The 56,556-nt window shown below is 71.8% G+C and carries 49 protein-coding genes (2 of these 49 running past the window's edge); 29 read left to right on the top strand and 20 right to left on the bottom strand.

Annotated features, from left to right (window positions below; all coding sequences use genetic code 11):
• Nucleotides 1-1,238 carry the 3' portion of a transglutaminase family protein gene (locus tag OHS58_RS30630; RefSeq protein WP_328644824.1) on the top strand. 748 nt of this gene lie to the left of the window's left edge, so the window shows 1,238 of its 1,986 coding nt (coding positions 749-1,986); its start codon lies beyond the left edge, outside the window; it ends in the stop codon at nt 1,236-1,238.
• 3 nt (nt 1,239-1,241) lie between these two features.
• On the opposite strand, the gene OHS58_RS30625 is transcribed toward OHS58_RS30630, so the two are convergent.
• Nucleotides 1,242-2,840, bottom strand: a complete 1,599-nt coding sequence (locus OHS58_RS30625; protein ID WP_328644823.1) for a serine/threonine protein kinase — start codon at nt 2,838-2,840, stop codon at nt 1,242-1,244.
• Nucleotides 2,841-3,190: 350 nt separating this feature from the next.
• On the opposite strand from OHS58_RS30625, the gene OHS58_RS30620 reads away from it, so the two are divergent.
• The 3 genes from OHS58_RS30620 (at nt 3,191) to OHS58_RS30610 (ending at nt 6,286) form a co-directional block, all read left to right on the top strand.
• Nucleotides 3,191-4,339 carry a thioester domain-containing protein gene (locus tag OHS58_RS30620; RefSeq protein WP_442792235.1) on the top strand — a complete coding sequence of 383 codons (1,149 nt, stop codon included), beginning with the start codon at nt 3,191-3,193 and terminating at the stop codon, nt 4,337-4,339.
• 161 nt (nt 4,340-4,500) lie between these two features.
• Entirely contained in the window at nt 4,501-5,388 is an 888-nt protein-coding gene (locus OHS58_RS30615; RefSeq protein WP_328644822.1) for a helix-turn-helix transcriptional regulator, read from the top strand.
• Between the two features lie 49 nt (nt 5,389-5,437).
• Nucleotides 5,438-6,286, top strand: coding sequence for a dioxygenase family protein (locus OHS58_RS30610; protein ID WP_328644821.1), 849 nt, complete (start codon nt 5,438-5,440; stop codon nt 6,284-6,286).
• Nucleotides 6,287-6,353: 67 nt separating this feature from the next.
• Here the strand turns inward: OHS58_RS30610 and OHS58_RS30605 are convergent, their stop codons facing one another.
• The gene (locus OHS58_RS30605; protein WP_328649881.1) at nt 6,354-7,376 is read right to left on the bottom strand and encodes a chitinase; all 1,023 of its coding nucleotides are present in this window, start codon (nt 7,374-7,376) and stop codon (nt 6,354-6,356) included.
• Nucleotides 7,377-7,618: 242 nt separating this feature from the next.
• On the opposite strand from OHS58_RS30605, the gene OHS58_RS30600 reads away from it, so the two are divergent.
• Nucleotides 7,619-8,323 (top strand): PP2C family protein-serine/threonine phosphatase, encoded by a 705-nt coding sequence (locus tag OHS58_RS30600; RefSeq protein WP_328644820.1) that lies wholly within the window; start codon nt 7,619-7,621, stop codon nt 8,321-8,323.
• Nucleotides 8,324-8,333: 10 nt separating this feature from the next.
• Here the strand turns inward: OHS58_RS30600 and OHS58_RS30595 are convergent, their stop codons facing one another.
• On the bottom strand, nt 8,334-9,311 hold the full coding sequence (locus OHS58_RS30595) for a sigma-70 family RNA polymerase sigma factor (protein ID WP_328644819.1): 978 nt from the start codon (nt 9,309-9,311) through the stop codon (nt 8,334-8,336).
• Nucleotides 9,312-9,443: 132 nt separating this feature from the next.
• Here OHS58_RS30595 and OHS58_RS30590 point away from each other — a divergent pair, with 132 nt between their 5' ends.
• Nucleotides 9,444-10,022, top strand: a complete 579-nt coding sequence (locus OHS58_RS30590) for a dihydrofolate reductase family protein (protein ID WP_328644818.1) — start codon at nt 9,444-9,446, stop codon at nt 10,020-10,022.
• A 45-nt stretch (nt 10,023-10,067) separates the two neighbouring features.
• Here OHS58_RS30590 and OHS58_RS30585 read toward each other — a convergent pair whose 3' ends face one another.
• On the bottom strand, nt 10,068-10,316 hold the full coding sequence (locus tag OHS58_RS30585; RefSeq protein WP_247057786.1) for a hypothetical protein: 249 nt from the start codon (nt 10,314-10,316) through the stop codon (nt 10,068-10,070).
• Between the two features lie 315 nt (nt 10,317-10,631).
• Between OHS58_RS30585 and OHS58_RS30580 the strand changes: the two genes are divergently transcribed.
• Both OHS58_RS30580 and OHS58_RS30575 read left to right on the top strand, forming a co-directional pair.
• Nucleotides 10,632-10,802, top strand: coding sequence for a zf-HC2 domain-containing protein (locus OHS58_RS30580; RefSeq protein ID WP_247057784.1), 171 nt, complete (start codon nt 10,632-10,634; stop codon nt 10,800-10,802).
• 45 nt (nt 10,803-10,847) lie between these two features.
• A complete protein-coding gene (locus tag OHS58_RS30575) occupies nt 10,848-11,480 on the top strand; it encodes a class I SAM-dependent DNA methyltransferase (RefSeq protein WP_328644817.1) in 633 nt (210 codons plus the stop codon).
• An 87-nt stretch (nt 11,481-11,567) separates the two neighbouring features.
• Here the strand turns inward: OHS58_RS30575 and OHS58_RS30570 are convergent, their stop codons facing one another.
• On the bottom strand, nt 11,568-12,515 hold the full coding sequence (locus OHS58_RS30570; RefSeq protein ID WP_328644816.1) for an Lrp/AsnC family transcriptional regulator: 948 nt from the start codon (nt 12,513-12,515) through the stop codon (nt 11,568-11,570).
• Nucleotides 12,516-12,606: 91 nt separating this feature from the next.
• Between OHS58_RS30570 and OHS58_RS30565 the strand changes: the two genes are divergently transcribed.
• Nucleotides 12,607-13,908: an MFS transporter gene (locus tag OHS58_RS30565; RefSeq protein ID WP_328644815.1), complete on the top strand. Its 1,302-nt coding sequence runs from the start codon at nt 12,607-12,609 to the stop codon at nt 13,906-13,908.
• Here OHS58_RS30565 and OHS58_RS30560 read toward each other — a convergent pair.
• From OHS58_RS30560 to OHS58_RS30550, 3 genes are read right to left on the bottom strand one after another with little or no spacing between them, the layout of a single operon-like run.
• Nucleotides 13,886-14,293 (bottom strand): hypothetical protein, encoded by a 408-nt coding sequence (locus OHS58_RS30560; RefSeq protein WP_247057777.1) that lies wholly within the window; start codon nt 14,291-14,293, stop codon nt 13,886-13,888. The genes OHS58_RS30565 and OHS58_RS30560 overlap by 23 nt on opposite strands.
• Nucleotides 14,293-15,162, bottom strand: coding sequence for an oxidoreductase (locus OHS58_RS30555; RefSeq protein WP_328644814.1), 870 nt, complete (start codon nt 15,160-15,162; stop codon nt 14,293-14,295). Before OHS58_RS30555 ends, OHS58_RS30560 begins: the two co-directional genes overlap by 1 nt.
• Nucleotides 15,163-15,210: 48 nt before the next feature.
• Complete coding sequence (locus tag OHS58_RS30550) at nt 15,211-16,389, bottom strand: glycoside hydrolase family 3 N-terminal domain-containing protein (protein ID WP_328644813.1); 1,179 nt, start codon at nt 16,387-16,389, stop codon at nt 15,211-15,213.
• Nucleotides 16,390-16,566: 177 nt separating this feature from the next.
• Here OHS58_RS30550 and OHS58_RS30545 point away from each other — a divergent pair, with 177 nt between their 5' ends.
• From OHS58_RS30545 to OHS58_RS30525, 5 genes are read left to right on the top strand one after another with little or no spacing between them, the layout of a single operon-like run.
• A complete protein-coding gene (locus OHS58_RS30545; protein WP_328644812.1) occupies nt 16,567-17,145 on the top strand; it encodes a helix-turn-helix transcriptional regulator in 579 nt (192 codons plus the stop codon).
• A gap of 15 nt (nt 17,146-17,160) precedes the next feature.
• Complete coding sequence (locus OHS58_RS30540; protein ID WP_328644811.1) at nt 17,161-18,417, top strand: extracellular solute-binding protein; 1,257 nt, start codon at nt 17,161-17,163, stop codon at nt 18,415-18,417.
• A 6-nt stretch (nt 18,418-18,423) separates the two neighbouring features.
• Entirely contained in the window at nt 18,424-19,329 is a 906-nt protein-coding gene (locus OHS58_RS30535) for a carbohydrate ABC transporter permease (RefSeq protein ID WP_328644810.1), read from the top strand.
• On the top strand, nt 19,326-20,150 hold the full coding sequence (locus OHS58_RS30530; RefSeq protein ID WP_328644809.1) for a carbohydrate ABC transporter permease: 825 nt from the start codon (nt 19,326-19,328) through the stop codon (nt 20,148-20,150). The genes OHS58_RS30535 and OHS58_RS30530 overlap by 4 nt, the downstream gene beginning before the upstream one ends.
• Nucleotides 20,147-21,523 (top strand): GH1 family beta-glucosidase, encoded by a 1,377-nt coding sequence (locus tag OHS58_RS30525; protein ID WP_328644808.1) that lies wholly within the window; start codon nt 20,147-20,149, stop codon nt 21,521-21,523. Before OHS58_RS30530 ends, OHS58_RS30525 begins: the two co-directional genes overlap by 4 nt.
• A 53-nt stretch (nt 21,524-21,576) precedes the next feature.
• Here OHS58_RS30525 and OHS58_RS30520 read toward each other — a convergent pair whose 3' ends face one another.
• Together OHS58_RS30520 and OHS58_RS30515 are read right to left on the bottom strand one after the other, a co-directional pair.
• Nucleotides 21,577-25,221 carry a BTAD domain-containing putative transcriptional regulator gene (locus tag OHS58_RS30520; RefSeq protein WP_328644807.1) on the bottom strand — a complete coding sequence of 1,215 codons (3,645 nt, stop codon included), beginning with the start codon at nt 25,219-25,221 and terminating at the stop codon, nt 21,577-21,579.
• A gap of 352 nt (nt 25,222-25,573) precedes the next feature.
• Nucleotides 25,574-28,852, bottom strand: a complete 3,279-nt coding sequence (locus OHS58_RS30515) for a BTAD domain-containing putative transcriptional regulator (protein WP_328644806.1) — start codon at nt 28,850-28,852, stop codon at nt 25,574-25,576.
• 177 nt (nt 28,853-29,029) lie between these two features.
• Here OHS58_RS30515 and OHS58_RS30510 point away from each other — a divergent pair, with 177 nt between their 5' ends.
• The 4 genes from OHS58_RS30510 (at nt 29,030) to OHS58_RS30495 (ending at nt 31,602) form a co-directional block, all read left to right on the top strand.
• Nucleotides 29,030-29,302: a WXG100 family type VII secretion target gene (locus tag OHS58_RS30510; protein ID WP_247057756.1), complete on the top strand. Its 273-nt coding sequence runs from the start codon at nt 29,030-29,032 to the stop codon at nt 29,300-29,302.
• The gene (locus OHS58_RS30505; protein ID WP_247057754.1) at nt 29,299-29,571 is read left to right on the top strand and encodes a WXG100 family type VII secretion target; all 273 of its coding nucleotides are present in this window, start codon (nt 29,299-29,301) and stop codon (nt 29,569-29,571) included. Before OHS58_RS30510 ends, OHS58_RS30505 begins: the two co-directional genes overlap by 4 nt.
• Before the next feature lie 77 nt (nt 29,572-29,648).
• On the top strand, nt 29,649-30,251 hold the full coding sequence (locus OHS58_RS30500) for a helix-turn-helix transcriptional regulator (protein ID WP_247057751.1): 603 nt from the start codon (nt 29,649-29,651) through the stop codon (nt 30,249-30,251).
• A gap of 25 nt (nt 30,252-30,276) precedes the next feature.
• The gene (locus OHS58_RS30495) at nt 30,277-31,602 is read left to right on the top strand and encodes an amidase (protein ID WP_328644805.1); all 1,326 of its coding nucleotides are present in this window, start codon (nt 30,277-30,279) and stop codon (nt 31,600-31,602) included.
• A 767-nt stretch (nt 31,603-32,369) separates the two neighbouring features.
• Here the strand turns inward: OHS58_RS30495 and OHS58_RS30490 are convergent.
• From OHS58_RS30490 to OHS58_RS30475, 4 genes are all read right to left on the bottom strand, one after another.
• Nucleotides 32,370-33,608 (bottom strand): cell division protein DivIVA, encoded by a 1,239-nt coding sequence (locus tag OHS58_RS30490; RefSeq protein ID WP_328644804.1) that lies wholly within the window; start codon nt 33,606-33,608, stop codon nt 32,370-32,372.
• A 130-nt stretch (nt 33,609-33,738) separates the two neighbouring features.
• Nucleotides 33,739-35,730: an SDR family oxidoreductase gene (locus OHS58_RS30485; RefSeq protein ID WP_247057745.1), complete on the bottom strand. Its 1,992-nt coding sequence runs from the start codon at nt 35,728-35,730 to the stop codon at nt 33,739-33,741.
• Between the two features lie 107 nt (nt 35,731-35,837).
• Nucleotides 35,838-36,545 carry a class F sortase gene (locus OHS58_RS30480; RefSeq protein WP_328644803.1) on the bottom strand — a complete coding sequence of 236 codons (708 nt, stop codon included), beginning with the start codon at nt 36,543-36,545 and terminating at the stop codon, nt 35,838-35,840.
• Nucleotides 36,546-36,549: 4 nt separating this feature from the next.
• Entirely contained in the window at nt 36,550-38,010 is a 1,461-nt protein-coding gene (locus OHS58_RS30475; protein ID WP_328644802.1) for a hypothetical protein, read from the bottom strand.
• A gap of 333 nt (nt 38,011-38,343) precedes the next feature.
• Between OHS58_RS30475 and OHS58_RS30470 the strand changes: the two genes are divergently transcribed.
• The 4 genes from OHS58_RS30470 to OHS58_RS30455 all read left to right on the top strand — a co-directional run bounded on the left by OHS58_RS30470 (nt 38,344) and on the right by OHS58_RS30455 (nt 43,123).
• Nucleotides 38,344-39,177 carry a Bax inhibitor-1/YccA family protein gene (locus tag OHS58_RS30470; RefSeq protein WP_326944385.1) on the top strand — a complete coding sequence of 278 codons (834 nt, stop codon included), beginning with the start codon at nt 38,344-38,346 and terminating at the stop codon, nt 39,175-39,177.
• 153 nt (nt 39,178-39,330) lie between these two features.
• Entirely contained in the window at nt 39,331-40,086 is a 756-nt protein-coding gene (locus tag OHS58_RS30465) for an LppU/SCO3897 family protein (protein WP_328644801.1), read from the top strand.
• 168 nt (nt 40,087-40,254) lie between these two features.
• The gene (locus tag OHS58_RS30460) at nt 40,255-41,523 is read left to right on the top strand and encodes a YeeE/YedE family protein (RefSeq protein WP_328644800.1); all 1,269 of its coding nucleotides are present in this window, start codon (nt 40,255-40,257) and stop codon (nt 41,521-41,523) included.
• A 67-nt stretch (nt 41,524-41,590) separates the two neighbouring features.
• Nucleotides 41,591-43,123, top strand: a complete 1,533-nt coding sequence (locus OHS58_RS30455) for a DHA2 family efflux MFS transporter permease subunit (RefSeq protein ID WP_326944382.1) — start codon at nt 41,591-41,593, stop codon at nt 43,121-43,123.
• A 406-nt stretch (nt 43,124-43,529) separates the two neighbouring features.
• On the opposite strand, the gene OHS58_RS30450 is transcribed toward OHS58_RS30455, so the two are convergent.
• Nucleotides 43,530-44,750: an acetyl-CoA C-acetyltransferase gene (locus OHS58_RS30450; RefSeq protein ID WP_326957830.1), complete on the bottom strand. Its 1,221-nt coding sequence runs from the start codon at nt 44,748-44,750 to the stop codon at nt 43,530-43,532.
• Between the two features lie 126 nt (nt 44,751-44,876).
• On the opposite strand from OHS58_RS30450, the gene OHS58_RS30445 reads away from it, so the two are divergent.
• The 6 genes from OHS58_RS30445 (at nt 44,877) to OHS58_RS30420 (ending at nt 51,653) form a co-directional block, all read left to right on the top strand.
• Nucleotides 44,877-45,821: a pentapeptide repeat-containing protein gene (locus OHS58_RS30445; protein ID WP_328644799.1), complete on the top strand. Its 945-nt coding sequence runs from the start codon at nt 44,877-44,879 to the stop codon at nt 45,819-45,821.
• A gap of 345 nt (nt 45,822-46,166) precedes the next feature.
• Complete coding sequence (locus OHS58_RS30440) at nt 46,167-47,537, top strand: cystathionine beta-synthase (RefSeq protein WP_326944379.1); 1,371 nt, start codon at nt 46,167-46,169, stop codon at nt 47,535-47,537.
• A 128-nt stretch (nt 47,538-47,665) separates the two neighbouring features.
• Nucleotides 47,666-49,147, top strand: a complete 1,482-nt coding sequence (locus OHS58_RS30435; protein WP_328644798.1) for a hypothetical protein — start codon at nt 47,666-47,668, stop codon at nt 49,145-49,147.
• Between the two features lie 404 nt (nt 49,148-49,551).
• On the top strand, nt 49,552-49,944 hold the full coding sequence (locus tag OHS58_RS30430) for a hypothetical protein (RefSeq protein WP_326944377.1): 393 nt from the start codon (nt 49,552-49,554) through the stop codon (nt 49,942-49,944).
• A gap of 36 nt (nt 49,945-49,980) precedes the next feature.
• Entirely contained in the window at nt 49,981-50,442 is a 462-nt protein-coding gene (locus OHS58_RS30425; protein ID WP_328644797.1) for a hypothetical protein, read from the top strand.
• 53 nt (nt 50,443-50,495) lie between these two features.
• Entirely contained in the window at nt 50,496-51,653 is a 1,158-nt protein-coding gene (locus OHS58_RS30420) for a cystathionine gamma-synthase (RefSeq protein WP_247057719.1), read from the top strand.
• 71 nt (nt 51,654-51,724) lie between these two features.
• Here OHS58_RS30420 and OHS58_RS30415 read toward each other — a convergent pair whose 3' ends face one another.
• Nucleotides 51,725-51,997, bottom strand: coding sequence for a hypothetical protein (locus OHS58_RS30415; RefSeq protein WP_326944375.1), 273 nt, complete (start codon nt 51,995-51,997; stop codon nt 51,725-51,727).
• A gap of 94 nt (nt 51,998-52,091) precedes the next feature.
• Here OHS58_RS30415 and ilvA point away from each other — a divergent pair, with 94 nt between their 5' ends.
• A complete protein-coding gene (gene ilvA, locus OHS58_RS30410) occupies nt 52,092-53,294 on the top strand; it encodes a threonine ammonia-lyase (RefSeq protein WP_247057714.1) in 1,203 nt (400 codons plus the stop codon).
• A gap of 13 nt (nt 53,295-53,307) precedes the next feature.
• Here ilvA and OHS58_RS30405 read toward each other — a convergent pair whose 3' ends face one another.
• The 4 genes in view from OHS58_RS30405 to OHS58_RS30390 are tightly spaced (at most 52 nt apart) and all read right to left on the bottom strand, a layout consistent with a single transcriptional unit that may run on beyond the window.
• Nucleotides 53,308-54,165 carry a ferredoxin gene (locus OHS58_RS30405; protein ID WP_326944374.1) on the bottom strand — a complete coding sequence of 286 codons (858 nt, stop codon included), beginning with the start codon at nt 54,163-54,165 and terminating at the stop codon, nt 53,308-53,310.
• Nucleotides 54,166-54,204: 39 nt separating this feature from the next.
• Nucleotides 54,205-54,627 (bottom strand): hypothetical protein, encoded by a 423-nt coding sequence (locus OHS58_RS30400; RefSeq protein ID WP_326957840.1) that lies wholly within the window; start codon nt 54,625-54,627, stop codon nt 54,205-54,207.
• A 52-nt stretch (nt 54,628-54,679) separates the two neighbouring features.
• Nucleotides 54,680-55,114, bottom strand: coding sequence for a hypothetical protein (locus OHS58_RS30395; protein WP_328644796.1), 435 nt, complete (start codon nt 55,112-55,114; stop codon nt 54,680-54,682).
• A protein-coding gene (locus OHS58_RS30390; protein ID WP_328644795.1) for a hypothetical protein crosses the window boundary here: on the bottom strand, nt 55,101-56,556 show its 3' portion. It continues 2,528 nt past the right edge of the window; only the last 1,456 of its 3,984 coding nucleotides appear in the window; the start codon falls outside the window, past its right edge; its stop codon occupies nt 55,101-55,103. Before OHS58_RS30390 ends, OHS58_RS30395 begins: the two co-directional genes overlap by 14 nt.

Here is a 56,556-nt window from a genome sequence, read left to right as displayed (position 1 = left end):
TGCTCGACGCCTTCGACGGCGTCGAGTGGACGGCCGGCCACGACTACCGCCGGCTGGGCCGCGAACTGGCGCCGCCGCCCGCGGTGCCGGTGCGGCGGGACAGCGCGGAGATCAGCGTCCGGCCCGGGCAGGGCCCGTGGCTGCCGTCGCAGCCGCTACCCGCGGCCGTGACCGGCGCCGATCCGCTGGTGGAGGCGGCCGAGGGGTCGCTGCTGGCGCCGGTTCCGGACGCGGCGACGACGTATTCGCTGAGCTTTTGGACACCCGAGGTCTCCGCCGCGGCCCAGCTGGACGGCGCCGCGCCGGGCGGGCTGGCCGACGTCGGCGCGGTCCCGGACGGCATCCCGGAGCTGGCCGCGCAGGCGGTGCACGGCCTGCGTCCGACGTTCGAGAGCGCACTGGTCCTGGAACGCTTCTTCCGCGACGGCTACCGCCGCGCGACAGGCACCGCATTGCCCGCCGGCCACGGCTGGCCACAGCTGCGGGATTTCCTGCTGGTCACGAAGAGAGGAACAAGCGAACAGTTCGCGGCGGCGTACGTCGCGTTGGCGCGCATCCTCGGCATCCCGGCCAGGCTGGTAGTCGGCTATCGCCCCCCGCCGGGCGCGACGACGGTGCACAACGGCGACGTCCTGGCGTGGCCGGAGGTGGCGGTGACGGGCGTGGGCTGGGTCCCCCTGGACCCCAGCGGCTCGGCTTCTTCGGCTACGGGTTTGGCCGCCATGACCGACCGGGCGCGGGCCGCGTTGCCGCCGTCGCAGGAGCTGAAGGACCCACCGGTGGCCCCGCCGACGGCGCCGAGTTCGCAGGCGGCGGCGTCCGGCTCGTTCCCGTTTGGTGTCTTCTTCGCGGGCCTGGGCTTGCTTCTAGTGCTGTGGCTGGTGGGCGTGCCGCTGGCGAAGACACTGCGGACTTGGCGCCGTCGTTCGAGGCCGGGGGCCGGGGCGGTGCGGGGGGCTTGCGAGGACGTCCGCGATCGGTTGCGAGACCTGCGGGTCCCGCTGCGGCCGGGGATGACGCTCCGGGACTACGCCGGGTTGGTCCCCGCCGCTCAGGGCGGTCTCACGGAACTGAGTTCCATTGTGGACAGTGCTTTGTGGTCTGGCCATCCGGCCGGCGACGAGGGCCCCCGAGCCTGGGCGGCGGTTCGCGCGGTGCGCGCCGGGCTGCGGGGCAGCGGTGTTGTGGCCCGGGTACGGGGTGCGCTGAACCCTCGGTCGCTGTTCACGCGGGGTTGACGCTCACCGGCCGCAGGTGGCGCCGCGGAAGGGTTGGGGCTGGCTCTCCACGGTGTGGGTTCCGTCGGTGGCCTGAACCAGGAAGCAGTACTTGCGCCCCGGATCGACGGGGACCCGCAGCGTGCGGTTCCGATCGGCGTACCGGGTTTTCGCCGGTTCGCCTTCGGCCGCCACGATGACCGCGAACTCCAGGGTGCCCGTCGCGTGCCAGGTCAGGTCGACGTAGCTACCGCCATCGGCCGGGGGATCGAGCACCAATGCCGGACCGCTCGCACTGCTGGCGGCCGCCGAGCTGGCCGCGGGCGGGGGCGCCGCCGGCGCCGGGGTGAGCGGGGCGGGATCGTCCCGCAGCAGGACGACGGCCACCACCACGACAACCGCGACCAACGCGGGAACGCCGAGCAGCACCCCGAGCCGCCCACTACGCCGAGGCCGCGAGGCGGGCCCGGAGACGGCGACGAGTGAGCGACCCGGCTCATCCCGGTCCCCGGCGAACGACCGGGCGGAGTCGCCACGGTCACCAGTGAGTGCACCACGGTCGCCGCCGGGCGCCCGGCCCGGTTCCGGACCGGATCCGGCGGTCGGGTAGTCGGATCCGAACCGGTCGCCATTGAACGAACCGGTGTGTGCGCCGCGGTCGCCGGTCGGTCTGGCAGGTACCTGGCCCGGTTCCCCGCCGAACCCGGCGGGCGTGCGGCCCGAGTCGGGCTCGCCCGCGCCCGAGCGTCCGAGCCCGAGACCGCGCTGATCCCCGGCGAATGAGCGCCCCGGCCCGGCAAGCGGGCCGCCGCCCGGGGGCGGAGCCGCTGTATCGCCCGGCCTCTGCGTCACCGGGGTGCCCGGCGTCGAAGCCTGGTCCGCCGCCAACTCCGCCAAGCGCCCGGCGACATACGCTGCGTCGATCGGCCGGTTCGCCGGGTCGGGCGAAAGCAACCCCGTCACCAGGTTCTCCAGCCCCGGCGGCAGGTCCGGCCGTCCGATCGGCGCCGGGAAGCCGTGCAGGATCCGTAGTACGTGGTCCGGCGAGCCGTCGCCGGGGAACGGTGGCCGGCCCGTTGCCGCGTAGTACAGCAGTGCTCCCAGGCCGTACAGGTCTGTGCGCTCGTCGGTGATCGCGTCGCGGACCGTTTCCGGGGCGCGGAACCCCAGCGCCGATGTCTCGCCGCCGAACGCTGTTCGCAGGGCCAGGCCGGCGTCCGTCAACACCGGTTCGCCGTCCGGGCGGAAGAGGACGTTCCCGGGGGTGAGACCGCCGTGGACGACGCCCGCCGTGTGGATGGCCGCCAACGCCGTGGCCAGCGCCTCGCCCAGGGCCGTTGTGTCCGCCGCGTCCAGGGGGTCCAGGTCCGCCAGGGACTGCGAACACAACGGCAGCCGCAACACCGCGCGGCCATCCGGCAACGCGTCGATGTCCGGGAGCAGTACGGAAGTGCCCCGCAGCCGGGCCAGTTCGCGCTCCAGCGCACTCCGCGTCGGGCGGTCCAGCGGGCCGGGGAAGATCTTCAGTGCGAACGCCGTGTCCCCCTCGACACCCGCGTACACCTCGGCGACCGGTCCGGTCCCGACCAGCACCAGGTCGTCGAACGGCGTGTCGATCGTCATCGTGAGCGCGGTCCCCCGGGGTCGTGCGAAAGTTTCACCCCGAATTCTCCCACGGCGACCCTCGTGCGCCATACCGTCCACAGTGGTCGATCAAGAGTCCGGTTTGTCGGGTATGCAGACCTCGGAAAACGCGGTTTCGAGGTAGCAATCTGCACTTTTCTGGCTTCTTCTTGCCCTTCTGGACAACACATTCGAGTTAACGGGGACACCGGAAGTGGCCCCTGTGAAGTCCATGTATGCTCCGGTGTCGCTTGACCGGGTGATCAGTCACCCGAATTGGTGGCCGTCGTGATCGGGGCTTGGTCTCACGCGGTCATTGACTTCGTGATTCGGGCTTGGATAGGAGATTTATGCAGGTCAGGTCAGGACTCGTGCGTGGCGGGATCGCGGCTCTCGCCGCGGCCGCCGCTGTCATGGTCGGCGCTCCGGCCGCCCTCGCCGACGACGGTGCCGCTCACGGCCGGGTCGACGGAAACAGTGGCACCGTCGGTTACCGGCTCAACCTCGGGAAGGGCGGCGACTACATCGCCGAGCTGTTCTCGATGAAGCTGTCCGACGGCAGCACCCTCAAGCTCTACTGCGTGCAGATCACCGTCGGCCTGCGGACCGACGTCGACATGGTCGAGCGCCCGTGGAACAAGTACCCCGCCAAGGGCCCGTTCAACGAGAACAGCCCGAAGATCAACTGGGTCCTGCACCACGGCTACCCGGGCACCGGCCTCGACGCGCTCGGCAGCGCGCTGGGCAAGGCGGGCGTCACCGTTCACGGCGGCGTCTCCGAGCGTGAGGCCATCGCCGCGACGCAGGCCGCGGTGTGGCACTTCAGCGACGGCGTGAACCTCGACGCCACCAAGCCGCTGGCCGAGGAGAACTCGGCCGACGCCAACGCCGACGTCGCCGCGCTGTACGGCTACCTGACCGGTGACCAGAACAAGGGTCTCGCCGCGCAGCCGAAGCCGACGCTGAACGTCGCCGCGGACAAGACCGAAGGCACCGCGGGCAGCAAGATCGGCCCGTTCTCGGTCGCGACCTCCGGTGACATCACCGCGCTGACCAGCCAGCTGCCCGACGGCGTCAAGATCACCGACGCCGACGGCAAGGAGCTGAAGGCCTCGGACGTCAAGGACGGCTCCAAGCTGTACGTCGACATCCCGGCCGGCACCAAGCCGGGCAAGGGCGCCTTCGAGCTCAAGGCCAGCGGCGAGCTGGACACGGGCCGTCTGTTCGTCTCCGAGAACTACGCGCGGCAGCCGGCCCAGTCGCTGATAGTCGCCGACTCGGAGAAGACCGAGGTGACCGCGAACGCGGCCGCCAGCTGGACCGAGGCCGGCGCGCCGGCCACGAGCCCCGCGCCGACCACCCCGGCCGGTTCCCCGGGCGGTGGCGGCGAGCTCGCCAACACCGGTGTCGACGCGGCCGTGCCGTTCACCGTCGGCGGCCTGCTGCTCGGTGGCGGCGCGCTGATGCTGCTGGTGAGCCGTCGCCGCAGCCGTGCGTGAGCTGAACTGAGCTGAACTGATCTGAACGAAGCGGGGCCGGTCCACAGTGGACCGGCCCCGTTTTCGCACCCGACGAACGGATTGCGACCTTCGGGGCGAAAGCGGCGAACCGTGCACGCAGTGGTCTAGACTTTTCCGCCGACCGGCGAAGGGACGAGACCATGCGCGGTACGACCGTTCCGCCCGGGACGCCGTGTCCCTCGCCGCGCGCGGGGGAGCTGCCGGTGCACCGGCTGGAGCTGCCGACGCCGCACGCGGTGCCGTTCGCCGTCGGGACGTTCGACACGATCGGGCCGCTGTCGCGCGCGGAGTTCCCGCACCGGCACACCTTCCACGAGCTCGTGCACGTCACCGGCGGCACCGGGGCGCACGTCGTCGACCTGGCCCGCTGGCCGCTGCGGCCGCCGCACCTCGGCGTCATCGCCGCCGGCCAGGTGCACCACTGGGCCGGCGTCCGGGGCCTGTCCGGGCACGTCGTGCTCTTCACCGACGACTTCCTGCTCGACTACCCGGCCGACCGCGAGCTCCTGCGCCGGCTGGGCGAACGGCCGTGGCTGGAGCTGGACGACCGCGCCGACGCCGACGTCACGCGGCTCGTCACCGAGCTGGAGGCGGAACACCGCCGCGGCGCGGACTCGGTGGTGCGGGCGTTGCTGCACGTTCTGGTCGTGCGCGTGGGACGCCTCCCCGGGACGCCGGACGCGCCGCCCGTGCGCGCCGGGGCGGTGGCGGCGGAGTTCGCCCGGCTCACCGGACGCGCCGACCTCGGGCTGTGGTCGGTGCACGCGCACGCCGAACGCATCGGCGTCACCCCGGGGTACCTCACGGAAGCGGTCAAGGCCGCGACCGGCCGCACGGCCGCGCAGCTCGTGCGGGAGGCGCGGGTCCGGGAGGCCAAGCGGTTCCTGCTCCGCACGGACCTGACCGTCCGGCAGGTCGCGAGCCGCGTCGGGTTCGCCGATCCGGCGTACTTCTGCCGGTTCTTCCGGCGGGAGACCGGGCTGAGCCCCGGCGACTTCCGCCGCACCGGCGAGAAGCACCACGACTGACGGCGCCAGTCCATCGTCGGCGGCCCGGGGCGCTCCTACCGTCGAGAGCATGGACGAAGAGACCAAGCTGAGCCGCAAGACGGTGCTGCGGGCCGCATTGGCCGCCGGTGTCGCGGCGCCCGTCGCGCTGCTCGGCGGCCCCGCGCTCGCCCGTACCGCGGCCGTGGGCGGCCAGGCGCCGGAGCTGACGCCGTCGTGCCACGACGACGACGATCCGACGCCCGAACAGACCGAAGGCCCGTACTTCAAGCCGAACTCGCCGGAACGGACGTCGCTCGTCACGCCGGGCACCCAGGGCACGCGGCTGACCGTGACGGGTTACGTCTTCGGGCTCGCGTGCCTGCCGGTGAACCGGGCGCTGCTGGACTTCTGGCAGGCGGACGTCAACGGCGCCTACGACAACACCGGCTTCACCTTCCGCGGCCACCAGTACACCAACGCCCAGGGCGCGTTCACGCTGTCGACGATCGTGCCCGGCCTCTACCCGGGCCGCACCCGGCACATCCACGTGAAGGTCCAGGCGCCGGGCCGGCCGATCCTGACCACGCAGCTGTACTTCCCGAACGAGCCGCGCAACAACACCGACACGATCTTCGACGCGCGGCTGCTGATGACCGTGCGGGACAACGGGAGCGCGAAGGAGGCCGCGTTCGACTTCGTGCTGAACGTGCCGCAGACGCCGACCACCACCGGCACGCCACCGCCGACCACCACGACCGGCACGCCGCCGCCGACCACGTCGACGCCGCCGGGCGGCACCACCTGGGCGGCGGGCACCGCCTACGCGGCCGGCGCCCGCGTCACCTACAGCGGCCGGGATTACGTGTGCTTACAGGGGCACACGGCCCAGCCGGGCTGGGAGCCCCCGAACGTCCCCGCGTTATGGCGGACGGCCTGAGACTCCCAGCGTGGGGTCGTGAGTGGTAATGAGGGTTAGAACCCTCATTACCACTCACGACCGGGGGTCAGCAGTAGAGGTTGGCGCCGGGGTCGACGCCGAGGACCGAGCTGATCGAGCGGTACTTGGAGACGCGGCTCTCGACCTGGGCCGGGTTGCCGCCGTTGCACTCGATCGAGCCGTTGATGCTGCGGATCGTCTCGCCGAAGCCGCGGCCGTTGACGATCGCGTTGTGCGGCGTCATCGTGCCCGGGCCGGTCTGGGTGTTCCAGTACCAGAGGCCGGTCTTCCACGCGACGGCCGAGTTCTGCTCGACCTGCCAGGGGTTGCCGAGCAGGTCGATGCCGAGCGCGTCACCCGCGGCCTTGTAGTTGAAGTTCCAGCTGAGCTGGATCGGGCCGCGGCCGTAGTACGCCGCCTGGCCGGCCGGGCAGCCGTAGGACTGGCTGTAGTCGCAGTAGTGCGGGTAGTTGGCCGTGTTCTGTTCGACGATGTAGACGAGGCCGCCGGTCTCGTGGTCGACGTTGGCCAGGAACGCGGCCGCCTCCTGCTTCTTCACCGTGTCACTGCCCGTGTTCGCGAAGCCGGGGTAGGCGGACAGCGCCGCGGTCAGGCCGCTGTAGGAGTAGAAACCGTTGCGGCCCGGGAAGATCTGGTTGAACTGGGCTTCGCTGACGACGAACGAGCCCGGGTTGCCGGGGTTCGTGCCGCCGCCGTCGCAGCTGTAGGGCTCCCAGTACCAGGTGCTGATGATCGGGTCGTAACCCGGATTCGCGTTCTTGGCGCGGTAGTAGCCGCCGTTGGTGTACTTGACGACCGCACCGACGTCGTACCACTGGCCCGCGACCCAGTTGGGCGCGTTGCAGGTCGTCCCGCCACCGCCGCCGTCGCAGCTGTAGGGCTCCCAGTACCAGGTGCTGATGATCGGGTCGTAACCCGGATTCGCGTTCTTGGCGCGGTAGTAACTGCCGTTGGTGTACTTGACGACCGCGCCGACGTCGTACCACTGGCCGGCGACCCAGTTGGGCCCGCTGCACGCCGCGGCGGCGGCCTGCGGGGCGGCGGTGGACAACGCGGGCACACCGAGCACGAGCGCGGCTGCGGCCGCAAAAGCGGAAATCACCGCGACAAGACGTCTTCTCAAGGCTCGCTCACTCCTTCGGCCACGACAGGGTCCGGACGTGGGGAGGCGTCCGGGTGTCGAAGAGGGGGTGCTCATCCGGCCGGGAAGAACGTGACACCAGTCACTAGAGCAGATTGGTCTAGTCCAGTCAAGAAACCTGGCCCGCGCGGGCAACGGGTCTGCGCGAACGGCCCTGGCATGATGCGGCCATGACCGGACATGTCACGCGCGCCGCCGCGGGCAGCGACGTCGGACGCCGCTACTCCGCCAACTTCGATGTCGTGCACTTGGCCGAGGATCCGTTGCTCGCGGTGGTCGCCGACGGAATGGGTGACGGCGAAGGCAGCCGGATGGCCGGACGGACCGCGGTCGACGTCTTCGTTGCGGGCGCAGGTGATTCCGCGGACTCGTTGCGGGAGGCGGTCGCTTCGGCGCAGCGGCAGGTGACCGAGTCCGGCCGGCGGATCGGCGGCCTGGCCGGGTGCACGCTCACCGCGCTCGTCGAGTCCGGCGGCGGGTACTGGCTCGTCCAGATCGGCGACTCGCGCGCCTACCGGCTGCGCGAGGGCCTGCTGGAGCTGCTCACCACCGACCACACGATGGCCTGGCTCGGCGCGGTCAACGGCTGGTACGCGTTCGACTCGCCCCAGGCGTCGGCCGCGCGGTACCAGCTGACGCGCTACATCGGGCACCCCGCGCACCCGGAGCCGGACGTGCTCAGCCTCGCGCTGCGCCCGGGCGACGTCCTGCTGCTGTGCAGCGACGGCGTCGCCGAGCAGGTGCCCTACGAGCGGATCCGCGAGATCCTCGGGCGGCCGGTCGAACCGGGTGAACAGGTCCGGCAGCTGCTGGCCGTCGCCGAGGCGGCGGGCGGCCAGGACAACGCGACGGCCGTCGTCGTCCAGGTGTCCTAGCTCGCGCTTGTCACAGCGATCGCGGTAAGCCGAACGCGGGCAGCACGGTGTTCTCGAAGCGGGTCATGGCGCTGATCCGGTCGCCCGCGAGCGTGAGGACGTACAGGCCGGTGCCGTGCCGGACGCCGGTGGCGGCGCGCAGGTAGGCCCCGAACGCCGGCTGGCCGTTGGCGCGGGTGGGCACGAGGTGGAACCGCCGGCCCGCGCCGAAGAGGTCGGCGCAGAAGCCGGCCACGACGTCCCGGCCCTGGTATTCGAGCGGCAGCGGCGGCATGGACATGAACACGTCGTCGGTCAGCAGGGTCACCAGCGCGCCGACGTCGGCGGCCTCCCAGGCGTGGACGAAGTCCGCCAAGATCGCGTTCTCGGCAGGGGAACCGGCGGCGGGAGGCGGGGCGTCGGAGGCGGGCTGGTGACGTCGCAGGCCGGCACGCGCCCGCTTGAGCGCGCTCTTGACCGAGTCCACGGTCGTGTCCAGCATGTCGGCCACCTCGCTCGCGGGGAACCCGAGGACGTCGCGCAGGACGAGGACGGCGAGCTGGCGCGGCGGCAGGACCTGGAGCGCCGTCACGAAGGCCAGCGACACGGATTCCGCCCGCTCGTAACGAGCTTCCGGGTCGAGGAGGGCGTCGGGATACGGCTCGAGCCAGACGACCTCACCGAGGCGCGTCGGTTCCGGCGGTTCGACGCCGGGGATGTCCCATTCCTTCGCCGGGCGCCTGCTCGCCGCGCGAAGCGTGCTCAGGCACCGGTTGGTGGCGATCCGGTAGAGCCAGGTGCGGAGCGAGGCGCGGCCGTCGAAGCCGCCGAGCCCCCGCCAGGCGGCCAGCAGGGTGTCCTGGAGCGCGTCTTCGGCGTCCTGGAACGACCCGAGCAGCCGGTAGCAGTGCACCTGCAGCTCCCGGTGGTGCGGCTCGGTCAGCGCCCGGAACGCGTCGCCGTCCCCGGCCCGGGCCCTGCTCAGCCGGTCGGTGCTGGTCGGTTCCACACTCGCCACCCTTCGTCCGTTCATCTTGTACGGACTCCGCCCGCGCGCAGAAGGGGGCGCTCGGCGACCGCCCCCTTTCCCGGTTTCGCGGCGTCTCTCCGGTGGCCGACAACACGACGAAGGAGATCCGCCATGGGGAAGATCGTCATCAGCGAGAACGTGTCGCTCGACGGGGTCGTCCAGGACCCGGTCGGCACGGAGGGGTTCCGGTTCGCCGGCTGGTTCGACCGGCTGGCCGGCGAGGACCGCGAAGCGTGGGCCGCGGTCGAATACGAGGAGGCACTGGGCACCGAGGCGCTGCTGCTCGGGCGGCGGACCTACGAATGGTTCCTCGCGCAGGGGTGGGCGACCCGCGACGGCGCCTGGGCGGACCGGCTGCGGGCCGTGCCCAAGCACGTCGTGTCCTCGACGCCCGGAGACCTCGAGTGGAACTCGACGGTCCTGAAGGGCGACCTGGTGGACGCGGTCTCGCGGCTGAAGCAGGAGGTGGCCGGGGACGTCGTCCTCTACGGCAGTGGCCGGGTCGCGCACGCGCTGATCGAGCACGACCTGGTCGACGAGCTGCGGCTGATGGTCTGCCCGTTCGCGCTCGGGGAGGGCGAGCGCCTGTTCGGCCGGACCGGTGCCGTGAAACCGCTGCGGCTGGTCGGGAACCGCACGGTCGGCACGGGCATCGTCCGACTTACCTACCGGCCTGTCCGCCACGTCTAGGGCGGTTGCCGGACACGCCCCTCGACGTGTCCGGCAAGTCCGCGGTCATCGCGTTTGCGGGATCCGCACCTTCGCCGGCGGCGCGAGCAGCAGCAGCCGCTGCAGCCGGGCGCGGCCCAGCCGGTGGAGCATCTCCCCGAGCTCCTCCGGCGCGATGCAGCTCTCGAGGTCGATCCGCGTCACGTGGATGACGCGGTCGATCTCCGTGACCGGGAGCCGTGCGCCGAACTCCCCGGTCAGCCACACCCCGACCTCGTCGACGACGTTGTCCGCCCGGTGGCTTCGTACGGTCATCGCTTTCCTCGTTTCGGCTCGCTGAGTACCCAGGTCGAGGCCGGGAAATGCCGGCCTGACGCGGGTTCGACGACCGAGTGCGGGAGCCATGACGCCGAACGGCGAAATTGGTCGCGAGAAAGCTTTCCGTGTTCGAGCGGGTGGGCTCCGTGACGACGCGCTTCACTCACATGGGCGGAACTCCGACCCCAGTTGTCGGCCGATCGGGTGGAAATCCGGGGAACGTCCCCGATCGGCCGTACGTCCCAGGACGCTGGAGAGGTCTGGTGGGGTGCGGGTGTTCCCTTGCAGGACGCGGAAACGGAGACACGATCGATGGGCCGGTACGACCGGACCGACCTCGGGGCCTACAGCCTGGGCCTGCTCGACGACGCCGAGACGGCGCGGGTCGAGCGGCACCTGGCGTCGTGCCCGGACTGCCGCCAGGAGGTCCGGGAGTTCGAGTCCGTCCGCATCATGCTGGACAGCCTGGGGAAGTCCACTTAGGACACTCGCCGGAAACTGTCGGTGCCCGCCGCTAGCTTGCGGGACGTGACCGATGACCAGTTCCTGAGCCCGACCCGGGCCACCTACGCCATTGTCGCCGAGAGCTACGGCGAGTTCGTGCCACCGGTGCGCGACGACATCGAGGACCGCGCGCTGCTGGCGGCGTTCGCCGACCTGGTCCGCGGCGGCCCGGTCGCCGACCTCGGCTGCGGCACGGGCCTGGTGACGGCGTACCTGGCGTCGCTCGGCGTCGACGTCTCGGGCATCGACCTGACGCCGGAAATGCTCGCGGTCGCCCGCCGCAACCACCCGGAGCTGCGGTTTTCCGAGGGCTCGCTGCTGGAACTCGATCTCCCGGACGGCGGTCTCGCCGGGGCGGTGGCGTGGTATTCGATCATCCACACCCCGCCGTCGCGGCTCCCGGTGGTGGCGTCGGAGCTGTTCCGGGTGGTGCGCCCGGGCGGGCACCTGCAGCTGGGGTTTCACGTCGGCGACCGGCGTCACCACCTGTCGCGCGGGTACGGGCACGAAGGGTTTTCGCTGGACGTCTACTGGCTGCCGGTGGACGAGGTCAGCGACCTGCTGAGCGGCGCGGGCTTCGAGATCCTGACCAAGGTGGTGCGCAACCCGGCAGCACGGGTGCCGCAGGGGAGGGTATTGGCGCGCAAACCCGCCTGACGCGCGGCGCGGGTCAAAGTCCGTGAATGCCACATTGAGGGACGCTAGGTCCCTCAATGTGGCATTCACGGACTTCGGAAGTGCGGGTCAGCGGGTCGCGGCGGCCTTGAGGGTGCGCAGGACAGGTGCCGTCTCCAGCGTCCGGATCTCCTCCAGTGAGCCCAGGCGTTCGGTCAGGTACCGGTGCAACGCCGCCGCGTCGGGGCACAGTGCGTGGGCCACCAGGTTCGCCGGGCCCGTCGTGGCCAGGACCACCGCCAGTTCCGGGTGGGTCGCCAGCGCCGTCCCGACGCGCTCGACGTGCGCCGGGGCCACCGACATCCACAGCAGCGCCTGCGTCGTCGCGCCGAGGACCGTGGGGCTGATCTCCAGGTCGAAGAACATCGTGCCGCCCGCCTGGAGGTCCGCCAGGCGGCGGGCGACCGTCGCCGGGGACCAGCCCGTGGCCGTGGCCAGCTCGGCCAGGCCCGTGCGGCCGTCGTGCTGCAACGCGGCCATCAGGGCGTCGTCGTCGGGCGTCAACGGCTTGCCGCCGCCCGCGTGGGCCGGCGTCAGCGCCTCGATCTGGGCCGGGGACAACGTGGCCGTCCGGCCCGACCACGCCGTCGGGCCGCCGAAGTAGCGGTGCAGGACCTGGTGCGCCGACACCGCCGTGATGCTCGCCGTGCGCGGGATGTCGCGCAGCAGCAGCGCGTGCGCGCCCACCGGGGTCTGGACGTTCACGCAGATCTCCGTGCCTCCGGACATCAGCTTGATCCACGCCGTGTCGGCGCGCCGCGCGAGCTGGTGGGCGAGGTCCTGCGCGGTGTGCGGGGTCGCCGTCAGCCGGACCATCCACTCGGCGTGCCCGGCGCGGTGCGGGTCCGGCAGGCCGACCACCCGCAGCGCCGCCTCCGCGCGGAGACGGCGGTAGCGCCGCGCGACGGTCTGCGCCGACACCCCGAGGACGTCGCCGATCTTCGTGAACGGCGCCCGGCCGTCGAGCTGCAGCGCGTGCACGAGGGCGTAGTCGACCTCATCCAAAGCGGTGGTCATATTTCTCATTCAAGCGCACCCGGTGGCAGAAATCAGCCAAGTCAGACCGGTGCATGGAACCAATCGACGCCCGAACCGCACAGTGGGCCCCATGCTGACCAAGACCCGCTGGGCCGCGCTCGCCGTGCTGCTCACCGCCGAGGCGATGAACCTGCTCGACGCCACGATCGTCCAGGTCGCCGGCCCGGTGATCCACGCGCACCTGCCCGGCCCCGCCGCCGACGTCCCGTGGTTCAGCGCGGCCTACACCCTGCCGTTCGCGGTCTTCCTGATCACCGGCGGCCGCCTCGGCGACGTCCTCGGCCGCGCCAAGGTCTTCAAGCTCGGCGTGACGGCCTTCGTGCTCGCCTCCCTCGCCTGCGCGGCCGCTCCCGGAGCGGGCTTCCTGATCGGCGCCCGCGCGGTGCAGGGCGCGGCGGCGGCGTTGATCATCCCGCAGACCATCGGCCTGATCCGCGCGCTCTTCGACGGCGACGAACTCGCGAAGGCCCTCGGCACCATCGGCCCGGTGATGGGCCTGTCCGCCGTCTCCGGCCCGCTGCTTGGCGGCCTGCTGACACAGGCGGTGTCGTGGCGGGCGGTGTTCCTGGTGAACGTCCCGCTCGGCCTCGCGGTGCTGGTCGCGGCGAGGCTCCTCCGCGAGGACCGCGCCGAGACGCGGCCGAAGCTCGACGTCGCCGGCACCGTGCTCGTCGTCGCGGGCACCGGGCTGCTGGTGTACCCGCTGATCCAGCCCGGCGCGACGCCGCTGCTCGCCGCCGGCGCCGTGATCCTCGTGGCGTTCGGCTTCCACCAGCGCCGGACGCGCGCGCCGCTGGTCGAGCCGAGCCTGTTCGCCCACCGCGGTTTCCCGGCCGCGCTCGCCGGGTCGCTGCTGTTCTTCGCCGTGATGACCGGGCTGATGCAGGTGGTGCCGATGCAGCTGCAGCTCGGGCTCGGTGTGGACGTCCGCACGGCCGGGCTGACGCTGCTGCCGCTGTCGGCCGGGCTGGCCGTGTCGTCGTGGTTCGCCGGGACGTGGCTGGTGCCGAGGTTCGGCGCGCGCGTGATGTACGCCGGGCTGGCTTTGCTGCTGGCCGGGTTGCTCCTCGCCCTCGGTGGTTACCCGTGGCCGCTGCTCGGCGCGATGGCGTTGTGCGGCTTGGGGATGGGGACGTTCACCGTGCCGTTCTTCAGCACCGTGCTGCACCGCGTCCGGCCGCGCGAGACGGGCTCGGCGGCCGGGCTGCTCAACGCCGTGCAGCAGCTCGGCGGCACGCTCGGCGTCGCGTTGCTGGGCGGGCTCTACCTGAGCAGCGGGACGGCGACCGCGGCGCTCGGCCTCGCGGCCGCACTCACGGTTGCCGCCGCGGTCGCCGTCGCACCGATGCTTAGTAGTCGTCCCGTCCGGTGAACTGCTGCTCCAGCAGCTCGGCCGCACCCGCCACGAGTTCCAGCGGGTCGATGAACTCGTTGATGTCCAGGTTGATCAAGGGCAGCGAGTGCCGCAGCACGATGTGGTCGCCCATCACCGCGACCCCGCCGACGATGGTCGACTCGCCGACCTCGGTCAGCACCGAGAGGAGGTCGACCTCGTCGTGCCGGGCGAACGGCGTCGCGATCTGCACCCAGTCCTCGCGCTGGTCCAGGATCTCCCGGGCGATCACCATGATCTGGGCGCGGTTCTCGGTGTCCGGCTCGTCGCCGAAGATCAGCCGGATGCGGATCTCGTCGGGCTCGTCGCGCACCACCCGGTACGCCTGCCTGATGTACGCGACCAGGTCGCCCCACTCCGCCATCAGACGGCTCCGATCCGGTCGAGGTCGGCGAGCACGTCCGCCGGCAGCTCCAGGTCCGCGGCCGCGAGGTTCTCGCGCAGGTGCTCCGGCGACGACGTGCCCGGGATCAGCAGCATCGACGGCGACCGCTGCAGCAGCCACGCGAGCGCGACCTGCATCGGCGTCACGCCGAGACGGGCGGCGCAGTCGTCGAGCAGCCCCGACTGCAGCGGGCTGAAGCCGCCGAGCGGGAAGTACGGCACGAAGGCGATCCCCTCGGCGGCGCACTTGTCCACGAGCGGGTCGTTTTCGCGGTGCGCCAGGTTGTACTGGTTCTGGACGCACACGACCGGCGCGATCGCCTTGGCCTCGTCGAGCTGCTCGGCGGTCACGTGGCTGACGCCGAGGTGCCGGATCAGCCCCTTCTCCCGCAGGTCCGCGAGCACCCCGAACGGCTCGGCCAGCGACATCGCCACGGGGTAGCCGCCGGTCGCGTCGCTCAGCCGCAGGTTGACGACGTCGAGCGCGTCGAGGCCCAGGTTCCGCAGGTTGTCGTGCACCGCCTGGGTCAGCTCGCCGGCCGACAGCGCGGCCGGCCACCCCTTGTCCTCGCTGCGCCGCGCGCCGACCTTCGTGACCAGGTGGACGGCTTCGGGGTACGGGTGCAGGGCTTCCTTGATCACGGCGTTCACGGTGTGCGGGCCGTAGTAGTCGCTGGTGTCGATGTGCGTGACACCCGCTTCGACGGCCTCGCGCAGCACGGCGACCGCGGTGTCGTGGTCCTTCGGCGGTCCCCACACGCCGGGGCCGGCCAGCTGCATCGCGCCGTAGCCCATCCGGGTCACGGAAAGTTCGCCGCCGAGAAGGAAAGTACCGCCGGGATCGGACATGTCACTCCTTGCTGTAGGTGCCGCGAAGGAGTCTAGGGAGGATCCGGCTCAGCCGCAGACACCCTTGCCGCGCAGCACCCGCGTCACCGACTGCTGGACGCGCGTCTTCGGCAGCTCGCCCGAGGCGACGGCTTTCTCCAGCCGGTCCAGCACCTCGTCGACGCGGCCGCCGGAGGACCACAACGCCTGGTCCGCGCCGGCTTCCAGGGCCTTCAGGACGGCGTCCGGCAACGTGTACTGCGCCGTGATGGCCTTCATCGCGCCCAGGTCGTCGGTCAGGATCGGCCCGGTGAAGCGGAATTCGCCGCGCAGCAACTGGTACGCCGGCGGCGAAAGTGACGCCGGGACGCCGTTCGTCAAGTCCGGCACGTCGAGGTGGCCGACCATCACGGCGACCGGGCCGTAGTCGGCGATGTTCCGGTAGGGCGCGAGGTCGACGGTGCGCAGCTGCGCGAGCGGCGGCGTGACGACGGTGCCCTTGTGGGAGTCACCCGAGCCGTGGCCGTGGCCGGGGAAGTGCTTCAGCACCGGCTGGACACCCGCGTCGCGCAAGCCCGCGGCGAACGCCGTGGCGTACGTCTTCACGCGGGCCGGGTCGGGGCTGAAGGACCGGTCGCCGATCACGTCGTCGTCCGGGGCGTCCGTGACGTCGGTGTCGGGCGCGAAGTCCACGGTGACGCCGCGGGCCTTGAGCTGACGGCCGCGTTCGGCGGCGATGCCGCGGACCTGCTCCGGCGTCTTCGTCTTCGCCAGCTCGCGCGCGGACGGCATGTCGCCGTCGAGATCGTCGATGCGCTGGACGCGGCCGCCCTCTTCGTCGACCGAAACGGCCACCGGGAGCTTCGCGACGCCCTGCACCGCGTCAAGTGAGTGATCTTTCAACAACGCTGTTGCGTTACCCCCGATGAAGATGCCGCCGACCTGGTTTTCGCGCACCAGCGCGACCGTCGAGGCCGGGTTGTCCCCGGTCACGCCGACGACGACCAGCTGCGCGACCTGCCGGCGGACGTCGAGGCTCTTCACCAGCGACGCGCAGTCGCCGGGACGCGCGAGACCCGAGGTCGGCGCGGGTGCGGAGGTCGCGGCGGGTGCGGGCGGAGCCGCGGAAGGCGGCGTCCGCGGGATCGCCAAACCGGACACGATCCGCGGTTGCAGGCCGATGACCAGCAGACTCACGACCACGACGCACAGGGCCACCCCCAGGGCGGCCAGACTTCGGCGGTTCATCGGTCCCTTCACTCGTCGGCGGGCCCCACGACGGTAGTCGACGCCCCTTCTTCGCCGTGTGAAGGACCGTGAAGAAGACTCTGAAGAAGCGGCACTACGCCGTTAGAGAATTCGTGAAGGCGGTCTCACCAGACTGGGCGGCGTCAAGAAAATCGATGACGGTTACCAGGAGGCACGATGGACCAGGTGCGCGTGGCGGCGTGGGCGTCCGATCCGATCGCCCTGACCGGGCTGATCAACCACCTGCGATCCCGTCCCGAGCTGCTGGTCGTGCCGCGAGCCAGCCGTGGCGAGGCCGCCGTGCTGGTGTTCGCCGCGAACCAGGTCGACCGGGACGTCATCGCCGCGCTGCGCGCCGCGGCCGCCGAGTCGCCGGCCGCGATCGTGCTGGTCGCCGGGCACGTCGACCCGGCGCACCTGAGTCTGCTCGCCGACTGCCACGTCTCCGCCGTGCTGCCGCGGACCGCGCTCGACCGCGTCACCGACAGCGTGCTCGCCGCCGCGCGGGGCCGGACGACGTCGCTGCGCGACCAGGTCGAGGCGCTGGCCCACGAAGGTGCCGGGGCGTCGCTGACGCCGCGCGAGGTGGATGTGCTTCGCTTGATGGCGGAAGGCTGGGACACTGCCGAGATCGCGGGCAAGCTGTGCTACTCCGAGCGGACCGTGAAGAACGTCATCTACGCCATGACCAACCGGCTCAACTTGCGCAACCGGCCGCACGCGGTCGCGTACGCCGTGCGCGCGGGTGTGATCTGAGGGAAGCTCACGCACGTGGGAACGATCGTCCGCCGGACCGCCGCGGCGGCTGCCGCGCTGGCCCTGCTCGCCGCCTGCAGCCCGAGCGACGCCGGGGGCAAGACCAAGCTCACCATCGCGACCTTCGGTGAGTTCGGCTACGCGCCGCTGATCGCGGAGTACGAGAAGCTGCACCCGGACGTCGAGGTGCAGAACCGCGTCACCGACTTCGACACCCACCACAAGGGCCTCGCGACCCAGCTCGCCACCGGCCACGGGGCCGCCGACGTCGTCGCGATCGAAGAGCAGTACATCCCGCAGTACCGGAAGGCGAAGGACAAGTTCGCCGACCTCGCCCAGTTCGGCGCGCGGGACCTGCAGAACCAGTGGGCGCCCTGGAAGTGGGCGCAGGGGACGGACGGCGATTACGTCCTGGGCCTCGGCACCGACATGGGCAGCCTCGCCCTCTGCTACCGGCGTGACCTGTTCCAGGCGGCCGGGCTGCCGACCGACCGGGACGAGGTCGCGAAGCTGATGCCCGACTGGACCGCCTACGCCGCCACCGCGCAGCGGTTCACCGACAAGACCCCCGACGTCAAGTTCGCGGACTCCGCGGGCACCGTCTACACGGCGATGCTGAACCAGGCACCGGAGAACTACTTCGCGGCGAAGGACGACTCCTACATCGGCGGCACGAACCCGACCGTGCGCAACGCCTTCTTCCTCTCGGGCGGCATCGCGGCGAAGGGCCAGACGGCCGCCGCGACGACGTTCACCCAGGCCTGGAACGTGGCCATCAAGCAGGGCTCGTTCGCCACGATCGCGTGTCCCGCGTGGATGCTCAGCCAGATCAAGCAGGCCGGCGGCGACGGCAACAAGGGCAAGTGGGACGTCACCACCGTGCCCGGCGCCAGCGGCAACCAGGGCGGCTCGTTCCTGACCGTGCCGAAGCAGAGCGAGCACCCGCAGCAGGCGTACGACCTGGCCCGCTGGCTGACGGCGCCGGAGCAGCAGAAGAAGCTGTTCCTCTCCGACGGCATCCTGCCCAGCGAACCCGCCGTCTACAAGGACCCGCAGGTCGTCGCGCACACCGACCCGTACTTCGACGACGCGCCGACCGGCAAGATCTTCGCCGCGTCGGCCGACTCCCTGCGGCCCAACTACCGGGGCCTGCACGACGCCGACGTCCGGCCGGAGTTCGGCCGCGCGCTCGGGCGGATCGAGGACAGGACCGAGAACGTCGACCAGGCCTGGGCGGACGCCGTCCAGCAGGCTCAAGCAGCACTGAAGTAGCTCCGCGTGCAGCACCGGCTCGCCCGTTTCGACCGCAAGGTCACGCCGTTGCTGCTCATCGCGCCATTCTTCGGGCTGTTCGTCGTCTTCGGCGTGTTCCCGCTGCTCTACACGATCTGGGTGTCGCTGCACGACTGGAACCTGCTCGACGGCGACCAGGGCTACCTCGGGCTCGCCAACTACGGCGAGCTGCTCACCGACCCGCGGTTCTACAACGCGCTGGCCAACACGGTCGGCATCTTCGTGCTCGCCGCCGTCCCGGAATTCCTGCTGGCGCTGGGGATCGCGGCGCTGCTCGACCGGCCGCTGCGAGCCGCGACCTGGTGGCGCACCGGGATCCTGCTGCCGAACGTCGTGTCGGTGGTCGCCGTGGGGCTCGTGTTCGGGCAGCTGTTCAGCCGCGACTACGGCGTCGTCAACGAGGTCCTCGGCTGGTTCGGCGTCGCGCCGGTCAACTGGCAGGCGAGCACCTGGTCGTCGCACGTCGCGGTGGCGTCGATGGTGCTCTGGCGCTGGACCGGGTACAACGCGCTGATCTACCTGTCGGCGATGCAGGCCGTGCCCGCGGACCTGTACGAGGCCGCCGCGCTCGACGGCGCGTCGCGGTGGCGGACGTTCTGGTCGATCACCGTGCCGGGCATCCGGCCCGCGCTTGCCTTCACCGCCATCGCCGGCACCGTCAACGGCCTGCAGCTGTTCGCCGAGCCGCAGCTGTTCGACTCCGGCGGCTCCGGTGGTACCGGCGGCAACGACCGCCAGTTCCAGACGGTGACGATGTACTTGTACGAGAAGGGGTTCACGCACTTCGACGCCGGTTACGCGGCCGCGCTGACCTGGGTGCTGTTCGTCGTCTGCGTGCTGTTCGCGCTGGTCAACTACCGGCTGGTGCGCCGGTTCGTGAGGTCGGCGTGACGGCCCGGCGGCGGCCGGGCGCCCGGGTCTACGCCCTGCTGATCGGCGTGCTCGGCGCGTCGATGTTCCCGCTGTACTGGTCGTTCGTGGTGTCCACAAGGGACAACTCGGCGATCGGGGAGACGTCGCCGCTGCTCCTGCCGGGTGGGCACCTCTTCGAAAACGTGCGTCGGGTCTTCGACACCGTCGACTTCTGGCTCGCGATCGGCAACTCGCTGATCGTCTCGGGCACGGTGATGGTGTCGAACGTGGTTCTGGCCAGTCTGGCCGGGTTCGCCTTCGCACGGCTGCGGTTCCCCGGCCGCAACACGCTGTTCCTGCTCGTCGTCGGCTCGGCGATGGTGCCGGCGCAGCTCGGCGTGATCCCGCTCTACCTCGTTGTCGGCGACCTCGGCTGGTACGGCCGGCTCGAAGCGGTGATCGTGCCCGGGCTGGTCAGCGCGTTCAGCGTGTTCTGGATGCGGCAGGCCTGCGAGAACGCGATCAGCGCCGACCTCGTCGACGCGGCGACCGTCGACGGCTGCTCGATCCTGCGCACCTACTGGCACGTCGCGGTGCCGTCGTTGCGCCCGCAGGCCGCGGTGCTCGCGATGCTGACGTTCATGGCGACGTGGAACGACTACTTCTGGCCGCTGGTGGTACTCGACCCCAACGAGACACCGACCGTGCAGGTCGCGCTGTCGCAGCTGGCCAGCGGGTACTACACCGACTACGCGCTGATGCTGACCGGGGCGACCGTGGGCGTGCTGCCCGTCATCGTGGCGTTCCTGCTGCTCGGCCGGTACGTCGTCCGGGGGATCCTGAGAGGGGCGCCAGTGTGACGGAGTTTCCGGCGGGTTTCCGGTGGGGCGCGGCGACCGCGTCGTACCAGGTCGAGGGCGGCGTCACCGAAGGCGGCCGCGGACCGTCCATCTGGGACACCTTCGCGGCCACCGAGGGCAAGGTCCTCGACGGCGCGTCCGGCGAGGTCGCCTGCGACCACTACCACCGCTACCCCGAGGACGTCGGCCTGCTGGCCGGCCTGGGCCTCGGGGCGTACCGCTTCTCGGTGGCGTGGCCGCGGGTCATGCCGGACGGCGTGACGACGTCGGCTGCCGGTCTGGCGTTCTACGACCGGCTGGTCGACGAGCTGCTGAGCCGCGACGTCACGCCGGTGCTGACGCTGTACCACTGGGACCTGCCGCAGGCGCTGGAGGACGCGGGCGGCTGGCCGGCGCGCGACACGGCGTTCCGGTTCGCGGAGTACGCGGCGGTGGTCCACGACGCGCTCGGCGACCGCGTCGACCAGTGGACGACGATCAACGAGCCGTTCTGCGCGGCCTTCCTGGGTTACGGCAGCGGTGTGCACGCACCGGGCGTCCAGGACCACGACACGGCGCTGGTCGCGGCGCACCACCTGCTGCTCGGCCACGGCCTGGCGACCCGCGCGTTGACGGAGCAGGCGCGGCCGGGCCACGAGTTCTCGCTGGCGCTGAACTTCGCCCCGGCCATCGCGGACGGCTCGTCACCGGCCCACGTCGAAGCGGCGCGGAAGTTCGACGGCATCCACAACCGGTTCTTCCTGGACCCGGTGCTGGGCAAGGGCTACCCCGCGGACGTCGTGGCGGACGTCGCCCACCACGGCGGCCGCTTCGCCGCGGCGGTCCGGGACGGCGACACGGACACCATCTCGGCGGCCGTCGACTGGCTCGGGGTCAACTACTACGCCCCGGCGCGGGTGACGCCGCTCGCGGACCCGTCGGCGCCCAGCAACTGCCCGTTGCCGGGCTTGCGAGGCTTGGACGTGCTCCCGGCTCGGCCGCCGCTGACGGCGTTCGGCTGGGAGCAGTCACCCGAGACGCTGACTTCGCTCCTGAGCTGGATTTCCACCCGCTCCGGCGGGCTGCCGCTGGTGGTGGCGGAGAACGGCGCGTCCTTTGTGGACGAAGTCGTCGACGGCCGGGTCCACGACGCCGCCCGCGTCGCGTACCTCGACTCGCACGTCCGCGCGGTCCACGCCGCGATCGTCGGTGGCGCGGACGTGCGCGGCTACTTCGCGTGGTCCCTGCTGGACAACTTCGAGTGGGCGATGGGCTACTCACAACGCTTCGGCCTGGTCCACGTCGACTTCGAAACGCAGGTCCGCACGGTCAAGGACTCGGGACACTTCCTAGGGCGGGTCGCCACGGCCAACGCTCTGCCAGACTCGTCGTGAGTGTTTAGGGCGGTTCTAACCGCCCTAAACACTCACGACAAGCCGCGGCAGACTCAGGAACGCCGGCGGAAAGCGTCCGCCACCCCAGACCGCGACGGCGTCTCCAGCTTGCCCAGCAGCCTCGCCACGTGGGCCTGCACTGTCCGGCGGGGCAGCGACAGCTCCGCCGCGATGTCCGGGTTCGAGCGGCCCTCCGCGACCAGGCTGGCGATGCGGACCTCGATCGGCGTGAGGGACTCCCAGCCGTGGCCCGGGCGGATCGGCGAGAACATCGCCCCGCGGCGGACGCCCAGGCGGCGCAGGCGCGTCTCCGCACGGCGCAGGTCCCAGCGGGCCGACAACGCCGTGTACAGCTCGGCCGCCTCCTCGTACGCCGCCTGGGCCGCGTCCAGCCGGCCCGCGCGAGCCAGCAGCACGGCCGCGTCCTCCAGCGCCGACGCCAGTTCCGGGCGGCGGCCGACCGAGCGGAAGTGCTCCGCCGTGTCGAGCACCGGGCTCGGGTCCTCCTCGATCAGGCCGCGGCACCACGACGCCGCGGCGAGCGCCCGCGCCGGCCGGCGTTCCTTCGCCGCCTCCTCGTCGCAGACGTCCAGCGCCCGCACCGCGCGGTCGCGGTCGTCCTGCTCCATCGCCAGCCGGACGAACGCCGGGAGCCACTGGTGGCGCAGCATCATCTGCGCGTACGTCGGGTTCAGGATCGGCTCGAGGATCTGCAGCGCCCGCACCCGGTCGCCGCGCTGCTCGGCCGCGAGGGCGTCGGCGACCAGCAGGAAGTCGAAGCTCTCGCGCTCGGCACCGGTCGCCGGGGCGTACTCCTCCGCCGCGTCCAGGTGGGCCGCCGCCTGCGCGCGGTCGTCGCGCCTTCCGGCGATCAGCGCCGCGACGCCGTGCAGGAGCAACGCCGCCGGGCCGGGCTCGCGCAGGCCGTAGAACGTGATCGCCGGGCCGTCCTCGGTGACCGTGTCCAGCTCGACCAGCGCCTCGTCCCAGCTCCCGTCCCAGTACCGGTGCACCGCGACGGAAACCTGCAGCCCGACCGGCATCGCGTGCCGCGCCGCGACGTCGCCCGCCGTGCGCAGCGCTTCGCCCGCCTCGGCGAGCCGGTCGAGGTTCTGCAGCGTGAAGACGCGGTTGTCGAGCAGGTCGAGGTGCAGGTCGGCCAGCTCGTGCTCGTCGCCGACGGCCTCGATCGCCGCGTCGATGTGCTCGAGCGCGCTGTCGTGCTCGCGGCGCACCGAGTCCACCAGCCAGAGCGACTGCAGCGCGTGCGCGGTGAGGTAGCGGTCGCCGCCGGCCTGCTCCTTCGTCTCTCGCGCCGCCTTCTCGGCAGTGTCCAAATCGGACAGATCGCCGCGGCGGAAGTTCGCCAGCAGCTGCCGGTGCCGGACGCGCCAGAGCTCCGGCACCGCCGGGTCGTCGGCCGACGCGCCGAGCGTCGCGACCGCGCCGTCGGTGTCGCCGCGGCGGTGCCGCAGGGCCGCGAGCACGTGCCGCATCTCCTCGACGGCGTCGGGCTCGGTGGCGACCTCGAGTGCTTGCTGCGCCAGGGTTTCCGGGTTGCGCTCCAGCCGGAACAGCACCTTGACCAGCGCGACGAGCAGGACCTCCCGGCGCGGGTCGTCGCTCGCGCCGTCGGCCAGCGCGCGTTCGAGCAGCTCGACGGCGATCAGCGGCGCCCGGTTCGACACGGCCGCGTGGTGCCCGGCCAGCCAGTCGAGCACCCATTCGTCCACTGTGGCCGGTGCGGCCACCAGCTGCTCGGCGACCCGCTTGACCGGGGCGCCGATCCGGGCCAGCGCCTCGGCCGCCTGCCGGTGCAGCGCCGCTCGCGTCCCCGGCAGCAGCCGGTTGTACAACGCCTGACGCAGCAAGGGATGCCGGAACGCGAGCTGCGTGCCGGTGTCGATGAGCACGTTCGCCGCGACGGCTTCTTCCAGCGGCTCCAGCAGGTCCGACGGCCGGGAGCCGAGCACCGCGGCGATGTCGCCGACGGCGAACTCCATGCCCAGCAATGCGCCCCAGCGCAGCACCTCCTGCGTCCGCGCGGGCAGGAAGTCGAGCCGCCGGTCGACCGCGGCGACCAGCGACCGCGGCGCCTCGAACTCCTCGGGATCGTCGACGTCGGCCTCACCGCCGGTCACCTCGACCGCGCCGGCGCGCAGCAGGACGTCGACCATCTCCTTGACGTACAACGGGTTTCCCGCGCCACGGGCGGCCAGCTCACGCAGGCCGGGCCCGGGTACCGCGCCGATCTGGTCCTCGATGAGGCGGCCGACGTCGTCGCCGCTCAACGGCGTGAGGTCGAGCACCACGCCGTCGCGCGCCTGGACGCCGCGGCGCAGCTGGGCGAGCTCGGCGCGGTCCGGCGCCGGCCGGGTCGCGGCCACCAGCAGCAGGGGGAGCTGCCGCGTCGCCGCGCAGAGCCGGTGCCAGACCAGCACGGACGCCTCGTCGGCCCACTGCAGGTCGTCGACCACCAGCACCTGCGGCGTCTGCGCGCAGAGCTCGTCGACCAAGACCAGCAGCCGGTCCACGGCGCCGAGCACCGGGTCGGCCGGGCCCCAGCTGCGCCGCACCGGGCCCTCGCCCGCGAGCTCCTTCGCCACCCGCGCGCGCCGCGGGTCGGGCGAGTGCGCGTCGATCTCCAGGCACTCCATCATGACCTGCAGCGGGAACCGGGTGCTCAGCTCGTCGGCGGCCGCCCACAGCAGCTGGAAACCCGGGCCGCCGGTCAGCGAGTCGGCGAGCAGCTCGGACTTGCCGATCCCGGCTTCGCCCTCGATCCAGACGGCGCGGCCGCGCCCGGCCCGGACGTCGGTGACGAGCTCCGCGAGCCGCGCGATTTCTGTCTCCCGGCCGAAAAGCCGGTGCCGCGGCGCCGGAACGGGCGGGGGCGGCGCGACCACCGCGGGCGCGTCGAGGGCCGGGTCCTGGGCGAGGATCTGCTGCTGCAGCCGCTGCAACGCCGGCCCGGGTTCGACGCCCAGCTCGCCGATCAACGTCGTGCGGGCGTCGCGGAAGACGTCGAGGGCATCACCGTGGCGGCCGCTGCGGTAGAGGGCGAGCATGAGCGACTCGCGCAGAGACTCCCGCAGCGGGTTCTCCCCGGCCAGCACGGCCAGCTCGGGCGCCAGGTCGAGGTGGCCGCCGAGCGCGAGCAGGGCCTCGGCTCGCTGTTCCAGCGTGGCCAGCCGCAGCTCGGCGAGGTATTCGCGGTGCCGCTCGGCGAACCCGCCCGGGACACCGGAGAGCGCTTCGCCCTGCCAGAGCGCCAAGGCCGCGTCCAGCTCGGTGACAGCGGCCCGCGGGTCGCCCTGCTCGAGGTGCCGCTGCGCGCGTTCGCGGTGGCGCTCGAACACGGCCGCGTCGAGCGCGTCGTCGTCCAGCAGCAACGAGTACCCGGCCGTTTCCGACACCAGGACGCTCGACGCCGACCAGCGCGAGCGGTCCGGCTCCAGCGCCCGGCGCAGGCCGGAGACGTAGGTGTGGACGCTGCCTTCGACGCTCGCGGGCGCGGAATCGCCCCAGACGCCGGCGATCAGCTCGGCACGCGGGACGGGGCGGCCGGCGTTGACCGCGAGCACGGCGAAGATCGCGCGCTGACGAGCGGGGCCGAGGCCGATCTCGGCCGTCCCGCGCCAGGCCCGCAGCGGGCCGAGCACGCCCACTCGCAGACCGGTGTCCGCATCCCCTGGCATGTCGTTCCGTTCTCGGTACCGACTTCTCCGTCGACTTTACCGACGTGGCAACACCCGATCGGGTTGACCTACTCCGGGGAGCTTACTGACCTGGCAAGCCCGTGATCACGCCCCGGCGGCCGGAAAGCCGCGAGCGGTCCCCACCGGCGTATGCCCTGGTGGACGGCCCAGGCCAGGGCCCTGACCGCCCCGTGACGGAAGGGTCGACACGCGTGATTGGCGAGTCGACACGCGTGTCTGGAAGGTCGACACGGCGAACGCTGGTGTCGACCCTTCGATCACGCGTGTCGGCTCCGCAATCACGCGTGCCGGCGTGCTGATCACGCCTGGCGGGACATCGATGACGTCGTTGTCACTCGCCGGCGGCACGGGAGCGGACCGAGTTGGCCCGGCGGATCCCGAACGGCTGCATCCGGGCCTCCGCGCGCCGGACGTCCCAGACCGCGCCGATGCCCGTGTAGATCGTCAGCGCGGCGCGGAACGCCGTGCGGGCGTCGTCCAGGCGGTCCGACTCGGCCAGCAGGATCGCCGCGTCCTCGGTCGCCTTGGCCTGCTTGAGCAGCCGGCCCGCCGCGCGGTAGTGCTCCGCCGCCGTCAGGACCGGTTCCGGGTCGCCCGTCACCAGGCCCCGGCAGTGCGCGGCCGCGGCCGCGTGCGCCGGCGGGACGTCGCCCTCGGGTTCGAGCAGCCGCAACGCCTGGTGCGCGTGCTGCTGGTCGCCGAGCGGCCCGGCGAGCCGGACGAGGTCGGGCAGCCACTGGTGCCGCGCGGCCGGCGGGTAGTTCTCCTCCAGCAGCGGCAGCAGCGCCGCCAAGGCCTCTTCGGGCCGGCCGTCCTGCTCGGCCAGCAGCGACCGCGCCGCGAGCAGGAAGTCGCCGCCGTCGGGTTCGAGACCCTTCGGGAACTGCTGCCGGCTGGCCGCTTCGAGGTGCGTCCGGGCCTGCCCCGGCTCACCGCGGTGCCCGGCGATCAGCGCGCCGACGCCGTGCACGAGCAGCGCCGAACCCGGGCTGCGCAACACGTAGGAAGCGGTTTCCGCGCCGTCGCGGATCACCGCGTCCAGCTCGGCCAGCGCCTCCGGCCAGCGGCCGAGCCAGTAGTAGTGCACCGCGCCGGCCAGGTGCATCTCGCCCGGCACCGCGCGGGTCGCGGCGAGCCGGCGGGCGGCGTCGAGCGGCTCGGCGGCTTCGTCGAGGCTGTCGAGGTTCGGCACGGACAGCGCCGCGTCGTCGAGCGGGTGCAGCCCGGCGGGCACCAGCACCGCGCCCGGGTCGTCGCCCAGCCGTTCCAGCGTGGTCAGCAGCGACTCGTGCCGCCCGCGCCACATCTCCGGGACGTCCACGTCGTCGAGGGTCCGCTTCACCTCGGCCGTCGCCTCGGCGAAGTCGCCGCGGCGGTAGTAGATGTAGGCCAGGATCCAGCGCATCTCGGCCGCGCGCCTGCTGTCGGACGTCCGCGCGACGACCGAGCGCGCTTCGGCCTCGGGTTCGCGCCCGAGCCAGAACAGCAGCCGGGCCAGCGTCGCGGTGAGCGTCTCCCGCGCTTCCTGCTGCAGCGCCCCCTGCGTGACGGCGTGACGCAGCAGATCCACCGCGACGCGCGGGGTTTCGGTCGCGACCGTGCCGATGTTCTCCAGCAGCCAGCCGACGACCCACGGGTCGACCTGGGCCGGCGCCGCGGCGAGCTGCTCGGCGACGCGGTCGGCGGGCGCGCCCGCCGTCGCGAAGGCCTCGGCCAGCTGCCGGTGCAGCGCGACGCGCATCGCCGCGGGGGTCTTTTCGTAAAGCACGCGGCGCAGCAACGGGTGCCGGAACGCCACCCGGTCACCGGACTCGACGAGCACGCCGGAGGTGATCGCCTCGTCGACCGCGCCCACGAGCGACGTCGGCGGCCGCTCGGTGGCGACCGCGATGTCGGACAACGAGAACTCGCGGCCCAGCAGCGCGGCCCAGCGCAGGGTGTCGCGCGTGCCGCTGGAGAGGAAGCTCAGGTACAGCGTGATCCGCGACCCCAGCGGGGACGGGATGTTCTGGCACGAGTTGCCGTCCAGGTGCGCGTGCACGCCGTCGAGCACGATCATCGACTGCGCCAGCAGCGTCTCGACGACTTCGCGGACGTAGCGCGGGTTCCCGGCCGCGTACGACACCAGCAGCTGCAGCCCGGGCCCCGGCGGCGCGCCCACCAGCTCGGTGGCGAGCTCGAGCGCGGCGCTCTCGGCCAGCGGCGGCAGCGCGAGCACGGTGGTGGTGTCGGCGTCCAGCTCGCCGCGCAGGTCGTCGAGCGCGGACAGCCGCGGCACCGGCCGGCACGCGCCGACGAGCAGCAGCGGCAGGTCCCGCGTCTCCCGGCTCAGGTACCGCCAGACGCGCAACGTCGAGTCGTCCGCCCACTGCAGGTCGTCGACCGCGAGCACCAGCGGCGCTTCCGCGCACAGCTCGCGGACGAGGCCGAGCAGGCCGTCGACCGGGTCTTCGCCGGGTTGCTCGGAGAGGCGGACGGCGAGGTCCGAGCGGCGCTCGTCGGTGGCCCGCGGGTGCACGCCCAGCGCGTCGAGCAGCGGCCGCAGCGCGAACCGCTGATCCAGCGCGTCGGCGGCGGCGAACGCGGGCTTCACGTCGGCTTCCTGCGCCGTGGCGAGCACTTCGGCCAGCAGTGCGGTCCGGCCGCTGCCCGGCTCGCCTTCCAGCCACAGCGACCGGCCGGTCCCGTCGAGCAGGCCGGCGACGGCCTCGCGCAGCAGCGCCAGCTCGGCGTCCCGGCCGACGAAGACGTCCGTGCGGTCCGGAAGTGACGCGACCGGGAACCGTGTCACGCGGGCGGGCGGCGCCGGCCTCGGGGCCGGCGGCTCGGCGGGCTTGTCCAGCAGCTCTTCGTACAGCCGCCGCAGCGCCGGGCCCGGCTCGGTGCCCGACGACTCGACCAGCCGGTCGCGGACGTCGACGTACACCGCGATCGCCTCGGTCCGCCGGTCGGAGCGGGCCAGCGCGCGCATGAGCAGGCCGCGCAGCGTCTCGCGGAAGGGGTGCTCGCGGGTCAGCGCGGTCAGCTCGGCGACGAGCTCGTGGTGCCCGCCGGACTCCAGCACGATCTCGGCGCGGCGTTCGATCGTCGCCAGCCGCACCTCGCCGAGCCGCGCGCGCTGGGCGGCCGCGAACGGCCCGGGCAGCCCGGACAGCGGGACGCCGTGCCAGAGGCCCAGGGCCTCGTCGAGGGTTTCGCGCGCGCCGCGCAGGTCGCCGGAAGACTGCCGGCGCTGGGCCTGCTCGCGCAGGGCCTCGAAGTGGTGGACGTCGATCGCCTCGGCGTCCAGGCAGAGGGAGTAGCCGGACCCGATCGACGCGAGCAGCTGCGGGCCCTCACCCTTGGCACCCTTGGCGCGGCCGGGCTCGAGCGAGCGCCGCAGCCCGGAGACGTAGGTGTAGATCGAACCCTGCGCGCTCTGCGGGGGCGCCTCGCCCCAGACGGCGTCGATCAGCTCCTCGCGCGAGACCGTGCGGTTGGGGTTCATCGCCAGTGCGGCGAGGACCGTGCGCCGGTGCGCGGAGCCGAGGTCGAGCTCGGTGTCGCCTCGCCAAGCTTGTACGGGACCCAGCAATCGGAGTCTCGGTGCGGCGCTGTCCGCAGCCGACATCGGTCTCCCTTCGTGCGCTGACGTATCGTCACGCGCCGGATGCCTGAGGTGAGCATACGCGGCGGTCGTGAACCCGCAGGCAAGGATGGCGGACATTCGGGCAACGGCTACCGGGCGGGGTTTCGTTCGGCTGCCCGGTAGGCCACCCTCGGGTGCCGGACACGTGAGGAGCCGCGAATGAGTTCAGCCGCGCCGACGGACGACATGAAGTGCGCCGCTGTGCGTTTCGCGTCCGCCATCGAGGCCGCGAACTCCCAGCTCCGCGACGTCAACAGCGAGATGGCGACCCTGCAGGCGGCGTGGCGCGGCGAGGCCGCGGTGCGCTTCGGCCAGGCGATGAACGACTGGGAGCAGGAGTTCGACGTGATCCTCACCCGGCTCGCGTGGCTGCTGGAGGCCACCGGCGGCCGGGTCCCCCGGCAGCGGTCCGGCGGGCCGGGCGGGACATGACCGTGTCCCGCCAGCGGTTCGACTTCACCCTCGCCGACCTGGTGCTCGACCGGATGGGGTCGATCACCGGCGGCCTCGGCGACCTGCTGGCCGAGCTGGAGTCCACTGTGGAGCCGGGGCTGGCCGGCTGGACCGACGAGGCGCGGGAGCGGTACCTGCGGGCCAAGAGCGACTGGGCCCGGGCGGCCGAGCGGATGCCGGACTGCGTCGACCGCGCGCGGGAGGCGTTCGGCGAGCTGGCCCGCGGCTATGACGAGGCCGGTTCCTGAGCCGTCTTCACGGGCCTTCGGGCCGGCGTGAAGACGGAATAGGGAGGGCGTGAAGACCCACAGGTCATGCTCGGGGCATGAAGCCCGTCGAAGTGACCGTCCTCGCCTCGGACCCGATCACGCACGCCGGCGCGGTGAGCCTCCTGGAGTCCCATCCGGACGTCCGGATCACCGACCTGGTGCCCGACGTGCTGCTGGTGATGGAGGAGCACGTCACCGAGGCGGTGCTGGGCGAGATCCGGGCGGCCAAGGCCTCGCACGTCGTGCTGGTCGTGGAGCACTTCCGCGAGAGCGACCTGATGTCGGTGCTGGAGAGCGGCGTCGTGGCGATCCTGCCGCGCCGCGACACGGGCGGGTCCGAGCTGGTCACGGCGGTGATGGCGGCGGGCGACGGCACGGCGAACCTGCCGCCGCGGCTGCAGGGGGCGCTGCTTTCGCAGGTCCAGCGCATGCGCCGGGACGTCCTCGAGCCGAACGGGCTCACCCTCTCCGGGCTGGCCGCCCGCGAGTGCGACGTGCTGCGCCTGGTCGCCGAGGGCTTCGGCACCGAGGAAATCGCCGCGAAGCTGTGTTATTCCGAGCGGACCGTGAAGAACGTCCTCTACGGCCTGATGACCCGCTGCGGGCTCAACAACCGAGCCCACGCCGTCGCCTACGCGCTGCGGGCGGGCGCAATCTGAGCGAGTTTCGCCTAGGGTCGCGATCATGGTGTTGACCGCAGCAGAGATCGCGGCCTCGGTGCGGGCCGGGACGCTCGATCCGGTGCAGGTGACCAGGGAAGCCCTCGACCGGATCGCCGCCACCGACGGCGTGGTCGGCGCGTTCCGCCGGGTGCGCGTCGAGGAGGCGCTGGCGGAGGCCGCCGAGGTCGCCGCGCGGCCCGACCTGGCGTCGCTGCCGCTGGCGGGGGTGCCCGTCGCGGTCAAGGACGTCACGGCCATCACCGGCGAGTTCGCTTCGCACGGGTCAGTCGCAGGTCCGTCGTCGGCGGCTCTCGAAGACGGCGTGATCGCGGCCCGGCTGCGCGCGGCCGGCGCGGTGCTCGTCGGGCTGGCGCGCGTGCCGGAGCTGTGCGTCTGGCCGATGAGCGACACCCCGGAAGGCATCGCCCGCAACCCCTGGGAACCGACGTACGCCGCGGGCGGCTCCTCCGGCGGCAGCGCGGCGGCGGTGGCGTCCGGCCTGGTCCCGCTGGCCCACGGCACCGACGGCCTGGGCTCGATCCGCCTCCCGGCGGCGATGTGCGGACTGGTCGGCCTGAAGCCGGGCGCGGACCGGCTGGCCGAGGGCGGCTGGTTCGGCATGTCGGTGCACGGCCCCCTGGCCACGACGGTCGCCGACGCGGCGGTCCTGCTGTCAGTACTGGCCGCGGACCCTGCACTGGCGACAGTCACCCCGCCCGGCGCGCTGCGCATCGGGACGTCGACGACGGTGCCGGTCCTCCACTCGCCGGTACCCCGCGAGCTGGTCGCGGCAGTCACCCAGGCGGCGGACCTGCTTGCGGCGGCCGGGCACACGATCGCGCCGGGCGCGCCGAAGTATCCCGTGACGGCGCTGTTGGGCATCTCGGCCCGCTGGTGCGCCGGCCCGGCCGAGCAGGCCCAGGACTTCGACTTCTCCCGCCTGCAACGCCGGACCCGCACGCACGTCCGCCTCGGGCAGCTGTTCGAGAAGGCGGGCTTCATCCGCGAGCGCACGAAGCAGCGCTGGGTAGCGCGGGCGGAGGAGTTCTTCGCGGACCACGACGTCCTGATGACGCCGACGCTGTCCCACTGGCCGGCGAAAGCGGCCCGCTGGCACGAGCGCAGGTGGGCGTCGAACGTGGTGCCGTCGCTGCGCTTGGCGGGCTTCACGGGCTTGTGGAACTTGGCGGGCTACCCGGCGATCTCGGTCCCGGTGGGCAGGGCGTCGACGTCGGGCCTGCCGACGTCGGTCCAGCTGGTGGCGAGGCAGGGAGGGGAGTCACTGCTACTGGGCTTGGCAGCCCAGCTGGAGGCGGCGAACCCCTGGCCCCGAACCACCCGCGGCTGACCTCGGCCTTTCTGGAGCTGGGCTGGGCGCTTGAGCCGTGTTGTCCCCAACCGTCCCGCTTGGGGATGGTTCGGCGCCGCCCGATGCGCGGAGGCCCGGAACTGTCGGTGCCCGCGGTTAGCGTGGAATCGGGGGCTGCTCAGGCGGGAAGGCGCCGCTATCGAGCCGAGGGTTGTCCGGCCGTGAAAGGCCGCGCAACCGGCCTTGGCTGCGCCGGCGGAGGGTGCGCCACCGACGGGCAGCCGGAGGCTGCGCGATCGGCTGCGGCTTGGGTGTGAGACTGCACTGGCGACTGGGGCTGTTCAGGAGGAAGGCTGCGCAATCGGCTGGGGCTGCGCTGGCGGTGATCGGCTGCGGCTTGGACGTGAGGCTGCGCTTGAGATCGGGGCTGTTCAGGAGGAAGGCCAGCGCAACCGGCTTGGGTTGCCTAGTCGGAGGCTGGACCTTCGGCTGGGGCCGGTGGCGCAGCCACCGGCTGCCGGTGGGGTGTGAAGCTGCGCTGGTGGCTGGGGCTGCTCAGTAGGCAGGCCGCGCAATCGGCTTGGGCTGCGCCGCCGGAGGCTGCGCCGTCTGTCTGGGAGCGGTGGCTGCACCACCGGCTGCCGCTCAGGCGGGAAGGCGCCGCTGGGTGAACCAGGCAGCTCAGCAGGATGGCCGCGTCACCGACCGGGGGCTGGGGCGCAAGGCTGCGATACCGGCCAAGCCCGCGCAGCCGAAAGGCCGCGCCACCGACCTCGGCAGCGCGGCCTTCACGGCACTTCAAGACTTCAGGAGCTGGGCTTGCCCGCCGCAGGCGTCAGCGGCTTCGCGGCGCCATTCCCGTTCCCGTTCACCGGCTTGGTCGCCGGGCCGTGCTGCTTCGCCGGGGCGTTGTTGCCCGGCTTCGCCGCCGCCGGGGCCTGCTTGGCCGCCGCCGGGGGCTGCTTCACCGGAGGCGCCTGCTTCACCGGGGGTGCCTGCTTCACCGGAACCGGCGCCGATGCCTTCGTCGCGCCTGAGGGCTTGGCCGGCGTCGGCTGGACCACCGGGACCACCGGTGCGGCCGGGGTAGTGGGGGACTCGGCCGGGGAGTCGCCGCCCACCAGGCGGGAGGCCTGCGGGATCACGGCCTCCTCCGGCAGGGTCGCCAGCTGCGTCTCGCTGCGGTTGAGGATGTCCTCCGCCGCCGCCAGGCTCTTGCGGGCTTGCTCGCGGATCTCCGCCAGCCGCTCGACCTTGCGGTTGGCCGCCGTCGTGCGCTGGGCGGCCTGGGTCGTGGCCTCGTCGAGGCGGCGCTTGGCCTCGCCCGTGGCCTCGTCGAGCCGGCGCTTCGCCTCGGCCGTCGCTTCCGCGAGCCGGCGCTCGGCCTGGTTCTTGCTCGCCGTGCGCTGGTCGGCGACGTGCTTCTCCAGCGCCGCCTTCTGGGCCGTCTGGGACGCCTCGAACTCGCGCTCGAGCTTGCGGCGCTTGCGCTCCGCCTCGTTGTCGAGCAGTTCCCGCCGCTGGGCCGCCTCGACGGTGAGCCGCTGCACCTCCGCGCGCGTCTCGGAAAGCGCGTTCTCGTGCTCCGAATGGAGCAGATCGGCCTGCTTGTCCAGTTCCGTGACGAGCCGCGTGTAGCGCTCACGCAGCTTCGTCGACGCCTCGGTCGAGCCCGCCCACGTCTTCTCCGCGGCGGCTTCGGCGCGCTTGACGATCTCGTCCGCGCGGGCCTGCGCGAGCGTGACCGTCCGCTGCATCCGCTCGTCGAGGTCCTCGAGCCGCTCCGGCGGTTTCTTCAGCTCCTCGACGCGCGCTTCGAGCTGCCCGACCTGCTGCCGGACGGACTCCAGCTCGCGCGCGACCGCGGCGGTCTGCGCCACCGCGGCGTCACGGTCGCTGACGACCCGGCGCAGCTGCGCCTCGACGTGGTCGAGGTACTGGCGCACCTCGTTCCGGTCGAAGCCGTGCCAGGCCTGGGTGTACTCACGACGGAGGGGGAGCAGGCCGTTGAGGGCGCTTGCGGCATTCTCGCGCTCAGGAACCATGGGCCCGACCGTACCCGGGCACGCTGCGCTTCCGCCGTCCGGCTTAACAAATCACCAACACGTGTCGTGGCCTTGGCGGCGCGTCGCCGGAACGGCCGTACCCGGGAAACGCAGAGTCACCAGTGGAAGATCACCAGTGAAAGCCGCGGGACAGCCGGGCCAGCGCGGTCGCCGCGCGGGAGAGGTGTTTCTCGCCACGTCCGATCTTGAGCCCGCCCGAACCGCCCGCCGCGGTCGAATCCGGGAAGATCCGGAAACCCTGGTACGCGACGGCGTCGGTGAGGCCCGGCGTGAGCGTGTAGGCCAGCCCGATCGCCTGCCCGGCCGGCGTCCCGATGTGCTTCGGCCGCTCGAGGAGCGCCTTCATCACCATGTCCGCGGCCTGCTCCGGCGACTTCGTCGGGAACGCGTCGTAGATCTTCGTCGGCCGGATCATCGGCGTCCGCACGAGCGGCATGTGGATCGTGGTGAAGGTGATCCCGTCGCCGTGCGTCTCGGTCGCCGCGATGCGCGAGAAGTAGTCGAGTGCCGCCTTCGACGCCGCATACGCCGAGAAGCGCGGCGCGATGCCCTGCACGCCGATCGACGACACGTTGACGATGTGCCCGAACTTCCGCTCGGACATGTGCGGCAGCACCGCGAGGATCAGCCGGACGGCGCCGAAGTAGTTGATGGCCATCGCGCGCTCGTAGTCGTGCATCCGGTCGTAGGACAGCCTGATCGACCGGCGGATCGACCGGCCGGCGTTGTTGACCAGCATGTCGATCCGGCCGTGCTCGGCGAGCATCGCGTCGACGGCCTTGTGCACCGAGTCCTCGTCGGTCAGGTCGGCCGGGTACACCGACGCCGTGCCGCCGGCCGCGATGATCTCGTCGCGCACCTCTTCCAGCTCGTGCTGGCGCCGCGCCACGAGCAGCGGGATCCCGCCCGCCGCGGCGACCTTCAGCGCCGTCGCGCGGCCGATGCCCGACGACGCGCCGGTGATGATCACGCGCCGGCCGTCGAGCTCGCCGCGCGGGCCGTGCTTGCGCGCGCGGAACGGGTCGAGGTGCTCGCGCCAGTAGCGCCACAGCGTCGCCGCGTAGTCCTCCAGCGGCGGCACCTCGACGCGGCCGGCGAGGGCCTTGCGCGTCGCGGTCGAGGAGAACACCGACGGGAACGCCATCGTCTCCAGCAGCACCGGCGGGATGCCGAGGCGCTCGAGCACGGCGTCGCGCGCGATGGTGAAGCCGGGGATGTGCTCGGACAGCTTGACCAGCCCGACGATGCCCCGCGAGAGGCGCTCGTTGAGCTGCACCGTGATCGTCGGGGCGCCCGCGGCCTTCGCGAAGGCGTTGTATACCGAGACGACCGGCTGCGGTTCGGGGTTGACCAGGTGGAAGGCCTGGCCGTCGAGGCCCGGGCGGATCACCAGCTCCAGCAGCGCCTTGGCGACGTAGTCGACCGGGACGACGTTCGTGTCGCCGAGGTCGGGCCCGAAGATCGGCAGGTCCGGCAGCCCGGCGAGGCGGCTGATCGCGGGGAAGAGGTAGTACGGGCCGTCGACCTTGTCCATCTCGCCGGTGACGGAGTCGCCGACGACGACGGCGGGCCGGTAGACCCGCCACGGCACGCTGTCCTGCTCGCGGACGATCTTCTCGGCCTCGAACTTGGTCCGGTGGTACGGCGTGACCAGCCGCTGGCCGGCGTCGAACATCTCCTCGGTGAAGACGCCGTCGTGGTCACCCGCGACGGCCACCGACGAGACGTGGTTCAGGCAGCCGGCGCGCAGGTCCGCGGCGAGGTCGACGACGGCGCGCGTGCCGTCCACATTGGCCTTGACGCTGGCTTCGTCGTCGGCGGTGAGGTCGTAGAGCGCGGCCAGGTGCACGACGTGGTCGACGTGCCCGCGCAGCTCGTCACGGTCCGTTTCGGACACTCCGAGCAGCGGTTCGCCGAGGTCGCCGGTGACCAGCGTGACGCGGTCGGAGTGCGGCCACTGGTCGACGAGCGCGGCCAGCTTGGCCCGCGAAGAGGCGCGCACGACCAGCGCCACGCGGTCGTCGTCGGGGCGGGAGAGCAGCAGCCGGGTGAACTGGCGCCCGATCAGTCCGGTCGCCCCGGTCACCAAGAACGTCGCCATCGTCGTCGCCTCACCTCTCGCCGCACACGCTGCCTGCCCCTGGGCATTGTGCTGCATCCGGGCGTCAGTGACCACCGTGGCACCACGTGATGTTACCCACGAGTAACTTAGGCCGGGTCCGCGATGACGACGCGGTTCTCCTCGTAGCCGTCCGAACCGCCGACCCAGCGGCCGCCGCAGGTGACCAGGACGACCCGGTGCGGGCCGGACTGGCCGAACAGCTCGTCGGCGCGGGCGGCCAGGTCGTTCTTGTGCACGGTGACCAGCTGGGAGACGGTGTAGCGCCAGGTCTTGCCCGCGCCGTCCACAATGGACACCTGGCCGCCGATGCGGTCGGTCCACAGCTCCGCGAACGGTCCGGTCGCGCCGCGCCAGTTGACGTGGCCGGCGAACACGCTCGCCCCGCCCGCCGCGTCCAGTTCGGCGCCCCACCAGGTCGCCTGGCCGAGGTCGGCGGGGATCGGCAGCTCGGCGCCCGGCCCGAGTTCCTTGCGCACCAACGTCGCCGTGCCGCCGCCGGGCAGCCGGACGGTGCCCGGCTGCTGCGGCGCGGGCACCCGCGGGGTCTCCGCCGCCGGAGCCGCCGCGGTCGTCGTCGGCGGCGCAGGAGGCGGCGGTTGCGCAGAAGAAGAAGGCGGCTTCGAAGTCGCAGGCGTCCCGCCCGGCGACCGCCCGGCCGCGGGGGCGGGCAGCGCCGACCCCGCGACGACGGTCGTCGACGGCGGCGCGTCGATCACGCCGGTGGCGACCTGCACCGCCAGCACCGTCACCGCGCCCGCTGCGAAACCGGCCAGCAGCCGGGCTTTGCCTGTCATCCCGCTACCCGCGCGACGCCCGCCGAGCGGCGAAGCCGACCAGCGCGGAACCCAGCAGGGCGAGCAGGCCGAGCCCGGCCACGCCCAGCCCCGAGTAGCTCGTCTCGACCGTGCCGTGGGCCAGCGCGACCGGCTGGTCGCCCGCCGGGATGGCGTGCGGCACCTCGTTCGGCTTGTTGGACACGGTCAGCGCGAGGGTCTTGCCCGGCTCGATCTTCCCGCAGGCCGACGGCGGGTTCTGCGGGTCGTACGCGTTCGTGTAACCCGGCGGCGGGCTGACCTCGACGACGCAGATGTCCTGCGGCGCCCGCAGGTTCTCGACGGTGACCCCGCCGGTCTTCCCGTCGGTGGTGACGACGGCGGGCTTGCCGTCGGCGCCGGTCAGCGGCTTGCCGTCCTGGCCGAGGGCGGCCGACGTCTTGTCCGCGCCGGTGATCCGGAGGACCGCGCCGCCGACGCCCTTGCCGCTGTTCGCGTCGACCTTGGTCACCTGCACCACGCCCGGCTTCGCGACGTTGACGACGCCCTGGGCGGTCAGTTCCTTCTCGCCGCCGGTCGAGACGACCCGCTGGACGCCGGTGTTGACCGGCGCGCGCACGTACGGCCGGTCGGCGGGGGCGGTGAGGGACGCGGCCAGCTCGGGCTTGTCCCCGGTCGGCGTCAGCTTGACCTTCACCGTGCCGTCCGCGCCGGTGTTGACCGTGACGTCCTTGGCCGCGGCCTGCGGGCTCGCGTTGCCCGCGGCCGTGGCGGCCTTCTGTTCGCCGAGCGTCGCGGCGGTCGCCGTCAGCTTCACCGGGACGTCGGCGACGCCCTTGCCCTTGGCGTTCTTGACCGTCACCGTCCACTCGCCGGCGGTGCCGGCGTGCTGGTCGTCCTTCGGCGTCGTGACCGACGCGGTCCACGGGCCGCGGTTGGTCTCGGCCTCGGTCGTCAGCCTGCTCACGGCGGCGACGGCGGCCGCGGGCAGCTTGCTCAGGTGGAAGTCCGCGTCGTAACCGATCTTGTCGGCGGTCAGCGACGGGTCGAGGTCGGCGGCCGAGCGCGGCGCCGCCGTCCAGGAGTGCAGCAGGTGCGCGAGCGCCGCGGCTTCCTCGGGCTTCTTCGTGTCGCCGTAGCGCAGCAGCAGGTAGGAGATGTTGGCCGCCTGGTCCGCGGGCAGCTTCGTGCCCCACTTCGTCAGCAGCTCGTCGCCGGGCTTGTACTCCTCGTCGGTGTTCGGGGCCTTGAGCTGGAAGCTCACGCAGAACACCTGCTGCCCGCCGACGATGTAAGAGCCCAGCCAGTTGCGGCTCGGCGTCGGTTTCATCGGCTGCCCGGGCTTGACCTCGTAGCCGATGCCCTCCTGGGACGCCGCCGACGCCGCCGGGGCCCCGACCGTCACCGAGAGGGCGCCGAGCAGGGCGGCCGCGACCAGGCCGGTGAGCGCGCGTCGACCCGCGCGCGGGCGTGCAGACCACCCCATGGTGTTTCGACTCCTTCGACGGTCCCGCGCCGACGTCGGGGTGTCGTCGCAGGTCACACGTTTGATCAAGTCCCAGGTGCGCTTTCGGTGAAGATCCGAACACGCCAAGTGAGAGTCGCTCGAACGGGTTGGGGATGTCTAGCGTCCATCGGGTGCCTGTCGGCGAACGGTCGTGACGTCGGTCGCATACGGTGTGCGCGAGGACCGCTGACCAGGTGTCGAGTAAAGTCGTCTTTACTCGACGGGAACCGCGCGTCCCCGACGGTCGTTGGACCCGATGCAGCGTTGATTCACGCAGCTTGATTGACAAAGCAGCAGATCCAGGAGGATCAGGTGCGTTCCAGTAGCAACCCGGCGTTCCGCAACCTGCCAAAGGGCGGAACGCAGACTCACGGCCAGTACGGCCCCCCGGTGGGCTTCAACCAGCCCCAGGGCGGCGTGCCCGGGTACGGCCCGGGACAGGTCTCCTCCGGCGAGGGCGACCGCCCGATGACAGTCGACGACGTCGTCGTCAAGACGGGCATGAGCCTCGGCACCACGCTGCTCGTCGGGATCGTCACGGCGATCTGGGCGCAGAACCAGCTGGCCGACACCGGCCGGCTGTCCGGCGCGCTCATCGGGGCGATGCTCGGCGGCCTGGTCGTCGGGCTCGTCATCTCGCTGGTGATCATTTTCAAACAGAAGGCGAGCGCGCCGCTCACGCTCGTCTACTCGGCCGCCGAAGGCCTGTTCCTCGGCGCGCTGAGCGGCGTGTTCGAGGTGATCTACCCGGGCATCGCGCTGCAGGCGATCGTCGGCACCATGGGTGTCTTCATCGGCATGCTGGTGGTCTACAAGACCGGCGCGGTCAAGGTGACGCCGAAGCTGACCAAGTGGATCGTCGGCGCCGTCGTCGGTGTCGCGATCCTGATGCTGTTCAACCTGATCAGTGCGCTGGCCTTCGGCTTCAACCCGCTGCGTGACGGCGGCCCGATCGCCATCATCTTCAGCATCGTCTGCATCGGCATCGCGGCCTTCAGCTTCCTGCTCGACTTCGACCAGGCGGACCGGATGATCCGCGAGGGCATGCCGTCGAAGTGGGCCTGGTACGTCGCCTTCGGCCTGATGACCACCCTGGTCTGGCTGTACCTGGAGATCCTGCGACTGCTGTCGTACCTCCGCGAGTAAGCTGGCTCACCGTCCTGCAGTGAAGGCGCTCCGTAATCGACGGGGCGCCTTTTCTGTCGGTAAATGTCTCATCCGTGGACCCCGCTGCGGACGCTGATCACCCTGCGTGTTTGATGTGCCGGTCAGTTCTCTTTCACATGTGTGAGGTTCACAGTGAGCGTTCCCCCTCCGGCCCCCGGGGGCCAGCAGCCGGTGGGTCAGCCCGATCCCTATGGGCCGCCTCCTGGCGGCCAGCAGCAGCAGTACGGCCAGCCGCAGTACGGCACGCCGCCGCAGGGCCAGCCGGTCCAGGGTCAGCCCGGCCAGTACGGCCCGCCGCCGGGTCAGCCCGGCCCGTACGGTCCGCCGCCCGGCCAGCCCGGTTACCCGCCCGCGCCGCCGGTCCCGCCGAAGAAGTCGAAGGCGCTCTGGATCCGCCTCGCCATCGTCGCGGTGATCGTGGTCGTCGGCGGCACGCTGGCGATCATCAACTTCGCCACGTCGCCGGCCAGCTCGAACGCCGGTGACTGCCTGTCGGTCACCGAGTTCACCTCGGGTGGCGACGAGCCGAGCAAGGCCGACTGCAACGACCCGAGCGCGAACGTGAAGATCGCCAAGAAGCTGGACAGCTCCAGTGACTCCTGCCCGGGCGGCAGCGACGCGGCGTACGACACCTACACCGTCAGCGGCCGCAGCTCCTACAAGCTGTGCCTGATGATCAACGCCAAGCAGGGCGACTGCCTGACGAACTTCACCTCGAAGACGCAGGGCTACAAGAAGGTCCCGTGCTCCGACCCGTCGAAGGACGGCGAGCTCGTCAAGGTCGTCAGCGGCCAGGCCGACCAGAGCGTCTGCGAGGGGACCGACGCCACGCGCGTCGCGGTCTACCCGGAGCCGGCGACGACGATGTGCGTCAAGACGAACGAGTAACACCGCAAGACCGGAGAAGGCCCCTTCGCCTCGGCGAGGGGGCCTTCTCGGCGTTCAGGGGCTACTGGATTGCTCCATTCGTCCCACACTGTGCGACGGGCTGCGTCGGCCCCGGCCCCGGTCCTAGCTTTGATCGTCCTGCTCCGCCGATCCGAGCCTGGAGTACTGGTGGCGACGACCGAATCCCCCGTCGGTGACAAGAAGTTCCTCGAGTTCCCCACCTCCTGCGCCGCGCCCGTGCCGCGGCCGGAGGAACCCGTCCGCGGCGTCCCGCTGGCCGTCGCCGGCGTCCTGGCGGTGGGCCTGACCTGGTACGTCTGGGCGGCCTACGGCGCCAAGTTCGGCGTCCTCCTGCTGCTCGGCCTCGGTCTCGGGCTCGCGCTGTTCCACTCGCGGTTCGGCTTCACGTCGGCGTGGCGGCAGCTGATCGCCGTCGGCAACGGCCAGGGCCTGCGGGCCCACACCGTCCTGCTCGGCACGGCCGCGACGCTCATCGCGCTGATCGCGGGCACCGGCAGCGGGCTGTTCGGCAGCAAGCCGGCGCCGACGGCCAGCCCGCTCGGGCTCGCCCTCTTCGTCGGCGCGACGCTCTTCGCGATCGGCATGCAGCTCGGTGGCGCGTGCGCGTCCGGCACGCTGTTCGCGGTCGGGTCGGGCCAGTCGGCCATCGTCCTGACGCTGGGCGGGTTCATCACCGGCTCGGTGCTCTACACCTGGGCGTACCCGGTGCTGAGCGGCTGGCCGGAGTTCAAGGGCGTGCTGCTGGCCGACCACGTCGGCTGGTTCGGCTCGTGGGCGATCACCATCGCCGTGCTCGCCGGGATCGTGGTGGTCACCCGCGCGGTGCAGAAGCGCCGCACGCCGCCGCCGGTGGACGCCGTGCCGACCGCGCGTGGTTTCGCGCGCGTCTTCCGCGGCTCGTGGCCGATGCTCGCCGGCGCGCTCGTGCTCGGCGTGCTGGCCGGCGCGGTGTTCCTGGTCTCGGGCGGGATCTGGGGCGTCACCAGCGCGTTCTCGTTGTGGGGCGCGAAGATCCTGCAGGTGTTCGGGCTGCACCCGGAGAGCTGGGCGTTCTGGCAGCAGAAGGCGAACGCGACGTCGCTGGCCAGCCCGATCTGGAAGGACAAGAACAGCCTCACCGACGTCGGGATCATGATCGGCGCGGCGGTGGCCGCCGCGGCCGCGGGCGCGTGGAAGATCCACAGCTCGATCCCGTGGCGCACGGCGGTCGCGGCGATCCTCGGCGGGATCATGATGGGCGTCGGCGCGCGGATGGCGGGCGGCTGCAACATCGGCGCGTACCTCGGCGGCATCTCCACCGGCAGCCTGCACGGCTGGCTGTGGGGCGTCTTCGCGCTCGGCGGCACCTGGATCGGGCTGAAGCTGCGGCCGCTGTTCGGGCTCGCGAACCCGGTTCCGACCGACAGCATCTGCTGAGACGTTTTTTGTCGGTGGCCCCCGGTAGTCTCGCGGACGAAACCACTACCTGGGGGAATTGTTCCTGATGTCAACGCAAAGTACGGCCGCCGCGCCGCAGGGTGACGCGCTCGACGCGGGGGTGCTGAAGGTCGCGTCCGTGGTGGTGCTGGGCGCCATCATGGCGATCCTCGACACCACGGTCGTCAACGTGGCGCTGCAGAAGCTCACGATCGAGTTCTCGACGTCGTTCGACGTCATCCAGTGGGTCGCCACCGGCTACCTGCTCGCGCTCGCCACCGTGATCCCGATCACGGGCTGGGCGTCGGACCGCTTCGGCACCAAGCGGCTCTACATGGTCGCGATCGTGCTGTTCCTGGCCGGCTCGATGCTCGCGGGCCTGGCGTGGAACATCGAGACGCTGATCGGATTCCGCGTCCTGCAGGGCTTCGGCGGCGGCATGCTGATGCCCTGCGGCATGACGATCCTGACCCGCGCGGCGGGTCCACAGCGGATCGGCCGCGTGATGGCGGTGCTGGGCGTGCCGATGCTGCTGGGCCCGATCGGCGGCCCGATCCTCGGCGGCTGGCTGGTCGACGCCGTGAGCTGGCGCTGGATCTTCTTCATCAACGTGCCGATCGGCGTCGTCACGCTGCTGCTGTCGTGGCGGCTGCTGCCGAAGGACGAACCGGAGGCGGCGTCCCGCTTCGACTTCGCGGGCATGCTGATGGTGTCGCCGGGGCTCGCCGCGCTGATCTTCGGCGTCTCGAAGATCCCGTCCGCGGGCGGCGTCACGGCCGTCGAGGTCTGGCTGCCGGCGCTGGGCGGCCTGGCGCTGCTGGTGGCGTTCGTGCTGCGCGCGCTGCGCGTGGCCAATCCGCTGGTCGACCTGCGGCTGTTCAAGAACCGCGCGTTCACCTCGGCGATGGTGACGATGTCGCTGTTCTTCGTCGCGTTCCTCGGCGGGATGATGCTGCTGCCGACGTACTTCCTGCTGGTGCGCGGCGAAACGACGCTGCACGCCGGGCTGCTGCTGGCCCCGCAGGGCTTCGGCGCGATGATCACGATGCCGATCGCCGGCCGGCTCGCCGACAAGGTCGGGGTGCGCAAGATCGTGCTGCCGGGCATGGTGCTGCTGGTCGGCTCGATGGCGATGCTGACCCAGGTCACCGCGACCACGCCGTACTTGGTGCTGCTGTCGGCGCTGTTCGTGATGGGCCTGGGCATGGGCTGCACGATGATGCCGATCACGACGTCCGCGCTGCAGACGTTGCAGCCCAAGGACATGGCCCGCGCGTCCACGGCCACGAACATCGTCCAGCAGACCGCGGGCGCGATCGGCTCGGCGGTGATGGCGACGATCCTGGCGGCCCTGCTGGCGGGCAAGTTCGGCGTCCCGACGGCCCAGGGCCAGCTGGCGGCCACGGCGGCGATCATGAACCCGGCCACCCACGAAGCGGCCACCGGCCTGGCCGCGGACGCCTTCTCGACGACGTTCGTCTGGTCCCTGGTCCTGGTGGTCCTCTGCGTGATCCCGGCACTCTTCCTCCCGAAGTCCCGCCCAACCGCCCCGGCAGTCCCGGAAGGCGAGGAACTGACCCCACCAGTAATGCTCCACTGACCGAGATGCGCGCTCAATCACGCGAGTCACGCGCCCAATCACGCGAGTCACGCGCCCAATCACGCGAGATGCGCGGCTGAGCACGCGAGCCGACCCTCTGGGTACGCGAGCCGACTCTCTGGGCACGCGACCCGACTCTCTGGGCACGCGAGCCGACCCCCGGTGCGCGGGGGGTCGGCCGGGTCACGTCGGTGGGTTGTGATCGCAGGGTCGACACGCGTGATCGGAGAGCCGACACGCGTGACCGGGAGGTCGACACGGCCCCGTCGTCCGGGTTCGCCGTGTCGACCCTCTGATCACGCGAGTTGACCTCCCGATCACGCGTGTCGGCGTGCGGATCACACCTCCGGACGCGCCGAAGGCCACCACCGAGACTTCCGGTGGTGGCCTTCGGCCGTTCAACGACTCAGGAGAGGCGTTCGATGATCAGCGCCATGCCCTGGCCGCCGCCCACGCACATCGTCTCCAGGCCGAACTGCTTGTCGTGGTGCTGCAGGGAGTTGATCAGCGTTGACGTGATGCGCGCGCCCGTCATGCCGAACGGGTGGCCCACCGCGATCGCGCCGCCGTTGACGTTCAGGCGGTCCAGGTCGATGCCCAGGTCGCGGTACGACGGGATGACCTGCGCGGCGAACGCCTCGTTGATCTCCACCAGGTCGATGTCGCCGATCGACAGGCCCGCGCGGGACAGCGCCTGCTTGGACGCCTCGACCGGGCCGTAGCCCATGATCTCCGGCGACAGGCCCGTCACGCCCGTCGACACGATCCGCGCCAGCGGCGTCAGGCCCAGCTCGCGTGCCTTCGTGTCGGACATGACGACGAGTGCCGCCGCGCCGTCGTTCAGCGCGCAGCAGTTGCCCGCCGTGACGCGGCCGTCCGGGCGGAACACCGGCTTCAGGCCCGAGACGCCTTCGACCGTGACGCCCGCGCGGGGGCCGTCGTCCTTCGAGACGACCGTGCCGTCCGGGAGCGTCACCGGGGTGATGTCCTTGGCCCAGAAGCCGTCCGCGATGGCCTTCTCGGCCAGGTTCTGCGAGCGGACGCCGAACTCGTCCATGTCCTCGCGCGTGACGCCCTTCTGCCGCGCCAGGTTCTCCGCGGTCTGGCCCATCGCGATGTAGACGTCGGGGACGTCCCCGGCGGTACGCGGGTCGGTCCAGCTGTCCGTGCCGGACTCCGCCGTCGACGCCGTCCGCTTCTCGGCGTCGGCGAACAGCGGGTTGTGCGTGTCCGGCCAGGAGTCCGAGCTGCCCCTCGAGAAGCGCGACACGGTCTCGACGCCGGCCGAGATGAAGACGTCGCCCTCGCCGGCCTTGATCGCGTGGAACGCCATCCGGGTCGTCTGCAGGCTGGACGAGCAGTAGCGCGTGATGGTGCAGCCGGGCAGGTGGTCGTACCCGAGCTCGACGGCGACCGCGCGGCCCATGTTGAACCCGGACTCGCCCCCCGGCAGGCCGCAGCCCAGCATCAGGTCGTCGATGTCGGTGGGGTCGAGCTGCGGCACCTTGGCCAGTGCCGCCTGGATCATCTGCACGGTCAGGTCGTCGGGTCGCATGCTGACCAGCGAGCCCTTGTTGGCGCGCCCGATCGGCGAGCGCGCGGTGGAGACGATGACGGCTTCAGGCATGACGTGACACATCCTCGTATCGCGAGCTAAGCGTGCTAAGCGGTTGCTCACCATAGTGCCGTGAACCACGCCCGGGACAAAGCCGAACGCGACCAAGGCAACAGCCGAGCTGGCAGGATCACCCGGGTGGGGACCGAGGCGCGGGTGCTGGGCACGAGGACGATCCTGCTCTGGGGCGCGGGCCTGCTGCTGCTCGCCGGGCTGGCGGCGACGCTGTTGCTGTCGCTGCTCGGCGGGGGCCGGCCCGAGGACTCCGCCCGGCTGGACGCGCTGCGCACCGCGGCCAACATCGTCGTCGGCACCGGGGGCGCGGCCGCGCTGCTGCTGGCCGCCCGGCGGCAGCGCTCCGCCGAGCTGGACCTGGTGCAGAAGGACCACGACGCCACCGAACGCCGGGTCACCGAGATGTACAGCAAGGCCGCCGACCAGCTCGGCAGCGAGAAGGCGCCGGTCCGGCTCGCCGGGTTGTACGCCCTCGAACGGCTCGCCGGCGGGTACGCACCGCACCGGCAGACCATCGTCAACGTGCTCTGCGCGTACCTGCGGATGCCGTTCAAGCACAACTCGAAGAACGCCGAGGAGCTGCAGGTCCGCAAGACCGCGCAGCGCATCCTGATGCTGCACCTGCGCGCCGGGTCCGTCGAACAGCCGAACGAAGGGTTCTGGCCGGACGTCGACCTCGACTTCTCCGGGGCGACGCTCGTCGGGCTGAACCTCACGCACTGTTCGATCCGGTCGATCGTCTGCTACGAGACGACGTTCCTCGAACTCGTGTCCTTCCGCGGCACCGAATTCCGCACCAAAGCCGACTTCAACAAAGCGGCTTTCAAGGACCGCGTCGATTTCCGTGGCACCGTTTTCGGCGGCGACCGTGGCTCCTTCAACGGCGCCGTCTTCGCAGGTCCGGTCGATTTCGGGACGAAGACCGCGGCCCGGCTCGCCGGCGCCGAGGCGCAGCGCGGCGTCGCCAGGACCTGGCCCCCGGACTGGGAAGAACGCCCGATCGCCGACCGGCCGGACCGCGCGCGATTGACTCGAAAGGACGCACCGCCGGATGCCGGCACCCGATAGGATCGGTTTCGGAAAGAGCTTCGTCATTCCGGAACCGGGGGAGGTGAGCCGGATGGTCGAACATCGAGGCACTTGCTGGGCCTTCCTGCCTTCTCTGATGGGTCGCGACCGCGCGCACGGCGCCGGGCGGGACCTCCGGGACGGGATGACGGCTCAGCGTGCGGCGACCCTCGGGTCCGAAATCGGCACCGGTAGCGGCTTGGTGGCTTAGCGACACGCCGGCGCCGGAACGGCCCGACCTCGCGCACAACGCCCGTCACTTCCGACGCGCACCCGGAGACCGCCCGGAGGCCTTGCCACGTGCTGAGTGGACAACGCCACCGGTAGGCCGTTTAGGCTGACGGCGTGGAGTACGCAGAGCACATCGCAGACCTCGTGGGCAACACCCCGCTGGTCAAGCTGAACTCGTTGACCAAGGGGCTCAAGCCGCTCGTGCTGGCCAAGGTCGAGTACCTGAACCCGGGTGGCTCGGTCAAGGACCGGATCGCGCTGCGGATGATCGAAGCGGCCGAGAAGTCCGGCGCCCTGCGCCCCGGGGGCACGATCGTCGAGCCGACGTCCGGCAACACCGGCGTCGGGCTGGCCATGGTCGCCCAGCGCAAGGGCTACAAGTGCGTCTTCGTCTGCCCGGACAAGGTCAGCGAAGACAAGCGCAACGTGCTCAAGGCGTACGGCGCCCGCGTCGTGGTGTGCCCGACGGCGGTCGCGCCCGAGCACCCGGACTCCTACTACAACGTCTCCGACCGCCTGGTCCGCGAGATCGACGGCGCCTGGAAGCCCAACCAGTACGCCAACCCGCAGAACCCGGAGAGCCACTACCTCTCGACCGGCCCGGAGCTGTGGAAGCAGACCGACGGGAAGATCACCCACTTCGTCGCGGGTGTCGGCACCGGCGGCACCATCTCCGGCACCGGCAAGTACCTCAAGGAGGTCAGCGACGGCGCCGTCCAGGTCGTCGGCGCCGACCCCGAGGGCTCGGTCTACTCCGGCGGCAGCGGCCGTCCCTACCTGGTCGAAGGCGTCGGCGAGGACTTCTGGCCGGACACCTACGACCGCCAGGTCGCCGACGAGATCATCCCGATCTCCGACGCCGACTCGTTCCAGGTCACCCGCCGCCTCGCGCTCGAAGAGGGCCTGCTGGTCGGTGGCTCGTGCGGGATGGCGGTCGCGGCCGCGCTGAAGCTCGCCGAACGCCTCACCGAGGACGACGTCGTGGTCGTGCTGCTGCCCGACGGCGGCCGCGGCTACCTGACGAAGGTCTTCAACGACACCTGGATGTCCTCCTACGGCTTCCTGCCGCCGGACTCCTCGGGCGCGACGGTCGCCGACGTGCTGACGAAGAAGAGCGGCCAGCTGCCGGCCCTGGTGCACTCGCACCCGAACGAGACGGTCGCCGAGGCCATCGCGATCCTGGCCGAGTTCAGCGTCAGCCAGATGCCCGTGGTCAGCGCGGAGCCGCCGGTGATGGCGGCCGAGGTCGTCGGTGCGGTCAACGAGCGTGACCTGCTCGAAGCGCTGTTCACCGGCAAGGCCCAGCTGGCCGACCGGCTCGACCGGCACATGTCCCCGCCGTTGCCGACGATCGGCGGCGGTGAGCAGGTGGGTTCCGCGATGACGGCGCTCGAGGGGGCCGACGGCGCTCTCGTGCTGGTCGACGGCAAGCCGGCCGGCGTCGTCACACGGCACGACCTCCTGGGTTTCCTGGCCGGTCGGTGACCAGAAGCCGAAGAAGGTCTTAATCGGCGGACCCGGCTGGGGCGTTACGAGCGCCCTGCCGGGTGATCCGATAGCGTGGGCGCAAATAGAACACTTTCGCGTCCTCGTCAAGGGGGTTCAAGACCCACATGAGTGCACCGCAGCCACCGAACCAGCCGTGGGGTGGCAACCAGCCACCTCAGGGCCCGCCGAGTGGCCCCCATCCGCAGCAGGACAACCCGTTCGGTAGTCCGGAGCCGACGCAGGTCGTGCAGCCACAAGGCGGTTCCCCGTTCGGGGAGACGCCGGAACCGACGCAGGTCGTCCAGCCCGCCCAGCCGGGTGAGGGCGGGGCGGGCGAGACCCAGGCGCTGCCGCCGGTCGACGCGAACGCGACGCAGTGGGTGAACCCGGCCGGCGGTGACGCCCCGGTCGCGGACTCCACGCAGCTGGTCCCGCCGGGATCCCAGCCGCCGCCGGCGATCCCGTACAACCCGCCGCCGAGCGCGGCCGACAACCCGGCCGCGGCGTTCGGCCAGCAGCAGGGTGGGTACGGCCAGCCGGGTGGTTACGGGCAGCAGCCGGGCGGCTTCGGCCAGCCGGGCCAGCCGCCGCAGGGCTTCGGCGGGCCGCCCGGGTTCGGTGGTCCCCAGCAGCAGCAGTTCGGGGGTCCGCCGCAGCAGCAGTTCGGCGCGTCGGCGGCCGGCGGCGGCAACCCGCTGTTCGGCTACATCGCGGCCGGTCTGCTCGCGATCTTCGGCCTGCTCGCGGTGGTGTTCTTCTTCGTCGACATGTTCGACAGCGACTTCACCACGTACTCCGACGCCGTCGGCAAGGTCACCGACCAGCAGATCCAGGCGGCCAAGGACGCCGGGCAGTACATCTCGCCCGGCGCGTTGACCATCTACTACATCCTGGTGCTGGTCGGCGGTCTGGCCGCGCTGGGCGCCGCCGTGTTCACGTTCCTGAAGAACAAGATCGCCTCGTTCCTGGCGGTCGGTGGCGGCGCGGTGCTGCTGATCTTCGCGATCCTGATCATGATCGAGCTGAGCATCGACGTGCCGGACGGCGCGACGATCAAGTTCGGCAACGGCCAGGCGCTCTACCTCGTCGCCGGGATCTTCGTGCTGGCGATCGGCGTGCTGGGGCTCCTCCCGGCGACCAAGCAGTTCGTCGGCCTCGGTGACGGCGCGGCCGCGTCGACCGGTCCGCAGGGCTTCGGCGGTCCGCCCGCGGGCTTCGGTGGCCCGCAGCAGGGCTTCGACGGTCCGCCGCAAGGCTTCGGTGGCCCGCAGCAGCAGCCCGGGTTCGGTCAGCCGGGGCAGCCCGGTCCGCCGCCGCAGGGCTTCGGCCAGCCGCCGCAGGGTTACGGCCCGCCCCCGGGCTACGGCCAGCCGGGCGGCCCCAACCCGGCCAGTGGCGGCTTCCCGCAGCCGCAGGGTGGCGGGTTCCCGCCGCCGCACCAGCAGCCGCAGCAGCCGGGTGGCTTCGGCCAGCCGGGTCAGCCGCCGCACGGCTACCCGCAGCAACCGGGCCAGCAGCCGGGTCAGCCGCCGCAGGGCTGGGGCCAGCCGCCGCAGCAGCAGGGCCCGCCCAGCGGAGGGTTCGGTCAGCCGCCGCAGCAGTGGTGAGTGAACACCGTTTTCGTGCCCCGGAGCCATTTCGGCTCCGGGGCACGCTGCATTTATAGCGAGGCGTGCAATTGTCCGAATAGGACAAGCGGTCGGTGAATCGCGCGCCGTGATCGCGTGACAGGATTTCTGCCTTTAGCGCAGGAAAATGATCTTGGGTTCCGCCGTCCGGCCGAATTCCGATATTTTTTAGGACTACTTCCCCAGGTGCAGACTAGGCTGAGCGCCGATGTTCGTGTTCTGTCGATGGGGGATTCGTGGCCGGTCCGCTCGGTTACCCGGTAGCTCATTCGCATTCGTATTCATCCGCTAGGCCGTCCGGAGTAACGGCCGTTCTCGCTGGATTGCTCGGTTTGCCGGCCGCCGTTGCCGCCGGATTCGTGCCGGTCAAGATCTTTCTCGACATGCCCGCCGAATTCAGTCTCGGCATGCTGCCCGCGTTGGTGCTGGTCGATCTGGGCGCGTTCCTCCTCGCTGGGCTCGTGCTGTTGCTCGGCTCGCTGGCGACGTTGTTCCGCGCGACCGCGGGGGCGGTCCTGCTCGGGCTCGGCGCGCTGCTGGCGATCGGTGCCCTGCTGACCGAGCCGCTGTCGGCCGGGGTGCCGCTGTCGCGGTTCGTCGACGCGATGTTCACCCACGGCGGCCTCGCCATGGTCGACCGGGTCGGCCTCGCCGGGCTTTCAGTGTTCGTGCTGGTACTGGCCTTCCTACCGCCGACCTTCCGGTACCTGCGCTACCGCACGCCCACGCTGCCCGTGTTCACCGGCCAGGGCGCTTACACGTCCGAGAGCTGGTGATCGCGCGGTCACCCGCCGTGGCCCTATCCTCGGCGCGTGATCTTCTCCGCGCTCACCTCCGCCACCGGCCGGACGGCGCGGGCCGCCGCGGCCCTCGCCGTCGTCGGCGGGCTGCTCTACCTGGCCGGCCTGCTCCTCGACGTCGTCGCGCTGGTCCGGTTCCCGGGTGACGCGCCCCGCACGGCCGTCCACGCGGCGGTCGACCTGCTCCTCACGGCGGTGCTGCTGCCCGGCGGCGTCCTGCTGATGCGCCACGACCCGCTGGGCCGCCTCGGCTGCATCGCGGGCAGCGCGACGGCGATCGTCGCGACGCTGACGTCGCTGCTGCTGGCGGCGACCGGGCTGGCGTACGTCGACCTCGGCGGCCCCGGTGACCTGGCGGCCGGCGGGGTGCTGGCGCTGGTCCTGGTGCTGCCCCCGGCCGTCGCGACGCTGGCCCTTTCGGCGGCGGCGCCGACCGCCCGCTGGTGCGGCCTCCCGGTCACTGGACGTGAGTGACGAGAGCCATCCCACCTGCCGGGAATGTACGGCCCGGGCCGTATGCTGAAGGGATGGTGGACGACTACTCCGAACTGGGCTTCGAGACCCGCGCGATCCACGCCGGTCAGAAGCCCGACCCCCGCACCGGCGCGGTGATCGTGCCCATCTACCAGACTTCGACCTACGCGCAGGACGGCGTCGGCGGCACTCGCGAGGGCGATTACGAGTACTCGCGCACCGCGAACCCGACCCGCAGCGCGCTGGAAGAGGCCCTCGCCTCGCTGGAGGGCGGCCGGCACGCCCTCGCCTTCGCGTCCGGCATGGCCGCGTCCGACGTGGTGCTGCGCAGCACGCTGCGCCCCGGCGACCACCTCGTGCTCGGGAACGACGCCTACGGCGGCACGTTCCGCCTGATCGACAAGGTGCTCAGCCTCTGGGGCGTCGAGCACACCGTCGCGGACCTCGGCAACCTCGACGAGGTGCGCGCCGCGATCCGGCCCGAGACCAAGCTGATCTGGTGCGAGTCGCCGACCAACCCGCTGCTCGGCATCGCCGACATCGCCGCGCTGGCCGGGGTCGCGCACGACGCCGGCGCCCGCCTGGTCGTCGACAACACCTTCGCGACGCCGTACCTGCAGAACCCGCTCTCGCTCGGCGCGGACATCGTGCTGCACTCGACCACCAAGTACCTCGGCGGTCACTCCGACGTCGTCGGCGGCGCGATCGTCACCAACGAGGACGAGCTGCGCGAGCAGTTCTTCTACCTGCGCAACGCCGCCGGCGCGGTCCCCGGGCCGTTCGACGCGTGGCTGACCCTGCGCGGCATCAAGACCCTGGCCCTGCGGATGGAGCGGCACAGCGACAACGCCGAGCTGGTCGTGCAGGCACTGTTGAAGCACCCGAAGGTCGCGAAGGTCTACTACCCGGGCCTGCCGGAGCACCCCGGCCACGAGATCGCGGCGAAGCAGATGCGCCGCTTCGGCGGCATGGTCTCGTTCAGCCACGTCGACGGCGAGCAGGCGGCGCTGGACGTCGCCGCGCGCACGAAGCTCTTCATCCTTGCGGAGTCCCTCGGCGGCATCGAGTCGCTGATCGAGCACCCGGGCAAGATGACGCACGCGAGCACCGCGGGCTCGACGCTGCAGGTGCCGGCGGACCTGCTGCGCCTCTCGGTCGGCATCGAAGACGGCACCGACCTGGTCGCCGACCTGCTGACCGCGCTCGGCTGACGTCCCGAACACAGCGAAACGGCCCCGGAACCGACTGGTTCCGGGGCCGTTCTGCGAAAGCTTCGCGCAGGTCAGGGGTTGTAGTTGCCGTGCACCACGGTGCCGGACTTCGGGGTGCCCGCGGCGGGCAGGTCCGCGCCGTCGACGCAGCCGCCGACCAGCTCGACGTGGCTGTCGTGGCGGATGTACTGGGCCGGCGACGCGCACGAAGCGCTGTCCACCGTGATGTAGGCGGCTCCGGTGAGGGCGGCGGCCGACGCCAGCCCGATCACGAGCGGGACCAGCCCGGCGGAGCGGGTGGCGCGCGCCCGTTGAGCGGCGTTCGCGGGTTTCCCCCGTGCCATGGTTGCTCCCTGTTTACCGCAAGTTGACACGCCAAGGGTACCCGGCTCCCGGTCCGATCAACCTGTGGATCTCCTGAGTGGCATCATCCGGCTCATGGAACTCGTCACCATCGAGCGGATCCAGGCCGCCCGCGAACTCCTCAAAGGAGTGACCCGGGTGACGCCGATGGAGCACGCGCGCGACCTGCGCCGGCTCCACGGCGGTCCGGTGCACCTGAAGTGCGAAAACCTGCAGCGCACGGGCTCGTTCAAGATCCGCGGCGCCTACACCCGCATCCACGGCCTCACCGACGAGGAGCGCGCGCGGGGCGTCGTCGCGGCCAGTGCCGGCAACCACGCGCAGGGCGTCGCGCTCGCGTCGTCGCTGCTCGGCGCCCGGTCGACGGTCTTCATGCCGTTGCGGGCGCCGCTGCCCAAGCTGGCCGCCACACGCGGTTACGGTGCCGAGGTCCACCTGCACGGCGCGCTGCTCGAAGAGACCCTCGCCGCCGCGATCGAGTTCGGCGAGCGGACCGGCGCGGTGTTCATCCACCCCTTCGACCACCAGGACGTCATCGCCGGCCAGGGCACGGTCGGGCTCGAGATCCTCGAGCAGGTGCCCGGGGTCAAGACGATCCTCGTCGCCACCGGCGGCGGCGGGCTGGTCGGCGGGGTCGCCTCCGCCGTCAAAGCGGTGCGGCCGGACGTCAAGGTCATCGGCGTCCAGGCCGAGGAGGCCGCCGCGTACCCGCCGTCGCTGGTCGCGGGCGCGCCCGTCCGGCTGAGCCAGACGTCGACCATGGCCGACGGCATCGCGGTCGGCGAGCCGGGCCCGGTCAGTTTCGCCCACGTCGCGTCGCTGGTCGACGACGTCGTGACGGTGTCGGAGCAGTCGCTCTCGCGGGCGGTGCTGCTCTGCCTGGAACGGCGCAAGCTGGTCGTCGAGCCCGCCGGCGCGGCCACCGTCGCCGCGCTGCTGCAGCACCCCGGGGCGTTCGAGCCGCCGGTCGTGGCGATCCTCTCCGGCGGCAACGTCGACCCCGTGCTGCTCCTGCAGATCATCCAGCACGGCATGACCGCCGGCGGCCGCTACCTGCGGCTGCACCTGCGGGTCCCGGACCGGCCGGGGTCGCTCGTGGGCGTGCTGTCGTGCGTCAGCGGGCAGGGCGCGAACGTGCTCGACGTCGAGCACTCCCGGATCTCCGGCAGCCTCGACCTCGGCGAGGCCGACGTCGCCCTGGCGCTGGAGACCCGCGGTCCCGAGCACTGCAAGGAGATCGAGATCGCGCTGACGAACGCCGGTTACACGGTCGTCTAAGGCTTTCTGGGTGTCACAGCCGTTCGCCGGTGATCGCCGCCAGCGCCAGGACCGTGGCCTCGGCGGAGACCTCCGACGGCGCGGCGAACCGCCGGGCCCGGATGTGGGCGACCAGGTCCGGATCCGGCGGCACCCCGTGCTCACGCAGGTAGTACCCGACGGCGCCGGGCCAGGCCCACGCCCCGTCGGTGCGGAAGTTCATCGGCACGGCGTCGGTCCGCTCCGGCGCGAACACGTCGGCGCCGTTGCTGCGGGACGCCAGGATGACCGGCGCCGCCTCCAGGTAGGCCAGCAACCGCTCGATCTCGGCCGGGACGAGGGCCGGCCGCCGGATGACCGGCCGGCCCGACGCGTCGAGACCGTCGTGGACGCGGGGCGTGCGCACCTTCTCGTCCGGGCCGAGCGGCGCCTGCGGGACCGGGGTCGACGTCGGCAGGCCGGCCCGCTCCCGCAGCCAGCCGGGGATCTGCTCGTCGGCGCGCGGGAAGAACCGCAGCTCGTCCTGGAAACCGATGGGCGGGGGCTGGTGCCGGAACGGCGGTTCGAGGTCGGGCCGCCCGAAGTCGGCGTCGGCCGGCCCGCCGGGGTCGAACACGAGGACCGCGCCGAGCCAGGTGCCGAGCCCGGGCTGGTACATGCCCGCCCGCAGGACGCCGAGCAGCCGCACGGCCTCCGGGTGCGGCGGCAGCGTCCGGGGGAGCCCGTCCGGGGCGGTCACCAGCAGGTCGGCCTCGATGTGCCGCCCGGCGGCGCGGTACTCGACCCGCAACTGCCGCCAGCCCGGTGGCACCTGCCCCGTCAGCACCGCGCCGATCTGCCGGACGAGCTCATGCTGCTGCTCCGGCCGCAACGGTCCTCGTGGCTGGCTCACGGTTCATCCCCCTCCGGGTTCACTGACGAGCGGCCGCGGTCACGAACCGAGCTTCGCCCGGAACCACGGCGGGGTGTTTTCGGGGGTGCGCGGGTAGCGCTCCTGGTCCAGCGCGTACTGCTCGGGCGCCGGCGGGTTCCGGAACGGCGGCTCGTCGTCCCGGTTGAACCGCGCCTGGAACCGGTCGGGCCGGTCGATCACCATGTCCATCGAGTACCACGTGCCGATGCCGTCGGCGTACATCCCCCGGCGCAGTTTCGCCAGCGGCTTCGACACTTCCCGCGGCACGGGCACCGGCTGCCGGGCGCCGTTGTCCAGCGCCGCGCCGAGCCCGACGTCGACGTGCTTGCCGACGGCCATGAAGTCGAACACCAGCCGCTGCCAGTTCGGCGGGGCCGCCGCGATGAGCGACTCGGCGATCTCGCCGAGCAGCTCGTTCTGCTCGATGGGGGTCAGCGTCATGCTGTCCGGTCCTCCGTTTTCGTTCACCGGTGGGGGATTCGTCGTGGTGACCCTAGTCTTCCGGCACCGCCACGGCCGCCGCGTCGGCCAGCAGCGCGCGCAGCCAGTCCGGGATCCGCTCGTCCGCACGGGGAAAAGCGGCGACGTCGCGGGCGAACGCCACCGGCGGCAGCTCCGGGAACCACCGCGGGTCCTGGTCGTAGTTGAACGACGCCTCGGGCTCTTCGCCCGCGCGCAGCCGGAAGCTCGCGGAGAACCAGGTGCCCCGGCCCGGCTGGTACATCACCTCGCGCAGCGCGGCGATCAGGTTCGTCACCGCGGGCGGCGCGACCTCCGGCGAGCTGCCGTCGGCCATGGCGACCGTCAGTTCGGTCTGGTACGCCACGACCGTCGCCCACACCCGGAACGTGACGCGCCGCCAGTTCGGCGGCAGCGCCTGCCCGACCGCGTCGAAGATCGCCGGGACCAGCTCATCAGGGCTCGCCATAACGCCTCACCGTCGCGTTGGGGTCGATGTTCTCCGGCACGTTGACGAACACCCGCTCGTACACCCGGGAAACGCGCTCGCCCGTCTCCGGGTCGACCTCGGTGACCCGCCACCGCATGACGTCCTCTTCGGACAGTCCGTCGGCCCGCCGCGGCGTGCTCACCTGCAGCAGCTCGACCTCGCGGTCGGGCGGGTTGTGGTACGAGGCGAGCTGTTCCTCTTGGCGCCGCCAGGTTTCCGGCGGATCCCAGCCGTCGCGGGCGTGCCCGCTGTTGGACGCGGCCATCTGCCCGTGCATGTTGCCGTACCCCGGGGGGCCACCGCCCTCGGTGGAGACGAGGTGACCGCCCGCCCACCGGACTTCGCCGTGGTCGGGGTCGCCGCGGTAGGCGTTCTGGCCTTCGTGGCCCGCGCGGCCCTGCCCGGTGAACCGGCCGCCGGCGTCGCGGTAGTCCTCGTTCGACTCGCGGTACTCGGGCTGCCCCGTCGCGGCGTCCGTCTGGCCACGGGCATCCGTGTGGTAGTCCAGTTTCTTCGCCGGGTCGTTGAAGTTGTCGACGCGGTACTGGCAGTCGGGCAGCAGCGGGTAGTTGAAGTCCGGGTTCGCGGGCAGCTTGACGCCGTCGGCCGTCCGGCCGCCACCGGGCGTGCACTCGACCCACTTGACCTTGCCCTCGGAGTCGGTGAAGAACCGCGTCTCCGACGCGATCTCCCCGGTCTTGGTCTTGTTGACCACCCGGTATTCGGTGTCGGGCTTGAGCTCGACGTCGCCGAGCACCCGGGGCTGGGTCGGCACCGGTGTCGAGAAGTCGCCCGGCGTGGTGCGGTCCCGCGGGCGCGGGCCGGACTCGATCGTCTGCGGCGAGTCGGGCGGCCGGTGGTACGGGTTGGCCGGCGAGTCGTGCGGGTGCTCGTGCCCGGGGCGGTCGAAGTCGACGAGCCGTTCGTCGTACCTCGGGTCCGCGGGCGAGATTTCGTGCTCGCCCCAGCCGTCGAGGTCGAACTCGTCGTCGTCTTCGTCCGCGTGGGAGGGCGAGCCGTCCTCATCGCCTTCGCCGCGGTGCCGGGCACTCTCGGCGTCGACGTCGTGCGGGTCACCGTGGTGACTGTCCGGCGCGAAGCCGTCGTCGCCGGCGCGGTGGGCGGTGCCGTCCGGGTGGTGGGTGTTCCACTCGCCGTCCGGCGGGATGCGCGGGCGCATCTTCCCGTCCGGGCCGATCTCGTAGTCGGACGAGAAGACCCGGCCGTGCGCGTCGGTCCACGCCGGCTTCGTCGGGGCCATCACTTCGGTGTCGAGCTCACGCGAAAGCCGGTGCGCGAAGTCGTTGGAACTCGCGTCGCACCCGATCAGCCGGACGGGCCGCCCGTCGTAGTCACCGTTGCGGCGCAAGACATCCGCGAACTCCTCCGGCGTGTAGAGCCGGTCGCCGATGCGGGCGTGC

The organism is Amycolatopsis sp. NBC_00348 (genome assembly GCF_036114655.1).
In the GTDB taxonomy this organism is placed as follows: Bacteria; Actinomycetota; Actinomycetes; order Mycobacteriales; family Pseudonocardiaceae; genus Amycolatopsis.
This window is presented reverse-complemented; position numbering and strand designations above follow the sequence as displayed.

What these genes read in the sequence shown, in the direction of transcription:
- OHS58_RS30625 (WP_328644823.1), bottom strand. Translation starts at nt 2,840, where the DNA reads ATGACGATCGACACGCCGTTCGACGACCTGGTGCTGGTCGGGACCGGA.
- OHS58_RS30620 (WP_442792235.1), top strand. Translation starts at nt 3,191, where the DNA reads ATGCAGGTCAGGTCAGGACTCGTGCGTGGCGGGATCGCGGCTCTCGCC.
- OHS58_RS30615 (WP_328644822.1), top strand. Translation starts at nt 4,501, where the DNA reads ATGCGCGGTACGACCGTTCCGCCCGGGACGCCGTGTCCCTCGCCGCGC.
- OHS58_RS30610 (WP_328644821.1), top strand. Translation starts at nt 5,438, where the DNA reads ATGGACGAAGAGACCAAGCTGAGCCGCAAGACGGTGCTGCGGGCCGCA.
- OHS58_RS30600 (WP_328644820.1), top strand. Translation starts at nt 7,619, where the DNA reads ATGACCGGACATGTCACGCGCGCCGCCGCGGGCAGCGACGTCGGACGC.
- OHS58_RS30590 (WP_328644818.1), top strand. Translation starts at nt 9,444, where the DNA reads ATGGGGAAGATCGTCATCAGCGAGAACGTGTCGCTCGACGGGGTCGTC.
- OHS58_RS30585 (WP_247057786.1), bottom strand. Translation starts at nt 10,316, where the DNA reads ATGACCGTACGAAGCCACCGGGCGGACAACGTCGTCGACGAGGTCGGG.
- OHS58_RS30580 (WP_247057784.1), top strand. Translation starts at nt 10,632, where the DNA reads ATGGGCCGGTACGACCGGACCGACCTCGGGGCCTACAGCCTGGGCCTG.
- OHS58_RS30570 (WP_328644816.1), bottom strand. Translation starts at nt 12,515, where the DNA reads ATGACCACCGCTTTGGATGAGGTCGACTACGCCCTCGTGCACGCGCTG.
- OHS58_RS30565 (WP_328644815.1), top strand. Translation starts at nt 12,607, where the DNA reads ATGCTGACCAAGACCCGCTGGGCCGCGCTCGCCGTGCTGCTCACCGCC.
- OHS58_RS30560 (WP_247057777.1), bottom strand. Translation starts at nt 14,293, where the DNA reads ATGGCGGAGTGGGGCGACCTGGTCGCGTACATCAGGCAGGCGTACCGG.
- OHS58_RS30555 (WP_328644814.1), bottom strand. Translation starts at nt 15,162, where the DNA reads ATGTCCGATCCCGGCGGTACTTTCCTTCTCGGCGGCGAACTTTCCGTG.
- OHS58_RS30550 (WP_328644813.1), bottom strand. Translation starts at nt 16,389, where the DNA reads ATGAACCGCCGAAGTCTGGCCGCCCTGGGGGTGGCCCTGTGCGTCGTG.
- OHS58_RS30545 (WP_328644812.1), top strand. Translation starts at nt 16,567, where the DNA reads ATGGACCAGGTGCGCGTGGCGGCGTGGGCGTCCGATCCGATCGCCCTG.
- OHS58_RS30520 (WP_328644807.1), bottom strand. Translation starts at nt 25,221, where the DNA reads ATGCCAGGGGATGCGGACACCGGTCTGCGAGTGGGCGTGCTCGGCCCG.
- OHS58_RS30515 (WP_328644806.1), bottom strand. Translation starts at nt 28,852, where the DNA reads ATGTCGGCTGCGGACAGCGCCGCACCGAGACTCCGATTGCTGGGTCCC.
- OHS58_RS30510 (WP_247057756.1), top strand. Translation starts at nt 29,030, where the DNA reads ATGAGTTCAGCCGCGCCGACGGACGACATGAAGTGCGCCGCTGTGCGT.
- OHS58_RS30505 (WP_247057754.1), top strand. Translation starts at nt 29,299, where the DNA reads ATGACCGTGTCCCGCCAGCGGTTCGACTTCACCCTCGCCGACCTGGTG.
- OHS58_RS30500 (WP_247057751.1), top strand. Translation starts at nt 29,649, where the DNA reads ATGAAGCCCGTCGAAGTGACCGTCCTCGCCTCGGACCCGATCACGCAC.
- OHS58_RS30495 (WP_328644805.1), top strand. Translation starts at nt 30,277, where the DNA reads ATGGTGTTGACCGCAGCAGAGATCGCGGCCTCGGTGCGGGCCGGGACG.
- OHS58_RS30490 (WP_328644804.1), bottom strand. Translation starts at nt 33,608, where the DNA reads ATGGTTCCTGAGCGCGAGAATGCCGCAAGCGCCCTCAACGGCCTGCTC.
- OHS58_RS30485 (WP_247057745.1), bottom strand. Translation starts at nt 35,730, where the DNA reads ATGGCGACGTTCTTGGTGACCGGGGCGACCGGACTGATCGGGCGCCAG.
- OHS58_RS30480 (WP_328644803.1), bottom strand. Translation starts at nt 36,545, where the DNA reads ATGACAGGCAAAGCCCGGCTGCTGGCCGGTTTCGCAGCGGGCGCGGTG.
- OHS58_RS30475 (WP_328644802.1), bottom strand. Translation starts at nt 38,010, where the DNA reads ATGGGGTGGTCTGCACGCCCGCGCGCGGGTCGACGCGCGCTCACCGGC.
- OHS58_RS30455 (WP_326944382.1), top strand. Translation starts at nt 41,591, where the DNA reads ATGTCAACGCAAAGTACGGCCGCCGCGCCGCAGGGTGACGCGCTCGAC.
- OHS58_RS30450 (WP_326957830.1), bottom strand. Translation starts at nt 44,750, where the DNA reads ATGCCTGAAGCCGTCATCGTCTCCACCGCGCGCTCGCCGATCGGGCGC.
- OHS58_RS30435 (WP_328644798.1), top strand. Translation starts at nt 47,666, where the DNA reads ATGAGTGCACCGCAGCCACCGAACCAGCCGTGGGGTGGCAACCAGCCA.
- OHS58_RS30430 (WP_326944377.1), top strand. Translation starts at nt 49,552, where the DNA reads ATGCCCGCCGAATTCAGTCTCGGCATGCTGCCCGCGTTGGTGCTGGTC.
- OHS58_RS30420 (WP_247057719.1), top strand. Translation starts at nt 50,496, where the DNA reads ATGGTGGACGACTACTCCGAACTGGGCTTCGAGACCCGCGCGATCCAC.
- OHS58_RS30415 (WP_326944375.1), bottom strand. Translation starts at nt 51,997, where the DNA reads ATGGCACGGGGGAAACCCGCGAACGCCGCTCAACGGGCGCGCGCCACC.
- ilvA (WP_247057714.1), top strand. Translation starts at nt 52,092, where the DNA reads ATGGAACTCGTCACCATCGAGCGGATCCAGGCCGCCCGCGAACTCCTC.
- OHS58_RS30400 (WP_326957840.1), bottom strand. Translation starts at nt 54,627, where the DNA reads ATGACGCTGACCCCCATCGAGCAGAACGAGCTGCTCGGCGAGATCGCC.
- OHS58_RS30395 (WP_328644796.1), bottom strand. Translation starts at nt 55,114, where the DNA reads ATGGCGAGCCCTGATGAGCTGGTCCCGGCGATCTTCGACGCGGTCGGG.